The organism is Kineococcus anabasis, from assembly GCF_054590795.1.
In genome coordinates this window covers 539,522-597,192 of sequence record NZ_BAAIHU010000001.1, presented here as the reverse complement: position 1 = coordinate 597,192, position 57,671 = coordinate 539,522, and the positions used below count along the sequence as shown (strand labels likewise).

Below are 57,671 nucleotides of genomic sequence, written 5' to 3'. Positions count from 1 at the left end.
CCCGCCCGCCGTGGACGCGCGCCCACCGGCGGCTCAGCGCAGGTGCTCGCGCAGGAACGCCGTCGTCCGCGACCACGCCAGCTCGGCCTGCTCCGGGTCGTGGTTCGCGCCCTCGTCGTTGTAGAAGGCGTGCCCCGCCGGGTACACGTGGAACTCCGGCGCCCGGCCGGTCTGCTCGCCGATCGCGGCGGCGGTGGCGTGCACGGCGTCGAGAGGCACGGAGGTGTCGCGCTCGCCGAAGTGCCCGAGCACGGCGGCGGTGAGCCCGGAGAAGTCGGTGCCCTCCGGGGCCAGGCCGTACCAGGGCACCGCGGCGCCGATGCGCGGGCCCTGCTGCGCGGCCAGCGTCAGGACGAAGCGCCCGCCCATGCAGAAGCCCACGGCGCCCACGGTGGACGACGTCACCTGCGGCAGGGCGAGGAGGTGGTCCACGGCTCCGGCCAGGTCCCGAGCGGCCCGCTCCGCGGGCAGCTCCTGCAGCATCCGCAGCGCCTCGGCGGCGTCGTGGGTGGTCCGCCCGCCGTAGAGGTCCGGCGCGAGGGCGACGAAGCCCTCGGCGGCGAGGCGGTCGACGATGCCGACGACGTGGTCCGTCAGGCCCCACCACTCCTGCACGACGATCACGCCGGGGCCCGAGCCCGCCGCGGGCACGGCGAGGTAGCCGTGGGCGTGGTCGGCCCCGTCGGCGCGGGACGCGGGGAAGGTGACGTTCTGGCGGGGGTTGTCGTGCTGCTCGTGGCTCACGGGTGCCAGCCTGCCGGGGTGTCGTGCCGCGGTGCACGCGGGGTGTCGTGCCGCGGTGCGCGCGGGGGGTCGGTGCCGCTCGCTACGGTGTCCTCGTACAGGTGTTCGGAGCCGGGTCCTCCCGGGCGGGCCTTCCCGCCGGGTGCCCGGATCGGGTGCCCGGCTGCGCAGCGCCGGGCGGTGGAGCGGGGTGGACGGGTGATCGCGTCGGTGCGCGGGCGGGTGCTCGCGGTGCGGCTGGACTCCGCGGTGGTCGAGGTCGGCGGGGTCGGGATGCTGGTGCACGCCGCCCCGGCCACCCTGGCGCCGCTGCGGGTGGGGGAGGAGGCGACCCTGGCGACCAGCCTGGTCGTGCGCGAGGACTCCCTGACGCTCTTCGGCTTCGCCGACGCCGACGAGCGCGAGGTCTTCGAGGTCCTGCAGACGGTGTCCGGGGTCGGGCCCCGCCTGGCGCTGGCGATGCTCGCGGTGCACCGCCCCGACGGCCTGCGCGCCGCGGTGGCGGGGGAGGACCTCGCCGCGCTCGTGCGGGTGCCGGGCATCGGGCGCAAGGGCGCCCAGCGCATCGTGCTGGAGCTGGGTGACCGCCTCGGGCCGCCCACGGGGCCGCTGGGCGAGACGGTGCCCACGCCGCGGGAGGGCTCCGGGTGGCGCGAGGACGTGGTCGAGGCCCTCGTCGGGCTCGGCTGGGCCGCGAAGCAGGCGGGTGAGGCGGTGGACGCCGTCACCGCACCCGACGGGCCGGTGCCCGGTGGCGGCGACGTGGCGGCGGCGCTGCGCGCGGCCCTGCGGCACCTGAGCAGGACCTGACGTGGCCGAGCAGGGGGCGCGGGAGGGCGAGCGCGTGGTCGCCCAGGGCGCCGACGCCCTGGAGCGGGCCGCCGAGTCCGCGCTGCGCCCGCACGACCTGGCGGAGTTCGTCGGGCAGACGGTGGTGCGCGAGCAGCTGCAGCTCGTGCTGGCCGCCGCCCGCAAGCGCGGGGCGCCCGCCGACCACGTCCTGTTCTCCGGTCCGCCGGGGCTGGGCAAGACGACGCTGGCGATGATCGTGGCGGCGGAGATGGGCGCGCCGCTGCGCCAGTCCAGCGGCCCGGCGATCCAGCACGCCGGGGACCTGGCGGCGGTGCTGTCCTCCCTGGACGAGGGGGAGGTGCTCTTCCTCGACGAGATCCACCGCATGGCGCGCCCGGCGGAGGAGATGCTCTACATGGCGATGGAGGACTACCGCGTCGACGTCGTCGTCGGCAAGGGCCCCGGAGCCACGGCCATCCCGCTGGAGCTGCCCCGCTTCACGCTGGTGGGCGCCACCACCCGCGCCGGGCTGCTGCCCGCCCCGCTGCGGGACCGCTTCGGCTTCACCGGCTACCTCGACTTCTACACCCCCGCCGAGCTCGTGCAGGTGCTGCGCCGCTCCGCGGTCCTGCTCGGGGTGCAGCTCACCGCCGAGGGTGCGGAGGAGATCGGCCGGCGCTCGCGGGGCACGCCGCGCATCGCGAACCGGCTGCTGCGGCGGGTGCGGGACTGGGCGCAGGTGCGCGGCAGCGGCATCGTCGACCGCCGCGCCGCGCGCGCCGCCCTGCTCGTCTACGAGGTGGACGAGCGCGGCCTGGACCGGCTGGACCGCGCCGTCCTCGACGCGCTGTGCCGGCGCTTCGGCGGCGGGCCCGTGGGCCTGTCGACCCTGGCCGTGGTCGTGGGGGAGGAGGCGGAGACCGTGGAGACGGTCGCCGAGCCGTTCCTGGTGCGCGAGGGCCTGCTCGGGCGCACGCCGCGCGGGCGGGTGGCCCTGCCGGAGACGTGGGCCCACCTGGGCCTGACCCCGCCGCGCGGCTCCGCGTGGCAGCTCGCGCTGGACCCCGAGCCGGCCGCGGCCGAGGAGGAGCCCGGCGGCTGAGGCCGGACGCGCCGCGCGCGCGGTTGCAAGGCCCGAACGGGTGGCGTGTCTAGACTGCGCCCCGGACGGAGGGGAACGCGGTGCGGTGCCCCCCGTCCACCGCGCGCCGGCCCGATGCCGGCGGGTGCCGCTGGGGGTGTCCTCGCCCGCGGGAAAGGACGTGCACGGTGCTCGACCCGCAGCTCCTCTTCCTCCTGCTGATGCTGGGCCTGCTGTTCCTGATGTTCTCGCGGAGCCGCAAGCAGCAGAAGGCGCAGCAGCAGCTGCTGGGCAGCCTCGGCCCCGGCGCGCACGTCATGACCTCCTCCGGCCTGTACGGCACGGTCGTCGCCGTCGAGGGCGACGACATGGTCCTCGAGGTCGCCTCCGGGGTGCGCATGCGCTGGACCCGCCGCGCGGTGGCCCGGGTCGTCGACGCCCCCGGCACCGCGCCGATCGCCGGTGCCGCCGGGCTCGACCTGACCAAGGGAGCCGGCTCGCCCACCGGTGAGGACCGCCCCCAGCCCTGACCGACCCGTCCCGCTCCCGTCCCGACACGTCACAGATGTGGCAGCATCGATTGACGGGTAGTGACTATCTGACGTGCGCTGGCCGGCCCGGCCACGCCGCACCCTGACTCGAGGTACAACGTGCCCCCCAGCAGAGCCCCCCGGCGTTCCCGACCCGGCCGCACGCTCGTCGTGCTCGGCATCATCCTCGCGCTCCTGTTCGGCGGTCTCGCCGCGGGAGTGCGCTGGGGGGAGGCCACGTTCCGGCCCGGCCTGGCCCTGGACCTCGAGGGCGGCACCCAGGTCATCCTCACGCCCCGCTCCACCAACGGTGCGGAGGTGACGCCGGAGAACCTCGAGCGCGCCGTGGCGATCATCAGCCGCCGCGTGAACTCCACCGGTGTCACCGAGGCGCAGGTGCAGGTGCAGGGCGGGCGCAACATCTCCGTCTCCATCCCTGGCACGCCGAGCCGGGAGACGCTGGACCTCGTCCGGCGCTCCGCCCAGCTGCGGTTCCGGCCCGTCATCGCCGTGACCGGGGCGGGCCCGGCTCCGCAGGTGCAGGCACCCCCGGCCGAGGGCGACCCCGCCGCGCCGCCCGCGGACCCCGCCGCACCGCCCGCGGACCCCGCCGCACCGCCCGCGGACCCCGCCGCACCGCCCGCGAACCCCGCCGCACCGGCCGAGCCCGCGCCGTCCCCCACCCAGAGCGGCAACGGCGCCGTCGTGCCCCGGGCGCTGCTGGCCGCCACCCCGGCGCCCCCCGCGCCGGCACCCACCGACGCGGCGCCCGCGCCCGCCGCGCCGGCACCCACGGACGGGGCCCCTGCGCCGGCCGCGCCCGCACCCACCGACGCGGCGCCCGCGCCGAGCCCCACGGGCCCGCCGGGGCAGCCCACCGACGCCCCCACCCCGCAGCCCACGAGCAACAGCGACCAGGCGTGGCTGACGCCCGACGTCCAGCGCCTCATCGTCGAGCTGGACTGCGCCAACCCGGACAAGTGGGCGGGCACCGTCGTCGATGACGCCAAGAAGCCCCTCGTCACCTGCGGCTCGGAGGGTGCCTTCAAGTACGTCCTCGGCCCGGTGGAGCTGGAGGGCACCGCGATCACCGACGCCTCCTCCGCCCAGGCGCAGAACGAGCAGGGCGTCCCCACCGGCGGGTGGGTGGTCAACATGCGCTTCAACGGCGCCGGCGCACGGGCGTTCGAGGAGACCACCAAGCGCATCTCCGCCCTGCCCGAGCCGCAGAACGCCTTCGCGATCGTGCTGGACGGCCTGGTCATCACCGCCCCCAGCGTCCGCGGGCCCATCCCCGGCGGCAGCGCCCAGATCGAGGGCGACTTCACGCAGGAGGAGACCGAGACCCTCGCCAGCCAGCTGCGCTTCGGCGCGCTGCCGCTGTCCTTCGACGTGCAGACCGAGCAGCAGGTCTCGGCGACCCTCGGCCAGGACCAGCTCCGCAACGGCCTGCTCGCCGGCCTCATCGGCCTGGTCCTCGTCGTCGTCTACTCCCTGGTGCAGTACCGCGCCCTGGGCCTGGTGACGGTCGGCAGCCTCGGGATCGCCGCGGCCCTGACGTACATCGTCATCGCGCTGCTCAGCTGGGTGCAGGACTACCGGCTGTCGCTGGCGGGCATCGTCGGCCTCATCGTCGCGATCGGCGTGACGGCGGACTCCTTCATCGTCTTCTTCGAGCGCGTCCGCGACGAGATCCGCGACGGGCGCGGCCTCGTCTCCGCCGTCGAGGTGGGCTGGCACCGCGCGCGGCGCACCATCCTCATCTCCGACGCGGTCACCCTGCTCTCGGCGGTGGTCCTGTTCGTGCTGTCCACCGGCAACGTGCAGGGCTTCGCCTTCACCCTCGGCGTCACCACCCTCGTCGACGTCGCGGTGGTGTTCCTCTTCACCCACCCCGTGGTCGCGGTCATGGCGCGCACGAAGTTCTTCGGGGGCGGGCACAAGCTGTCCGGGTTCGACCCCGTCCACCTCGGCTCCGTCGTCGCCCGCACCGCCGTCCGCAGCGGCGCCGGCGAGAAGCGCGAGACGATCGCGGCCCGCCGTGCGGCGGCCCGCGCCCAGAGCAGCACCGACGCGGGAGGCGACGCCTGATGGGCATGGCGGACCTGGGCAACCGGCTCTACACCGGTGAGACCTCGTACGACTTCGTCGGACGCCGCAAGATCTTCTACATCATCGCGGTGGTCATCTTCCTGGTGTCCACGATCGCGATGTTCAAGCCGGGTTTCCACGCCGGGCTGGAGTTCACCGGCGGCTCGGAGTTCGTCGTCAGCAACGCCACGCAGGGTGTGGGCCCGGCGCGCGAGGCCGTCGAGGAGGCCCTGCCGCAGGGCACCACGGTGCCGCTCATCACGCAGGTCGGCGACGACAGCGTGCGCGTGCAGGCCGAGCAGCTGGAGAGCGCCGACCTGGACCGCGTCCGCGCCGCGCTCGCCGAGGCGTACGGCGTGCAGCCGGGCGACGTTGCCTCCTCCAGCATCGGCCCGAGCTGGGGTGCGGACGTGACCCGCCAGGCGCTCATCGCGATCGGCGTCTTCTTCGTCCTCGTCGCGATCGTCATGGCCGTGTACTTCCGCACCTGGGCCATGGCCGTGGCGGCGATGGTCGCGCTGGTGCACGACCTCGTCCTCACCGCGGGCATCTACGCCCTCGTCGGGTTCGAGGTGACCCCCGCGTCCGTGATCGGCTTCCTGACGATCCTCGGCTACTCCCTCTACGACACGGTCGTGGTGTTCGACAAGGTCCGCGAGAACACCAACAAGATCACCGACTCGCAGACGCAGACGTACCACGAGGCCGCCAACCTCGCGGTCAACCAGACCGTCGTGCGCTCGATCAACACCTCCGTGGTGGCGCTGCTCCCGGTGGCGGCCATCCTGTTCATCGGCGCCTTCCTGCTCGGCGCCGGGACCCTGCGCGACATCGCGCTGGCCCTCTTCATCGGCATGCTGGTCGGCGCCTACTCCTCCATCTTCATCGCCACGCCGCTGCTGGTGGACCTGCGCGAGCGCGAGCCCCACATCGCGAAGCACACCCGCGAGGTCCTCGCCCGCCGCAGCGGCGCGAGCGCATCCGACGCGCCGGCACCCGCGTGACCGCCACCGGCACCACCACCGGCACCGCCACCGGTGCCGCCGGCCTCGTCTCCGCGCTCGTGCGGGACGTGCCGGACTGGCCGCAGCCGGGCGTGACGTTCAAGGACATCACCCCGCTGCTGGCCGACGCGGCGGCCTTCGCGGCCGTCGTGGCGGACGTCGCCGAGCGGGCCCGCGCCGTGCGGGCCGAGGCGGTCGCGGGCCTGGAGGCGCGCGGCTTCCTCCTCGCCGCGCCCGCCGCCGTGGCCGCCGGCGCCGGCTTCCTGCCCGTGCGCAAGGCGGGCAAGCTGCCGGGGCGGCCCCTGCGGCGGGAGTACTCCCTGGAGTACGGCACCGCGGCGGTGGAGCTGCTCGCGGACGGCGTGCGGCCCGGGCAGCGGGTGCTGGTCGTGGACGACGTCCTCGCGACCGGCGGCACCGCCCGCGCGGCGTGCGAGCTGCTGGAGGAGGCCGGCGCCGAGGTCGTCGGCGTGCACGTGCTCCTGGAGCTGACCGCGCTGGGCGGGCGCGCCCGCCTGGGGGAGCGCCCGGTCACCGCCACGCTCACCGTCTGAGGCTCCCCGCACGGCGCGCCGGCCCGCCGTGCGCAGGACACGTCCGGCCCACCTCCGCGACCGTCGCCCCACCTTCTGCGCGCGCGCCTCCTAGACTGGATGAACACGCGAGGAGGTTCCCCATGGCCGAGCAGTACAGCAGCGAGGACGTGGTGCCCGCGCGTTCCGGTTCGTCGGCCGCGTCCACCGCGGTCGGCGAGGCCGCCCAGCCGGGCGCGGTACCCGGCCCCGCGGAGCCCGCCCGGCGCGAGCCCCCGCGCCCCGCGGAGGCTCCCGGCGCCGGGCCGGTGACCGCCAGCCGGATGCTCTCCCGCCTGGCCCGCTTCGGCCAGCAGCGCCAGTCGACGGTGTCCCCGGTGCTGGAGCCGCTGCTGCGCACGCTGCGCGGCACCCACCCCAAGGCCGACGTCAGCGTCGTGGAGCGCGCGTACCTGCGGGCGGAGAAGGCCCACGAGGGGCAGCGCCGCAAGAGCGGCGACCCGTACATCACCCACCCCGTGGCGGTGGCCACGATCCTCGCCGAGCTGGGCATGACGCCGCCGACGCTGGCCGCGGCCCTGCTGCACGACACGGTGGAGGACACCGACTACACGATCACCCAGCTGCGGGCGGAGTTCGGTGACGAGATCGCCATGCTCGTCGACGGGGTGACGAAGCTCGACAAGGTCACCTACGGCGACGCCGCGCAGGCCGAGACCGTCCGCAAGATGGTCGTCGCCATGGCCAAGGACATCCGCGTCCTCGTCATCAAGCTCGCCGACCGGCTGCACAACGCCCGGACCTGGCGCTACGTCTCGGCGGCCTCGGCGGAGAAGAAGGCCCGCGAGACCCTGGAGATCTACGCCCCGCTGGCGCACCGCCTCGGCATGAACACGATCAAGTGGGAGCTGGAGGACCTGTCGTTCGCGACGGTGTACCCCAAGCGCTTCGACGAGATCGTGCGCCTGGTGTCCGAGCGGGCCCCGGCGCGCGAGGAGTACCTGGCCGGGGTGCGCGAGCAGGTCAGCGCCGACCTGCGCGCCGCGCGCATCCGCGCCACCGTCACCGGCCGGCCCAAGCACTACTACTCGATCTACCAGAAGATGATCGTGCGCGGCCGCGACTTCGCAGAGATCTACGACCTCGTCGGGGTCCGCGTCCTCGTCGACACCGTCCGCGACTGCTACGCGGTCCTGGGCGCCCTGCACGCGCGGTGGAACCCCGTCCCGGGGCGCTTCAAGGACTACATCGCGATGCCCAAGTTCAACATGTACCAGTCGCTGCACACGACGGTCATCGGGCCGCAGGGCAAGCCCGTGGAGATCCAGATCCGCACCCACCTGATGCACCGCCGCGCCGAGTACGGCGTCGCGGCGCACTGGAAGTACAAGGACACCGCCGACGCCGCGGGCGACGCGGGCGTCAAGGGCGTGGACTCCACCACCGACCTGTCCTGGCTGCGGCAGGTGCTGGACTGGCAGCGGGAGACCTCCGACCCGGGGGAGTTCCTGGACTCCCTGCGGTTCGAGATCAACGCCTCCGAGGTGTTCGTCTTCACGCCCAAGGGGGACGTGGTGGCGCTGCCCGCCGGGTCCACCCCCGTGGACTTCGCCTACGCCGTGCACACCGAGGTCGGGCACCGCACCATGGGCGCCCGCGTCAACGGCCGTCTCGTGCCGCTGGAGTCGACCCTCGACAACGGCGACCTCGTGGAGGTCTTCACCTCCAAGGCCGACGGCGCCGGGCCGAGCCGGGACTGGCTCTCCTTCGTCAAGAGCCCCCGCGCCCGCAACAAGATCCGCCAGTGGTTCTCCAAGGAGCGCCGCGAGGAGGCCATCGAGCAGGGCAAGGACGCCATCGCCAAGGCGATGCGCAAGCAGCACCTGCCGCTGCAGCGCCTGATGTCGCACGACTCCCTGCTGGCCCTGGCCCGGGACATGCGCTACCCCGACGTCTCCTCGCTGTACGCGGCGGTCGGGGAGGGCCACATCTCGGCGGCCAACGTCGTGGACCGCCTCGTGGCCGCGGTCGGCGGGGAGGCCGGCGCGGAGGAGGACCTCGCCGAGGCCACCACCCCGGGCTCGACGCGCCGCTCCCGCACCGGGGACGCCGGCATCCTCGTCAACGGCGCGGGGGACGTGTGGGCCAAGCTCGCCAAGTGCTGCACACCCGTGCCGGGTGACCCGATCGTCGGGTTCGTCACGCGCGGGGCCGGGGTGTCGGTGCACCGGGAGGACTGCGACAACGTCGAGGTCCTGCGCCAGCAGCCCGAGCGGCTGGTGTCCGTGGAGTGGGCGCCGACGTCCGCGACGTGCTTCCTCGTGCAGATCCAGGTCGAGGCGCTGGACCGGGCCAGGCTGCTGTCGGACGTGACGCGGGTCCTGTCGGACAACCACGTCAACATCCTCTCCGCCACCGTGAGCACGAGCAGGGACCGCGTGGCCGTCTCCAAGTTCCAGTTCGAGATGGCCGACCCCAAGCACCTCGGGCACGTCCTCAACGCGGTGCGCCGCGTGGACGGCGTGTTCGACGCCTACCGCGTCACGGCGGGGCGGGCGCGCAGCTGAGCGGGGCACCGGCCGCGGCGAGCACCTGACGGGCGTGCCGCACGTTCCGCACCCCGGCCATGTCCGCGAGCTGGGCGCCGAGGTCCGCGGCGCCCGGCCCGAGCCGCAGCAGCGCCACGAGCGCCTGCGGCACGGTGCCGGGCGCGGCCGTGCGCGCCAGGTCCACCGCCGTGCGCGCCGGGGTGGTGACCGCCAGCCCGGCGACGTGCACGACGTCCCGCGCGGGCGGCACGGAGGAGGAGACGGACAGCGGCGCCGTGCCCGCGGTGGCGTGCCGCTGGGCGGTGCGCGCTGCGGTGCGCGCCAGGGCGACGTCCACGGGCAGCGCGGCGGGGCCGCCGGTGTGCAGCCACGCGGCGGACGCACCCACGACCACCGCCCCCGGCGGCACCAGGGCGCACAGCGCCGCAGCACGCCGGGAGCGGTCCAGCTCCACCCCGGCCGCGACGACGACCCGCCCCAGGACGCTCTGGACGAGACCCTCCTGCAGCCAGCGGCGCACCTCGCGCTCGGCGTCCGGGCCCTCGGGCAGCCAGGGGACGGTCACGTCCGGCGGCCGGCACGCGCCCAGCCGGGCGGTGAGCCGGTCGGGGCCCGGAGGACCGTCGGCGGGAGGGGTTCGCTCGGCAGGCACACCCGCACCCCACCGCACCGGGGGCCCGGCGCGGGCGCGCCGGGCGCGGGCTGTGGACGGGCGCACCCGGTAGCGGCCCTGTGGACGCCCCCGGACGGGACCGGCGAGCCGGTCCCGTCCGGGAGAGCGGATCAGCCCGAGACGTCCCGCAGGGTGCCGCGGGCCTGCTCCAGCCACTCCTGCCGGGCGCGCAGGGCCTCCTCGGCGCGCTTGAGCCGGCGCGCGTCGCCGCGGGCGCGGGCCGTCTCCACGTCCGCCTCCAGGTCGCGGATCCCGGCCTCCAGCTGGGCCACCACACCCTGCGCGCGGGCGCGGGCCTCGGGGTTGCTGCGCTTCCAGCGGTCCTGCTCGGCGTCGCGCACGGCGTTCTCCACCGTGCGCATCCGGCCCTCGATCCGCCCGAGGTCGGCCCGGGGCACCTTGCCCGCGGCCTCCCAGCGGTCCTGGATGTCGCGCAGCGCGGCCTTCGCGGCACCGAGGTCCCGCACGGGCAGCAGGGCCTCGGCCTCGGCGAGCAGGGCCTCCTTGACGTGCAGGTTGCCGCGGAACTCCTCGTCGACCTGCTCGTTGGCGGCCGTGCGGGCGGCGAAGAACGCGTCCTGCGCGGCGCGGAACTTCGCCCACAGGGCGTCGTCGTCCTTGCGGCCCAGGCGCCCGGCGGCCTTCCAGCGATCCATGAGCGTCCGGTACGCCGCCGACGTGCCGCGCCAGTCGGTGGAGGACGAGAGCGCCTCGGCCTCCGCGACGAGCTTCTCCTTCTCGGAGCGGATGCCGCCGCGCTGCTCGTTGAGGGCGGCGAAGTGGTGGCGGCGGGCCTTGTCGAAGGCGCTGCGGGCGTGGCTGAACCGCTTCCACAGCTCCTCCTCGCTGCGCTTGTCGAGGCGGCCCTCGCGCTGGGCGCCCTGCCACGCGGTGAACAGGTCGCGCAGGCGCTCCCCGGCGCTCTTCCACTGCATGCGCTCGGGGTCCTGCCCCGCGATGGACTCCGCCTCCTCCACGATGGCCACGCGCTGCACGCGCAGGCGCTCGCGGGTCTCGGCGCGGGCGCGGTCGGCGGCGGCGCGGGCCTCCTCGGCGATGGTCGCCAGCGCCTCCACCCGGGCGGCGAGGCCGTCGACGTCACCGACGGAGTGGGTCTCCGCGACGGCGGTGCGCAGCCCGTTGACGCCGGCCATGATGTCGCGGCTGCTCAGTTCGGTGCTGCGCAGGCGCTGCTCGAACAGGTCGACCTGGGCGACGACCTCCTCGAACTTGCGCACGAAGTAGGCCAGGGCCTCCTCGGGCGTGGCGCCGGGGTACTGCCCGACCTCCTGCTCGCCGTCCTTGCGGCGCACCCAGACGGTGCCGTTCTCGTCGACGCGCCCGAAGGACGCGGACACCTCGCTGGGCACGTGCTGGGCGGTCGGCAGCGGGAGCGGCGCCGCGGCGGCGGGCTCGGGCGCCGGGTGCGGTGTGGGGGGCTGGGCGGGACGGGGCAGGGCGGCGGGCGTGGGGTGCGGGACACCTGCCGCGGCCGGGGCCTCGGCGGGCGCCCCGGCGGGAGCCTCGGTGGGGGTTTCGGCCGGAGCGTCGGCGGGCGCTCCGGTGACGGCGGACGGCTCACCGTCGGGATCGGTCTCACCGGCGGGCACGTCGGGCGGGGTGGGGTCCTCCGCGCTGCCTGAGCCGCCCTGCGCCTCCTCGTCCGCGACGGGGTGCTCGTCCGCGACGGGGTGCTCCTCCGCGGCCGGGATCTCGGTGTCGGCCTCGACCACGACCGGGGCGTGCGGGTCGGGCTCGACCGCGGCTGCGTCGGCGTCGGGCGGCGCCGCGGCGGTGGGCGCGTCCTCGACGGCGTCGGCGGGTGCGGCGGTGTCCTGCACGTCCTCGGGGGACGCCGGCTCCTGGGGTGGCTGGCTCACGAGGCGAGTCTAGGTGCCCGGGTCCACGAACGGCCCAGTGCACTGCGCTCGGTGTCGCACCCGTCGCCGCCGGTCCTGCACGCACCGGCACGCACCGGCACCACCGGGGCACCGGCCGGTGGCTAGGGTGCGCGGGTGCTCGTCCTGGGGTTCCCCGCCGCCGCGTTCGGCACCAACTGCTACGTCCTGGCCCCCGCCGCGGGCGAGGAGTGCGTCGTCGTCGACCCGGGGATCGGCGTGGAGCAGACGCTGACCGAGGTGCTGCGCGAGCACCGGCTGCGCCCCGCCGCGGTGCTGCTCACCCACGGCCACCTGGACCACGTGTTCGCCGTGACCCCGGTGTGCGGCACGTACGGCGTCGCCGCCACCGTCCACGCGGAGGACCGGTACCGCCTGCGCGACCCGCTCACCGGCCTGGGCCCGCAGCTCGCGGCGGCGCTGCGCGCGGAGTTCGGGTCCCTGCGCTGGTCCGAGCCGGAGGACGTCGTGACCGTCACCGGCGGCGCGCACCTGGACGTGGCGGGGCTGGACCTCGACGTCGTGCACGCCCCCGGCCACACCGAGGGCTCGGTGATGTTCCTCGTGCGGCGACCGGGCGAGGCGGACCTGTGCCTGTCGGGGGACGTCCTGTTCGCCGGCTCGATCGGCCGCACGGACCTGCCCGGCGGGGACCACGCCGCGATGCTGCGCAGCCTGCGGGAGCGGGTGCTGCCCCTGGACGACGAGGTGCCGGTGCTGCCGGGGCACGGCCCGGCGACGACGGTCGGCGCCGAGCGGGCCTCCAACCCCTACCTGCGGGGCCTGTAGGGGTCCGCCCGGCGCCGGCCGGGTCAGGAGCCGGCGGGCGTCACGCCGAAGATGAGGCTGCGGCGCTCGACGTCGTAGTGGACCGTCTCGGTGTTCTTCAGCAGGTCCTGCAGCGCGTCGGCGTCGTCCGCGGTCAGCGTGAGGACCTCCTCCCAGGCGCCCTGGTCCAGGACGAGCTGGAGGGTGTAGGTGCCGTTGGAACCGGGCTCACCGGCGACCCAGCTGAACTGGTAGTGGCTGAGCTGGCGGACGCGGATGGTGTTGTCGGTGACGGGCTGGGGGACGTCGGCCACGGTCTCCTCCTTCGCATCGGGACGCGCACCGCTGCGGTGCGCTCGCCGCGCCCGTACCCGGCGGCGCGGATCCGATGCGCGCCGTCCGCGCCCGCGTGCGGCTCAGTACCGCGGCAGGGCCGGGTCCACCTCGTCCGCCCAGGCCAGGACGCCGCCGCGCAGGCTGCGCACCCGCGTGTAGCCGGCGGCGCGCAGGGCGGTCAGGGCGCGGGCCGAGCGCGCACCGCTCTTGCAGTGCAGGACGACGTCCACGTCGGCTGGGATCCGCGGCAGGGCGTCGCCGGAGAGGATCCCCTCCAGCGGCACGTTCACGGCGCCGGGCACCGCGACGATCTCGCGCTCGTGCGCCGGGCGGACGTCGACGAGGAGGAACCCCGGCCCGCCCGCGGAGCGCTCCCGCAGCATCCCCGCGAGCTCGGCCGCGCCGACCTCGGGCACCGGCGCGGCGGTGCCGACCGCGCACGCCGCGCCCACCGGGGCGGGCCCGGCGGCCGTGGGCGCGGTGGCTGTGGGCGCGGCCCGGCGGGTGGGGTCCTTCGCGACGCGCAGGGTGCGCCACGTCATGGCCAGGGCGTCCAGGACGAGCAGCCGCCCGAGCAGCGGGCGCCCGGCCCCGGTGATCAGCTTGACGGCCTCGGCGGCCATCACGGAGCCCACGACGCCGCAGACCGCGCCGAGCACCCCGGCCTCCTCGCAGGACGGCGCGTCCCCCGGTGCGGGCGGCTCCGGGTACAGGTCCCGGTACTGCGGCCCGCGCGCCTCCCACGACAGGCCCACCTGCCCGCCGAAGCGCAGCACCGCCCCCCACACGCAGGGCACCCCGGCGGCGGAGCAGGCGTCGTTGACGAGGTAGCGGGTGGGGAAGTTGTCGCTGCCGTCGAGGACGAGGTCGTAGCCGGCGACGAGGGCGCCGACGTTGCCGGGTGCGAGGCGCTCGGCGTGGGTGACGACCCGCACGAGGGGGTTGATCCCGGCGATGGTCTCCCGGGCGCTGTCGACCTTGGCGCGGCCGACGTCGGCGGTGGAGTGCACGACCTGCCGCTGCAGGTTCGACTCGTCCACCACGTCGTCGTCGACGACGCCGATCGTGCCGACCCCGGCGGCCGCCAGGTACAGCAGGACGGGGGAGCCGAGGCCGCCCGCGCCGACGACGAGGACGCGGGCGTTCTTCAGCCTCCGCTGCCCGCTGCGCCCGATCTCCGGCAGCAGCAGGTGCCGGGAGTAGCGGCGCACCTCCTCGGCGGTCAGGTCCTCCCCGGGCCCGACGAGCGGTCCGAGCGCCTCCCCGCTCACAGCCCCACCTCGGCCATCCCGTCCAGGGGGCTGGCGCTGCGGGCGTGGTGGCGCCGCGGGATGCGCCCGGCCAGGCGCGCGGCCCGGCCCGCCTCGACGGCCAGCCGCATCGCGCGGGCCATGGTGACGGGGTTGCGCGCCCGGGTCACCGCCGAGGCCAGCAGGACCGCGTCGCAGCCCAGCTCCATCGCCAGCGCCGCGTCGGAGGCCGTGCCGATGCCGGCGTCGAGGACGACGGGAACCCCTGCGCGGTCGGCGATCAGCTCGATGTTGTGGGGGTTGAGGATTCCCAGGCCGGTGCCGATCGGGGCGCCCAGCGGCATGACGGCGGCGCAGCCGGCCTGCTCCAGGCGGCGGGCCAGGACGGGGTCGTCGCTGGTGTAGGGCAGGACGGTGAAGCCGTCGGCCACGAGCGCCTCGGCGGCGTCGAGGAGTTCCACCGGGTCCGGCAGCAGGGTGTGCTCGTCGGCGACGACCTCCAGCTTCACCCAGTCCGTGCCGAGCGCCTCGCGGGCCAGGCGTGCCGTCAGCACCGCCTCCCCGGCGGTGCGGCAGCCGGCGGTGTTGGGCAGCACCCGCACCCCGAGGCGGCGCAGCACGTCCAGCAGCGACCCGCGGGCGGCGGGGTCCACGCGGCGCATCGCCACGGTGGTGAGCTCGGTGCCTGACTCCGCGAGGGCGCGCTCCAGGACGTCCAGGTTCGCCGCGCCACCGGCGCCGGTGATGAGCCGGGAGGAGAACTCCTGCCCGGCGATGCGCAGCGGGTCCCCGGTGGCCGCGGTCAGGCCGCCCGTGCCGGTCAGCTCAGTGGTCACGCTCAGCCCCCCGCCACCGCGGTGAGGACCTCGACGCGATCGCCCTGGCGCACCCGCCGCTGCTGCCAGTGCCCGCGGGGGACGACCTCGTCGTCCACGGCGACGGCGACGCCGTCGGTGCTGGCGCCGGGCGGGAGCAGGCGGGCCACGACGTCGGCGATGCTCGTGCCGGCCGGGGCGCTGCCGTCCTCGCCGTTGAGCCGGAACCCGACGGCGGCCGGGGCGTCGGCGGTGGGGGTGTCCATGGCGTCCTCTCCTCTGGTGCGGTGCTCGTCGCGCGGTGCTGGTCGCGCGGTGCTGGTCGCGGGGCTGCTCGTCGCGGGGTGCGCGGCCGCTCAGCGCAGGGCGGGCTCGGGGGCGCCCACGCCGAAGCGGGCGGGGGAGAAGGGCCGCAGCACGTCCGGGAGCGCCTCCCCGGCCAGCAGCGCGGCGACGGCCTCCCCGGTGATCCCCGCCAGCAGCATGCCGTTGCGGTGGTGCCCGGCCGCCAGCAGCAGGCCGGGCAGGGCGCCCTCGCCCACGAGGGGGCCGTTGTCCGGTGAGCCGGGGCGGCAGCGGGCCGCGGTCTCGGCGAGCTCCAGTTCCGCCGTCACGGGCAGCAGCGCCTGCGCGTCGCGCAGCAGCTCGTACACGCCCCCGGCGGTGACGGTCTCGTCGAACCCGCGGTCCTCGGACGTGGCGCCCACGACGAGCTCGCCGTCCTCACGCGGCACGAGGTACACGGACGCTCCGCGCACCACGCCGCGCACGGTGCGCGAGAGCACCGGCCGCAGCGCCGGGGGGGTCCGCAGCCGCAGGATCTGCCCCTTCACCGGGCGCACCGGCGGCAGGAGGCCGGCGGGCACCCCGGGCGCCTCCCCGGCGGCGGCACCGGCGGTGAGCAGCACCCGCTCCGCCGCCAGGACCGTGCCGTCGGCCAGGTCGAGCCCCACGGCGCGGCCCTGCCGCACGCGCACGGCGGCCCGCTGCGCGTGCACCCGCACCCCGGCGGCGGCGCACGCGGCGCGCAGCCCGGCCAGCAGCCGGCGGTTGTCGACCTGGTGGTCGCCCTCCACCCACAGCCCGCCCGCGACGTCCGGGGAGAGCAGCGGCTCCAGCCTGCGGCACTCGCGGGAGGTGAGGCGCTCGGAGGTCAGGCCCAGGGAGCGCTGCAGGTCCTGCGCCTCGGCGAGCACGGCCCGGTCGGAGGGGTCCAGGGCCACCGCGAGGGTGCCGCAGCGCCGGTAGCCGACGCCGGTACCGCCCGCGGCCTCCACCTCCGCCGCGAAGAGCGCGTAGCCGCGCGCGGCCTCCAGGTTGAGCCGGAGCAGGTCCTCCTCGCCGGGGTGCAGCTCGGTGACGGGGGCCAGCATCCCGGCCGCGACGTGCGAGGCGCCCGAGCCGGGGGAGGGGTCGGCCAGGGCGACGCTCAGGCCGCGCTGCGCGGCGCGCCAGGCGCAGCTCAGGCCGATGACGCCGCCCCCGACGACGGCGAGGTCGTAGCCGGCGCGCGAGGACTCCACTGCACTCCCTTCGCCGGCACGACCCGGATCAGGTTCGACGGTCGGCGAGTCCGCTCGCCCTCTCAGCCCGCTGCACGGGCTCCCGTGGTCGGCCTCACCATACCCGCCGGGTCCGCGGCGCCCCGGCCCGCACGCGGGCGCCCGGCCGCCGGGCGGCCCCGGCGCGCACCGGTGGCAGACTCCCGCCCGTGCCCACGACCCCCGCCGCCGGCGCGGCCGTCCGCCTCGCCGACGCCCGCCTGTACCTGTGCACCGGCGCACGCCGCCGCCAGGGCGACCTGGAGCAGTTCCTCGACGCGGTCCTGGCCGGCGGCGTCGACGTGGTGCAGCTGCGGGAGAAGGACCTGGAGGCCGCGGAGGAGCTGGAGCTGCTCGAGGTGTTCGCCGCCGCCGCGCGCCGGCACGGACGCCTGTTCGCGGTGAACGACCGCGCCGACGTGGCCCTCGCCGCGGGCGCGGACGTCCTGCACCTGGGCCAGCGCGACCTGCCGCCCGCCGCGGCCCGCCGCGTCGTCGGGCCGGACGTGGTGCTCGGCCGCTCCACCCACACCGCGGAGCAGGCGCGCGGGGCGGCCGCCGACCCGCAGGTCGGCTACTTCTGCACGGGACCGGTGTGGGCGACGCCGACGAAACCCGGGCGCGCGGCGGTGGGAACGGACCTCGTGCGCCTCGCCGCCGCCACCGGCACCGCGACGCCGTGGTTCGCGATCGGCGGGATCGACCTGGGCACCCTCGAGGAGGTGCTCGACGCGGGCGCCCGCCGGGTCGTCGTCGTGCGGGCGCTCACCGAGGCGGACGACCCGGGAGCAGCGGCCGCGGAGTTCGCGCGGCGGCTGCGCGAGGCCCCGGCGCCGGCCCCCGCCTGAACGACGCGCCCCGACCGGCCGGTCCGTAGGATCGCCCCGCGGCCGGGCGCACCGACGCGGCCGCCACCCCGACGGAAGGACAGCCCCCGTGCTCCGCACCCACGAGGCCGGCACCCTGCGCGCCGACGCCGCCGGCACCACCGTGACCCTCACCGGGTGGGTGGCACGCCGCCGGGACCACGGCGGGGTCGCCTTCCTGGACCTGCGGGACGCCTCGGGCGTCGTGCAGGTCGTGGTGCGCGACGAGGTCCTGGAGCGCGGCGGCGCCCACGACCTGCGCAACGAGTACTGCGTGCGCGTCACCGGCACCGTGGGCGCCCGCCCGGCGGGCAACGAGAACCCCAACATCCCCACCGGCGCCGTCGAGGTCGCCGCGGAGGAGCTGGAGGTCCTCAACCCGGCCGCGCCCCTGCCCTTCCAGATCGACGAGCACGTCCAGGTCGGCGAGGAGGCGCGGCTGCGCTACCGCTACCTGGACCTGCGCCGCCCCGCGCCGGCCGCCGCGATGCGCCTGCGCAGCGAGGTCAACCGTGCCGCCCGGGAGGTCCTGCAGCGCCACGCCTTCGTGGAGGTCGAGACGCCCACGCTGACGCGCTCCACCCCCGAGGGTGCCCGCGACTTCCTGGTCCCGGCCCGCCTGCAGCCGGGTTCCTGGTACGCGCTGCCGCAGAGCCCGCAGCTGTTCAAGCAGCTCCTCATGGTCGCCGGGCTGGAGCGGTACTACCAGATCGCCCGCTGCTACCGCGACGAGGACTTCCGCGCCGACCGGCAGCCGGAGTTCACCCAGCTCGACGTGGAGATGAGCTTCGTCGAGCAGGACGACGTCATCGCCCTCGCCGAGGAGGTCCTCACCGCGCTGTGGGGCCTCGTCGGCTACGAGGTGCCCACCCCGCTGCCGCGGATGACCTACGCCGAGGCCATGGCGCGCTTCGGCTCGGACAAGCCGGACCTGCGCTTCGGGGTGGAGCTGACCGACTGCACGGAGTTCTTCTCCGGCACCACCTTCCGCGTGTTCCAGGCCCCCTACGTCGGCGCGGTCGTCATGCCCGGCGGCGCCTCCCAGCCGCGCAAGCAGCTCGACGCCTGGCAGGAGTGGGCCAAGCAGCGCGGCGCCCGCGGCCTGGCCTACGTGCTCGTCGGCGAGGGCGGCGAGCTCGGCGGGCCGGTCGCCAAGAACCTCTCCGAGGAGGAGAAGGCGGGCATCGCCGCCCACGTCGGCGCGCAGCCCGGCGACTGCATCTTCTTCGCCGCCGGCCCGCGGGGCGCCCAGCGCGCGCTGCTGGGCGCGGCCCGCCAGGAGATCGCGCGCCGCTGCGGCCTGATCGACGAGGACGCGTGGGCGTTCACCTGGGTGGTGGACGCGCCGATGTTCGAGCGGGCCGACGAGACCGACGACGTGGCCGTCGGCTCGGGGACCTGGACCGCGGTGCACCACGCGTTCACCTCCCCGAAGCCGGAGCACCTGGACACCTTCGACACCGACCCCGAGAACGCCCTGGCCTACGCCTACGACATCGTCTGCAACGGCAACGAGATCGGCGGCGGCTCGATCCGGATCCACCGCCGCGACGTGCAGGAGCGGGTGTTCGCGGTCATGGGCATCGAGGAGGAGCAGGCGCGGGAGAAGTTCGGCTTCCTGCTGGACGCGTTCTCCTTCGGTGCGCCCCCGCACGGCGGCATCGCGTTCGGCTGGGACCGCGTGGTGGCGCTGCTCTCCGGTGCCGAGTCCATCCGCGAGGTCATCGCCTTCCCCAAGTCCGGCGGTGGGCTCGACCCGCTGACCGGTGCGCCGGCGCCCGTCACGGCCGCGCAGCGCCGGGAGGCCGGCGTGGACGCCAAGCCGCAGGTGGCACCGGCGGCCCCGTGACGGACCGTCCCGGGGCGCGTCCCCGGCCGGGAGCGCCGCGGCGGCCCGGCTGGGGGCTCGTCGCGGCGCTGGCGCTGCCGTTCGCGGTGCTGACGGTGCTCGTCGCCACCGGCTACGGGCCGCTGCTGGCGCTGGACGGCGCGGTGAACCGGTGGGCGGGGGGCCTGGTCGCGGCCGAGCCGGCGCTGGGGCGGGCCGGGCGCGTCGTGGAGGCCGTCACCCAGCCCGGCTGGTGGTGGGTCTGCGCCAGCGCGGTGGCCCTGGTCGCGGTGTGGCGGGGCGCCCGCCGCAGCGTGGGCGTCGTGGCGGTGGCGATCATCGTGGGCGGTGCCGCGTCCCCCCTCGCCAAGGACCTGGTGGGCCGGCGCCGCCCCCCGCTGGACACGCTGCTGACGACCGCCGAGGGCGGCGCCTTCCCCTCCGGGCACGTGCTCGCCGCCACGGTCGTGGGCGGCTGCGGGGCGCTGGTGGCGGCCCGGGCCCTGCGGCGGGCCGCGCACCGGCGGCTGGTGTGGGCGCTGTGGGTGGCGGTCGTGGCGCTCGTCGCCCTCGACCGGCTGGTGGTCGGGGCCCACTGGCTCAGCGACACGCTCGGGTCGGTGTCGCTGGGGGCCGCGGTGGTGGCCGCCGCGGCGCGGGTGCTGGCCGGGACGGACCCGGACCGGGGACCGGGACCGCGCCGGGCGCCGGGGCGCGGCTGGGCGCGGCCCGGGTGAGGATGGGCCGCGACGGCGCGCGGACCGCCCCGGCGGCCCGCCACGGCACCCTCGGCGAGCGGGAGAGACGCATGCACCGCACGGACCACCGGCCGCACGTGCCCGCGCGGCGACGCCGCCCGAGCGGCCCGCCCGCCCGCCTCCGCGGGGGCCTGCCGGCGGTCCTAGCGCTCCTCGCGGCGTGCGGTGGCCCCTCGCCGGCGACCGGGCCGGCAGCGGGGGAGGCGGCGGGAGGCCCGTCGCAGCAGGACTGCCGCGAGCTGTTCACCGCGCAGCCCGGTACCGGCCCCGACCTCGTCGTCCTCACCGACACCACCCGCGACGCGCCGCTGCGGGGCCTTCCGCCCACCGCCGCCGCCGCGGTGCAGCAGGTGTCCCTCGCCGGCGGCACCGTGACCCTGCTCGGGGTGAACGGGGCGGACGCCGCACCCCTGGTGCTCCTGGAGCGGGCGGCGGTGGCCGACCCGTCGGCGGGCACCGCGCGCTCGCGGCGGATCAGCGAGCTGGCCCCGGCGTGCGTGGAGCAGGAGATCGCGCGCGCCATCCCGACCGCCGCGGGCAGCGACCAGCTGCGGGCGCTGCAGGAGGTGGCGCGGCGCACCCCCGAGGGCGGGGACGCGCTGGTGCTGACGAACGGCGTGTCCACCGCCGGGGTGCTGGACATGACCCGGCTGCCGGTGGTGGGCGTGGAGCCGGCCGCCGTCGCCGCCGCGGTGCCCGCCGCCGAGCTGCCGCAGGCGGCGGGGCGCACCCTGACCTTCCACGGCCTGGGGGAGCTGGAGCCGCCGCTGACGCAGACGGCGCGCACCTGGGTCGCGGACGTCACGATGGCGCTGTGCGAGCGCACCGGTGCGACGTGCCGGCGCAGTGAGGAGACGGGCCGCTCCCTGGGCCCGGACCGGCGCGGGGAGGTGCCGCAGGACGGCGCGGTGGCGTGGCCGGCGGCGCAGCAGGTGCAGCTGCCCGGGGGCGGCACCCGCACCGACGTGCCCGCGGAGCTGCTGTTCGCGTTCGGCTCGGCGGAGCTGTCCGCCGACGCCCCGGCGGTCGTGACGGCGGTGGCCGCGGGCCTGGCCGGGGCCCGCACCCTGGAGGTGGTGGGGCACACCGACTCCGCGTGCCCACCCGACCCGCAGGTCTGCGCCGGGCTGTCGCTGCGGCGCGCCGAGGCCGTGGCCGACCTGCTGCGCCGGCAGCGCTGGGACGGGCCCGTGCCGGCCGTGCAGGTCCGCGGCGCCGGCCCGGCCGAGCCCCTCGTGGCCGACCGCGACGCCGCCGGGGCGCTCGTCGCGGAGGCCGCCGCGCGCAACCGGCGCGTCAGCATCACCGCCCGCTGACGGGCCGCGGACCGGCCGCGGGGTCGCCGTGGGGCCGCTGTGCGCGGCCCGGCCCGCCTTGCCGCACGCCGCGGCATCTGCTTACCGTCGGCCCGCCCGGCCCCACGGAGGGTCGCGGAAGGAGCCACGCGATGACGACAGGTCCGGCCGCTCCGGGCGATCCCCGCATCCCGCCACCCGGCGACGACGGTGCCCGCCCCTCCCCGCAGCAACCGCAGGAGCAGTTCCCGCAGCGGTTCGCCCCCCAGCAGCAGTTCCCCCAGCAGCAGTTCCCCCAGCAGCAGTTCCCCCAGCAGCAGTTCCCCCAGCAGCAGGGCGCGCCCGGCCCGGGGTGGCAGCCCTTCCCCGGGCCCCACCCCCCGCCCGGTGCCCGGCAGGCGCCCCGCCAGGAGCCCCGCCAGGAGCGCCCCGCCTCCCCCCGGGGGCTGCGCGAGCGGCTCACCCCCCGCAAGGACCGCCTGGCCCGGGCCGCGACCGACGCCGGGGAGGGCGCGGGCAGCGGCCCCGCCGACGTCGAGGCGCTCCTCGGCGCCCTCGCCTACCACGTCAGCGTCCCCGTCGAGCAGCGCCTGCGGCGCCGCGGGTTCGCGCTGGGCCTGCTCGTGCGCCGGCTGCGCCGGGACTTCGACCGCGCGGTGCTCGCGGGGGTCCGGCTGCGGCGGTGGGCGGGTGACCCGGGCAACGCCGAGGTCGCCGCGAACTGGGCGCGGATCAGCCGCGAGACCCGCGGCGGCACCGCGGCCGTGGCCCTCCTGGCGCCGTGGGCGGCGGTGGTCGTGGCCCTGGTCGTCGCGGTCGCCGACTACGCCTACTTCGCGGGCCTGCTGGCGGACCTGGCGGACCTGCAGGAGGGCGACTACCTCTCCTCGGCCGCCGTCATGGCGCGCGCCCTGGCGCTCACCACCCCGCTGCTGGTCTTCTGCGTCTGCGCCCCCGCCGGTGCGCTCGCGGCCGCGTGGCTGCGCGGGGCGCGGCCCTCGCGGCGGATGCTCGGCCTGGGGATCGCCCTGGCGGTGGCCACGCTGGGCCTGAGCGCGCTGTTCGCGGCGTTCGCGGAGTTCCGCTTCCGCAGCGAGTCCGCCGGTGTCGGGGCGGCGGTGGCCCCCACGGCGCTGCTGGCGCTGCTGCTGGGGTCGCTGCCGCTGCTGGCGGCCCTCGTCGGCGGGCTCCTGGAGGCACCACCGGCGCGGGAGTACCGCATCGGGCGCCGCGCCCACGCCCGCGTCCAGCGCACCGGCAGGCGCCTGCAGCGCGCCGAGCTGCGCAGGCGGCGTGCCGTGGCCGACGCCCACGGCCGGCTGCGCACCCGCGTCGCCTCCCTGCTCTCGCGCCACCTCGACGTGCCCGCGCAGATCGCCGAGCACACGGTGCTCAGCGCCCGCGCCCGCGGCGGCATGGCACCGCTGGAGCTGGGCGAGGTCCCCGCGGTGCCCGAGTGGTGGGCCGAGCCGGGGCGCCCGGAGCCGTTGCGGGGCACCGCGATGCCCCTGCCGCCGGCGGCGCTGCGCGCGCTCGGGGAGGCCGTCGACGCCCTGGGGGAGAGCTCCCCGGCCCGCCTGGCCGCGGCCGTCGACGACGCCTGCGCCCGCACCGACCTGCCGGTCCCCGCGCACCCGGGCGGGCCGGTCGGGGCGGCCGGCGCCCCCGGCGGGCCGGACCGGCGGCCGCAGGTCCTGGACCTGCGCGGGGGCGAGGGCGTCCCCGCGTCCGGTGCGGGGAGCGGGAGCGGTGCGGGGGGAGGACCGTGAGGACCCCCGCGGGCCTCGGTCCCCTGGGCGACCTCGCGCCCCTGGGGGACGTGGGCGCCCTACCGCGCCGCTCCCGCCGCTGGCCCTGGTTGCTGCTCCTCCTGCCGCTGCTCCTGCTGCTGCCGTGGCCGGAGCAGGAGCGGCGCGCCCCGACGTCGCTGAGCGGCGCGGAGCTCGGCGGTGAGCGCGGCGCCGGGTGCGTGCGCCTCGCGCTGCTGGCGGACGGCTCCGGCTCCATGTCCGACTACGCCCAGGCCCGCGCCACCGCCGTGCAGGAGGTGCTGCGCTGGGCGCCCAGCGCGCTGCGCGGCGACGACCAGGTGACCGTCGTGGACTTCGCGGGCAGCGCCACCACGACCCTGCCCACCACCGCCGTCGCCGACAGCGCCACCGCCCGGCTGCTGCCCCCGGTGGAACTGGAGGACGGCTCCGCCCTGGGCAGCGGCCTGGAGGAGCTGGCCGCGCAGGGCCCGAGCCCGTGCCGCACCGTGGCCGTCGTCGTCTCCGACGGCCTCGTCGACGAGACCGACCCCGCGGCGGTGGACGCCCTCGTGCGGCGGGCGGGGGTGGAGCGGGTGGTGCTGCTGCTGCCCAGCCGCACCCTCGACGTGCCCTCCGCCTGGACCGCCGTCCTGCCGAGCGCCCAGGCCACCGCCACGGACGGGCTGGACCCGCGCGCCACCGCGCTCGCGCTCGGCGACGTCCTCGCCGACTTCCTCGGGCTGGAGCTGGAGACGACCTGAGCGCGGCCCGGGAACGGGCGCCCGGAGAGGGCGGCCACCTGCGGGTGCCGCTCAGGCCGTCGTCACTGCGGACGGGCCCGCGCCCGGCACCGGCAGCTCCACCCGGAACGTCGTGCCGGCGGGGGAGCTGTCCACCCCGACCGCGCCGCCGTGGGCGCTGACCACCGCGTCCACGATGGCCAGGCCCAGGCCGGTCGAGCCCGCCGCCCGGGAGCGGGAGGTGTCGGCGCGCGCGAAGCGCTCGAACACGTGCGGCAGCACCGCCGGGTCGATGCCGGGACCGTCGTCGGTGACCCCCAGCACCACCCGTCCACCGCCGGCAGGACCCTCCCGCGCCACGCGCACGGTGACGGTCGTGCCCGGCGGGGTGTGGGTGCGGGCGTTGGCCAGCAGGTTCGCCAGCACCTGGTGCAGCCGGGCGGGGTCGCCGCACGTCGTCACGACGTCGCCGGGCAGGTCCAGGTGCCAGCGGTGCTCCGGGCTGGCGGCCCGGGCGTCGCTGACGGCGTCCAGCACCAGCATCGTGACGTCCACCTCCTCCACCGCCAGCGGCCGGCCGGCGTCCAGGCGCGCCAGCAGGAGCAGGTCGTCGACGAGGCCGCTCATGCGCACCGCCTCGGACTCCACCCGGCGCAGCGCGTGCCCGACGTCGGCGGGGACGACCTCGGCGCCCGGGCCGCGGCGGCGGGTCAGCTCGGCGTAGCCGCGGATCGCCGCCAGGGGGGTGCGCAGCTCGTGGCTGGCGTCGGCGACGAACCGCCGGACCCGCTGCTCGGAGACGTGCCGCGCGTGCAGGGCGGAGCCGACGTGGTCGAGCATCCGGTTCAGCGCCGCGGCGACCTGCCCGACCTCGCTGGCCGGGTCGGTGTCGGCGGCCGGGACGCGCTCGGCCAGGGCCACCTCCCCGCGGTCCAGGGGCAGCTCCGAGACCCGGGCGGCGGTGCGGGCCACCCGCTGCAGGGGAGCGAGGTCGCGGCGGACGAGCAGGCCACCCAGCAGCGCCGCGAGCGCCACACCGCCGGTGATGGCGGCGACCTCCACGGCCACCACCCTGGACAGGACGCGCCGGGTCTGCGCCAGGGAGACCCCGGAGACGACGACGGTGCCGTCCGCGTCGCGCACCGCCCGCACCCGGTAGGTGCTGCCGTCGGAGAGGGCCACCGTCCTCGGGCCCCGGTCCTCGCGGTCGGGGTCCTCCGGGCCGGGGCCCCCCGGACCCCCGCGGCCGGCGCCCGCGGTGCCGACCCCGCGGGCCGGGACGCCCACCGTCTCGGCCGCGGCGGCGACGGCCTCCAGCTGCCGGACGTCGGCCGCCGGGAGGGTGCGCCGCCCCTCCTCCCGGCCGCGGTCGAACGCCGTCGCCGTCACGAGGCGCCCGTCCTCGTAGCAGAGGTTCAGCTCGCCGAACCCGGGGCCGACCTGCAGCTCCGGGCACGTCAGCTCCACGTGCCGCCCCCCGTGGGCGGCGACCACCCCGTGGCCGCGCAGCGCCGAGAGCCGCTCGTCGACCTGCTCCACGAGCTGGTGGCGCAGGGCCAGCGTCGTCACCACCCCGATGACGCAGCCGACCGCCGCGAGCAGCGCCACGACGGTCAGCAGCAGGCGGGCGCGCAGCGTGCGCGGCCGCAGCGGGTTCCTCATGGCTGCACCGGCTCCGCGGGTTTGAGGACGTACCCGGCGCCGCGCACGGTGTGGATCATCGGCGGGCGCCCCGCGTCGACCTTCTTGCGCAGGTAGGAGATGTACAGCTCCACGACGTTCGCCTGCCCGCCGAAGTCGTAGTTCCACACCCGGTCCAGGATCTGCGCCTTGCTCAGCACCCGCCGCGGGTTGCGCATGAGGAAGCGCAGCAGCTCGAACTCCGTCGCCGTCAGCCTCACCTCCGCGCCCGCCCGGGTCACCTCGTGGCTGTCCTCGTCCATGACGAGGTCCCCGACGACCAGGACGGGCTCCGTGCGGGCCGTGGCCATGCCCGCGCGCCGCAGCAGGCCCCGCAGCCGCGCCACGACCTCCTCCAGGCTGAACGGCTTGGTGACGTAGTCGTCCCCGCCGGCGGTCAGGCCCGCCACGCGGTCCTCCACGGCGTCCTTGGCGGTGAGGAACAGCACCGGCACGTCGGGGTCCTCCGCGCGGATGCGGCGCAGCACCTCCGGACCCTCGATGTCGGGCAGCATCCAGTCCAGGACGACCGCGTCCGGGCGGAAGCCGCGCGCCGCGCGCACCGCGTCCAGGCCGGCGCCGGCGGTCTGCACGTCCCAGCCCTCGTACCGCAGGGTCATCGAGAGCAGTTCGCTGAGGGTCGCCTCGTCGTCCACGACGAGCACCCGCAGCGGGCTGCCGTCGGGCCGGGTGAGCACCTGCCGGGCGGAGGGAGCGGTCATGCGCCCAGCATGCGCGCCGAACCTGGCGGGTGGCGTGGCGGTTCCTGTGAGGACGCTGTGGGTCCCCTCCTCAGCCGGCGTCCCGCAGGGTGGCGCCCGCCGCGGTGACCAGCCCCTCCAGCCGGGCGAGGAAGCGGTGCAGGGTGCCGTCCGGGTCCTGTGCCCGCCGCGCGTCGAGGAACACCGTGCCCCCGGTGCGGCGGCAGTGCTCCCGCGCGTACGCCAGGACGAGCTGCAGCTCCTCGCCGAGGGCGCCGCCCACCTCGCCCGAGAGGGTCACGTCCAGGCGGTCCCCGTGCGCGGAGGTCACCACCGACGTCAGCGGCGCCAGGGCGTCGGGACCGGCGAGGGGGTCCCCGTCCGGATCCCCGCCCCGGGCCGGGGCGGTGGTGAGCAGGTGGATGCGCACCAGCGTGTCGGCGGACGGGGTGCCGGTCGAGGGGGTGCCGGTCGACGGGGTGGTGGCGGGGGTGGTGGTCAGCGTGCGGCTCACGGTTCCTCCTGGCGGCTGGCGGCTGGCGGCTGGCGGCTGGCGGCTGGCGACTGGGCGGCGCCTGCGGTCGGAGGCGTCGGCAGCACCCTGCCCGGCACAGGTGGGAGCGAGGTCAACCGCACCTGTGAGTTCCCTGGGAGGAACCGGTCCCCCGCGGCCGGGGCCCGGCCTCCTCCTGCGGCAGCCGGCGGCTGCTGAGGGCGTGCGCCCGCACGAAACCGAGGCGCCCGTACAGCCGGCGCGCGACGTCGTTGTCCGCGTACATCCCCAGCGTCACCGCCGGGGCACCCGCCGCCAGCAGCCGCCGCGTCAGCGCCGCCGTCACCGCGGCCCCGAGACCGCGCCCGCGCCCGGCGGGGTCCGTGGCCACCGACGCCAGGTGCGGCACACCGGGCACGTTCTCGGTGTGCGCCGCGCACGCCACCAGCCGCCCGCTCCCGTCGCGCACACCCACCCACGCCAGGACCCCCGGCTCCCCGGGCGCGGCGCTGGAGCGAGGGCTGGCGCGGCGCAGCAGGTCCAGCACCTCCGGCGCCGCGGCGGGCGGCAGGGCCCGCACGTCCTCCTCGCCCGGCTGCGGGGGCGGGGCCGCCGCCGTCCAGAACCAGTCCCAGTCGTCGCCGCCGCCCGCGCCGGCCGGCAGCGGCGCGCCCCGGGACTGCGTCAGCCACCCCACCGCGTCCTGCGCCCGCAGCAGGGGCAGCACCCCGGCCGCCAGCGCGCCCACCGCGTCCGCCGCGCCCAGCACCGTCAGCGTGCGCCCCGCCAGGCCCGGGGGGCGCGGGCGCAGGAACGCCCACGCCCCCGGCAGCGCCCACGCGCGCACCGGCCGGTCCACCGGCAGCTCGAAGCGGACGAACGGGTCGTCGCCGGAGGCGGCCAGCAGCGCGGCCCGGCCGGGCAGGGGGTGGGGTGCCGCCCGCCCGCGCGCGACCGGCGGGACGGCGCCGTCGGGCGGGGGCGGTGGGACGGTGCTCACCGGCCCAGCCAACCAGCCCGGCCCGGCCGACCAGCCCGGCCCGGCCGACCAGCCCGGCCCGGCCGACCAGCCCGGCCCGGCCGACCAGCCCGGCCCGGCCGACCAGCCCGGTCCGGGTCCCGCCGCCGGCCGTGCCTGCCGCCCGACACGCCCGCGTCGCCGGGCGTCCGGCGCGTCGTCGACTGCTTGGATGAGAGCCCGCACCGACGGTCACGACACGGCTCCCGCCCGGAGGCACCGGTGGACACCTTCCAGCAGTACGTCATCGACCCCGTCTCGAACGTCCTGTGGACGTACGTGCTGGTGTACGTCCTGCTGGGGGTGGGCCTGTACTTCGGCGTCCGCACCCGCTTCGTGCAGGTCCGGCTCTTCGCCCGCATGCTGCGCCAGGTGGTGTCCTCCCGCAGCGGCTCCGAGGGCGGGATCTCCTCCTTCCAGGCCTTCTGCGTCGGCCTCGCCTCCCGGGTGGGGACCGGCAACATCGCCGGTGTCGCCCTCGCCCTGACCCTGGGCGGGCCGGGGGCGGTCTTCTGGATGTGGGTCGTCGCCCTCGTCGGCATGGCGACCGCGCTGGTGGAGGCGACCCTCGCGCAGGTCTTCAAGGTGCGCGCCGACGACGGGACCTTCCGCGGCGGGCCGGCCTTCTACATCGAGCGCGGCCTGCGCTCGCGCGGCGGCGGGATCCTCTTCGCCGTCCTGCTCATCTTCACGTTCGGCTTCGCCTTCAACATGGTGCAGGCCAACACCATCAGCGCCGTCCTGGCCGAGGGCCACGGCGTGGGCACCGGCTGGTCGGCGCTGCTGCTGGCCGCGCTCACCGCACCGGTGGTGTTCGGCGGCGTGCGGCGCATCGCCCGCGTCGCGGAGGTCATGCTGCCCGCGATGGCGCTGGCCTACGTCCTGCTCGCCCTCGTGATCGTCGCCATGAACATCACGGCCCTGCCGGGGGTGCTGGGCCAGATCTTCTCCGCCGCCTTCGGGATCGGGGAGGCCGCGGCCGGGGTCACCGGAGGGGTGGCCGCAGCCCTGCTCAACGGCGCCAAGCGCGGCCTGTTCTCCAACGAGGCCGGCATGGGCAGCGCCCCCAACGCCGCCGCGACCGCCACGACCAGCCACCCCGTCAAGCAGGGCCTCGTGCAGTCCCTGGGGGTGTTCGTCGACACGATCGTGGTCTGCTCGGCGACGGCCTTCATCATCCTCAGCGCCGGCCCGGACGTGTACCGGCCCGGCGCCGACGTGGAGGGGGCCTCCCTGACGCAGGCCGCGGTCGCCCACGAGCTCGGCAGCGGCACCACGGTCCTCATGACGGTCCTCGTCTTCGTGTTCGCGTTCTCCTCCGTGCTGGGCAACTACTCCTACGCCGAGGTCAACATGACCTTCCTGCGGGCCCGGCCGGTGTCCCTGACGGTCTTCCGCGTCCTCGTCGTCGCGCTCGTCGCCGCCGGGGCGGTGCTGGAGCTGGAGGCCGTCTGGGCCCTCGCCGACGTCGCCATGGGCCTGATGGCGCTGGTCAACCTGGTCGCGATCGTGCTGCTCGGGCGCTGGGCGCTGGGCGCGCTGCGGGACTTCGAGCGGCAGGTGCGGGCCGGTGAGGACCCGGTGTTCCGCACGGTGGACAACCCCGACCTGCCCGGTGAGCTCGCGGACAGCGTCTGGGCGGGGGAGCACGCCGGGCACGCGCTCGGCCACAAGGGCTGAGCGGGCGGGCCCGTCCGCCCGGGGAGCTACCGTTCCCGCCGTGGCCGACCTGTTCTCCCCGGACGACGACGACGAGGGGGGCGCCGCCCCCGGCCCGGCGGCCCTGGCCGGGGCGCCGCTGGCGGTGCGGATGCGCCCCCGCACCGTGGACGAGGTCGTCGGCCAGCAGCACCTCCTCGCCGACGGCTCCCCCCTGCGGCGGCTGGCCTCCGGCGCCGACCTCGGCCGCGCCGGGCCCGCCTCCGTCGTGCTGTGGGGCCCGCCCGGCACCGGCAAGACGACCCTCGCGCACGTCCTGGCCCGCTCCGGGGGCCGGCGCTTCGCGGAGCTGTCCGCCGTCACCGCCGGGGTCAAGGACGTGCGCCGCGTCATGGAGGAGGCCCGCGACGGCCGCGACCTGCACCGGCGCCAGACCGTGCTGTTCCTCGACGAGATCCACCGCTTCACCAAGGCCCAGCAGGACGCCCTGCTGCCGGGCGTGGAGAACCGCTGGGTCGTGCTCGTCGCCGCCACCACCGAGAACCCCAGCTTCTCCGTGGTGGCGCCCCTGCTGTCCCGCTCGCTGCTGCTGACGCTGCGGCCCCTCACCGACGACGACGTGCGCGCGCTGCTGCTGCGCGCGGTGTCCGACCCCCGCGGCCTCGGCGGGGAGGTGGAGGTGGCCGGCGACGCCCTGGAGCACCTGGTGCGCCTCGCGGGCGGGGACGCCCGGCGCGCCCTGACCTGCCTGGAGGCCGCCGCGGGCGCCGCCTTCGCCGACCCCGCCGTCGACGGTGTCGTGCGCGTCGGCCTCGCCCACGCCGAGCAGGCCCTGGACCGCGCCGCCGTGCGCTACGACCGCGCCGGGGACCAGCACTACGACGTGGCCAGCGCCCTCATCAAGTCCATCCGCGGCTCCGACGTCGACGCCGCCCTGCACTACCTCGCGCGCATGGTGGAGGCGGGGGAGGACCCGCGCTTCATCGCCCGCAGGCTCGTGATCTCCGCCTCCGAGGACATCGGCATGGCCGACCCCACCGCGCTGCAGACGGCCGTGGCGGCGATGACGGCCGTGGCGCAGATCGGCATGCCCGAGGGGCGGATCGTGCTGGGGCAGGCGGTGGTGCACCTGGCCACCGCGCCCAAGTCCAACGCCGCCTACCTCGCCACCGACGAGGCCATCGCCGACGTCCGGGCCGGGCGGGCGGGCTCCGTGCCCGCGCACCTGCGCGACGCGCACTACACCGGTGCCGGGCGCCTCGGGCACGGGAAGGGCTACGTGTACGCCCACGACGCCCCGCACGGCGTGGCCCGTCAGCAGTACCCGCCCGACGAGCTGGTGGGGCGCGACTACTACCGGCCCACCGACCGCGGCCACGAGCTGGCGCTGCGCGAGCGCCTGGAGCGGCTGCGCCGCCTGGTGCGGGGCGGGTGAGGCAGCGGCCCCGGGGGTGCTGCCGCTGGCGCTGGTGACCGGGTGCTGGGTGCCGGGTGCCGGGTGCTGGGTGCCGGGTGCCGGGTGCTGGGTGCCGGTGCTGGGTGCCGGTGCTGGGTGCTGGTGCTGGGTGCCGGGTGCTGGTGGCGGGGACGTTCGGCGCGCGACACGCGGGCGTGTCGCAGCGCAACGTCCCCGCCGTGGCCGCCGCCCCGGTGCGCGGGGACGTTCTGCCACGCCGCGCCCGCGTGTCGGCCGGGGAACGTCCCCGCCTGCCGGGCCCGGGTCACGGCCGCCACGGGCCCGCGTCCACCCAGCAGCGGGCACCCCGGGGCAGCGCCAGCGCCCGGTGGTGCCCGGCGCGCAGCCTGGCGACCGTCCGCTCCCGGGCCGCGGGTGCCAGGTCCGCGGCGACCACCCGCACCACCACCAGCCCGTGCGCCTCGAGGAGCTCCTCGCGCACGTTGTCCGCACCGTGCCGGCCCGCCTCGCGGTGGTGGGCGCCGTCGTACTCCGCCACCAGCCCGCTCGCCGGCTCCAGCAGGTCCGGCACCCCCAGCGACGCGCCGCGCCGGTCGATCACCCGGTGGTTCACGCGCGGCTCCGGCAGCCCCGCGTCCAGGGTCCACAGCAACCGCAGGCGGCTCTCCCCGGACGACAGCGTCCCCGCCCGCACCAGCTCCAGTGCGCGGCCCACCTGCGCGGCGCCCTGCCAGCGCCGGCGCGCCCGCGCCAGCCCGGCCACCTCACCCGCCGGGAGCACGCCGCGGCGTTCCAGCCGCTCGGCCGCCACCACGGCCGCCCGCACCGACGCCGACCAGCGCAGCACGTCGAACGCGGTGCGCGCCGGTGTGGTGAGGCGCAGCCCGTGGAGCCGCTCGACGTCCTCCTCGGGCAGCGCGCTGGACGAGAGCCGGATGCCCGCGCGGCGGCGCACCGCGTGCCCGGGCCCGACGCACAGCGGCACGGGCAGTTCCGTGCCGCCGGCGTCCTCCCCGTCGAACTCCGCCGCGCCGCGCAGCAGGGCCGCCGCCCAGCCGCCGACGGCGCCGTGGGCGGGCAGGACGGCTGCCGCCTCGCGCACGCGCAGCAGCGGCCCGGTGGCGTTGCCGGCCCACGAGCGCACCCCGCGGTGCGGCCGCCGCCACAGCGCTCCGTCGAGGTCGGAGCGCAGCAGCCCGGCCGAGCGCAGGGATGCCGTGCGGTGGGCGCCGTCGTAGAGGTGGTCCACGCCGGGCAGGGTCCGCGCCCCGGCCCGCTCGGCGGGTGCGGCCGGCGGCGCCTGTGGACCCGCAGCCGGGGCAGCCCGGGTGTGGACGGCTCGCGCGGGGCGGCTCGCGCGTGGCGGGGACGTTCGGTCGCGGCGCGCCGGCGTGTCAGCAGCGGAAGGTCCCCACCTCACGTGGCGGACGGCGGGGTGGGGACGTTCGGTCGCGGCGCGCCGGTGTGTCGGCAGCACAACGTCCCCCCGAGCCCCGAGCCCCGAGCCCCGAGCCCCGAGCCCCGAGCCCCGAGCCCCGAGCCCCGAGCCCCGAGCCCCGAGCCCCGAGCCCCGAGCCCCGAGCCCGAGCCCGAGCCCGAGCCCGAGCCCCGAGCCCGAGCCCCGAGCCCCGCCCGCCCCGTGCCCGCCCCGGCCCCCCGCCCGAGCGGCACCGAGCGCCCGCGCCGGGACCGGTAGGGTCGCAGGTCGTGCACGCGTGCGAGACGGCGCGCGACGCAGCCCCGCCTGAGGAGGAGCACGAGGATGCAGACCGCCGAGATCCGTCGGCGCTGGCTGGAGTTCTTCGAGCGCAAGGGGCACACCGTCGTGCCCAGCGCCTCGCTGGTCTCCAACGACCCCAGCCTGATGTTCACCGTGGCGGGGATGGTCCCCTTCATCCCGTACCTCACGGCTCGCGAGCCCGCGCCGTACCGGCGCGCCACCAGCGTGCAGAAGTGCCTGCGCACCCTCGACATCGAGGAGGTGGGCAAGACCAGCCGGCACGGCACGTTCTTCCAGATGAACGGCAACTTCTCCTTCGGGGACTACTTCAAGGAGGGGGCCATCACCTACGCGTGGGAGCTGCTGACCGGCAGCACCGCGCAGGGCGGCTACGGGCTGGACCCGGAGAAGCTGTGGGTGACCGTCTACCTCGACGACGACGAGTCCGCCGCGCTGTGGCGCAAGGTCGCGGGCCTGCCCGAGGAGCGCATCCAGCGCCGCGACAAGAAGGACAACTACTGGCACACCGGGCAGCCCGGCCCCGGCGGGCCCTGCTCGGAGATCTACTTCGACCGCGGCCCCGCCTACGGGCGCGAGGGCGGCCCCGTGGCCGACGAGGACCGCTACATCGAGATCTGGAACCTCGTCTTCATGCAGGAGCTGCTGGGCGAGGTCCGCTCCAAGGTCGACTTCGACGTCGTGGGCGACCTGCCGGCGAAGAACATCGACACCGGCCTGGGCCTGGAGCGCCTGGCGTGCGTGCTGCAGGGCGTCGACAACATGTACGAGATCGACGAGGTCCGCCCCGTGCTGGACCGCGCCGCGCAGCTCTCGGGCCGCACCTACGGGGCGGTGCACGCCGACGACGTGCGCCTGCGGGTGGTGGCCGACCACGTGCGCAGCGCCCTGATGCTCATCGGCGACGGCGTCACCCCGTCCAACGAGGGCGCGGGCTACGTGCTGCGCCGCCTGATCCGCCGTGCGGTGCGGGCGATGCGCCTGCTGGGCGTGGAGGAGCCGTCCCTGCCGCGGCTGCTGCCGGTGTCCAAGGACGTCATGAAGGCGTCCTACCCGGAGCTGGAGGCGGAGTTCGAGCGCATCTCCCGCGTCGCCTACGCCGAGGAGGACGCCTTCCGGCGCACCCTGGTGGCGGGCACGCAGATCTTCGACACCACGGTGCGCGAGCTCAAGGCCGCCGGCGGGTCGGCGCTGTCGGGGGAGCGGGCGTTCGCGCTGCACGACACGTACGGCTTCCCGATCGACCTGACGCTGGAGATGGCTTCCGAGCAGGGCATCGGCGTCGACGAGGACGGCTTCCGCCGGCTCATGGCGGAGCAGCGGGACCGCGCCAAGGCCGACGCGCGCGCCAAGCGCTCCGGCGGCGTGGACACCACCGTCTTCCGCGAGGCGCTGGCGCAGCACGGCCCGACGGACTGGCTGGCGTACACGGCGCTGCGCACGGAGTCGCGGGTGGTGGGCATCGTCAGCGGCTCCGAGGGTGTGCCCGCCGCGGGCGCCGGGGAGATCGTGCACGTGCTGCTGGACCGCACGCCCTTCTACGCGGAGTCCGGCGGGCAGAACGCCGACGCCGGGCACCTGGTGTGGGACGGCGGGCGCGCGGAGGTCGTGGACGTGCAGCGGCCCGTCAAGGGTCTCGTGGTGCACCAGGTGCGGGTCCTGGGCGGTGAGCTGACCGTCGGGGAGGCCGTGGAGGCCGCCGTGGACGCCGAGTGGCGCCTCGGTGCGTGCCAGGCGCACTCGGGCACCCACGTGGTGCACGCCGCGCTGCGCCAGGTGCTCGGGCCGAACGCGCTGCAGTCCGGCTCCTACAACCGGCCGGGGTACCTGCGCCTGGACTTCTCCTGGACCCAGGCCCTCAGCGCCGGCCAGCGCGCCGACGTGGAGCGGGTGTCCAACGAGGCCGTCCGCAACGACCTGCCCGTCTCCGCGCAGTACATGACGCTGCCGCAGGCGCAGGAGTGGGGGGCGCTGGCGCTGTTCGGCGAGACGTACGGCGAGCAGGTCCGCGTCGTGGAGATCGGTGGGGAGTGGTCGCGGGAGCTGTGCGGCGGCACGCACGTGCGGCACAGCTCGCAGATCGGCCCGCTGGTGCTGTCCGCGGAGTCCAGCGTGGGCGCCTCGGTGCGGCGCGTGGAGGCCGTCGTGGGCCTGGAGGCGTACCAGTACCTCGCCCGGGAGCGGGACCTGGTGCGACAGCTCGCCGAGGTGCTGAAGACCCCGCGCGAGGACGTCGTGGGGCGCGTGGAGGGCGTGGTGACCCGCCTGCGCGACGCCGAGCGGGAGATCGCGAAGCTGCGCGCCGGGCAGGTCCTGGCGGCCGCGGGGTCCCTGGCGTCGGGTGCGCGGGACGTGTTCGGCGTGGCCTACGTGGGGCACGACGCGGGCGCCGCCTCCGCCGACGACGCGCGCACCCTCGTGCTGGACGTGCGCGGCCGGCTGCCGCAGGACCGCCCCGCGGTGGTGGCGGTCACGGGGGTCGCGAAGGACCGCCCCGTGGTGGTGATCGCCACGAACGAGGAGGCGCGCCGCTGGGGCGTGAAGGCCGGTGACCTGGTGCGCGTGGCCGCGAAGGTCCTCGGCGGTGGCGGCGGCGGCAAGGACGACGTGGCGCAGGGCGGCGGGCAGGACGCCTCGAAGGTCGGCGAGGCCCTGGCGGCGGTGGAGCACGCCGTGGGCCAGCGCGTCACCGGTGCCTGAGGCGCGCCGCGCGCCGGGCCCGCGCGCGTGAGGCGCGGCGTCCGCCTCGCCGTGGACGTCGGCAGCGTGCGGGTGGGTCTGGCGGCGTGCGACCCGGACGGCTACGTCGCCTCGCCCGTGGAGACCCTCCAGCGCGACGACAGGGGCGGGGCGGACCTGCGGCGCATCGCCGCGGAGGCCGCGGAGCGGGGCGCGCTGGAGATCGTGGTGGGCCTGCCGCTGTCGCTGAACGGCACGGAAGGACCTGCGGCGGGCGTTGCCCGTACCTACGCGGAGCGTTTGGCGGCTATGGTCGCGCCGGTACCGGTGCGCCTGGTCGACGAACGGCTGAGCACCGCGGGCGCGCACCGCTCGCTGCACGAGTCGGGCCGCAAGGGGCGCAAGCACCGTGCGGTGGTCGACCAGGTCGCGGCGGTGTGGTTCCTGCAGGGTGCACTGGACACGGAGCGCTCCTCAGGTCGCGCACCCGGACGGGTGGTCGCGGTCGGCGGGGCGCACGAGGACGCGGACGGGGCGGCACGCTCCGGTGGCACGGACGCCGCCGGCACCGGCAACGGTGGCGCGGACCCCGCTGGGGAGGGACGGAACGCATGATGGACCTCATGGACCTGCCCGGGGCGGCGACGCCTCCGCAGCGGCGGCGGCGCCGCGGCCGGGCCGCGGTGGCCCTCGTGGTGGCGATGGCGGTGCTGGGCCTGGGCGCGTTCGCCGCCTGGGGCACCCTGCTGGAGCCGCTGGTGGGCCGCCTGACCGCCTCCGGTGACTACGACGGCCGCGGCAGCGGCACGGTGGACGTGCGGATCGCGCAGGGCGACACCGGCCGCGCCATCGGCCGGACCCTGCAGCAGGCCGACGTCGTGAAGACCGCCGACGCCTTCGTGGAGGCCGCCGCGGCCGAGCCGCGCGCCGCGGGGATCCAGCCGGGCACGTACCGGATGCGCAAGCAGATGTCGGCGGCGGCGGCGGTGAACCTGCTGCTGGACCCCGCGACCCGCCAGACGACGCGGCTGACGGTGCCGGAGGGCCTGCGCGCCTCCCAGGTCCTCGACCTCGTCGCGAAACAGACACCGATCCCGCGCGCCGACCTCGACGCGGCGCTGCGCGACCCGTCCCTGGGCCTGCCCGCGGCGGCGAACGGCGAGGCGGAGGGCTTCCTGTTCCCCGCGACGTACGAGGTGGAGCCGGGCGCGAAGGCCGTGGACGTGCTGCGGCAGATGGTGCAGCGCTCCACCGCGGTGCTGCAGCAGCTGCAGGTGCCCGCCGACCGCCAGCGCGCCGTGGTCATCGCGGCCTCCATCGCGGAGAAGGAGGCCCGCAGCGCCGAGGACATGGCGCGGGTCACGCGCGTGCTGGAGAACCGGATCGGCCGGGGCATGGCGCTGCAGCTGGACTCCACGGTCAGCTACGCCAGCGGCCGGGAGAGCATCACCACCACCCCGCAGGAGCGCGACTCCGACTCCCCGTACAACACGTACAAGGTGCGGGGCCTGCCCGCCGGCCCGATCAGCAACCCGGGCGAGGCGGCGCTGCGCGCGGCGCTGAACCCCGAGCCGGGGCCGTGGCTGTTCTTCGTGACCGTCGACCCGGAGACGGGGGAGACCCGCTTCGCGGAGACCAAGGCCGAGCACGACGCCAACGTGGAGGTCTTCCGGGCGTGGCTGCGGGAGCACCCGGCCCGATGAGCGCGCTGTCCGCGGCGGGTGGGCGGTGAGGGCCGCGGTCTGCGGCTCCCCGATCCGCCACTCGCTGTCGCCGGTCCTGCACACCGCCGCATACGAGGCGCTGGGCCTGCGGGGCTGGTCCTACGACCTGCTGGAGGTCGACGAGGAGCGCCTGCCCGCCGTGGTGGACGCCCTGGACGGCTCGTGGGCGGGCCTGTCGCTGACGATGCCGCTGAAGGAGGTCATCGTCCCCCTGGTGGACGAGGTGACGGACTTCGCGCGCGCGGTGGGGTCGGTGAACACGGTGGTGGTGCGGCCGCGCCTGGACCGGCGCGGTGTGCCGGGGCGGCGCGGGGTGCGGTTGCGGGCGGACAACACCGACGTCGAGGGCCTGGTGGTGGCGGTGCGGGAGGCCGCGCCGCACCTGGTGGAGCGGGGCCTGCGCCGGGCGGTCGTGGTGGGCGGTGGCGCGACGGCGCGCTCGGCGCTGGTGGCGCTGCTGCGCCTGGGCTGCCCGGAGCCGGTGGCGGTGGTGCGCAGCGAGCGGCGCGCGGAGGAGCTGGAGGCGGTGGCGGCGCGCCTGGCGGGCCGGGTGCGGGTGCTGCCGTGGAGCGAGCTGCCCGTGGCGGCCGCCGCGGAGGTCGTGGTCTCCACGGTGCCGGTGGGCGGCTCGGAGGCGGTGGCGGCGGAGCTGCTGGCGGGACCGGGGCCAGCGTGGTGGCCGCTGCTGGTGGACGTGGTGTACGCGCCGTGGCCGACGCCGCTGGCGAGGGCGTGGGGCGGTCAGGTCGTCGGCGGCTTCGAGATGCTGCTGCACCAGGCGGCGGCGCAGGTGCGGCTCATGACGGGCCTGGAGCCGCCCGTGGAGGCGATGCGCGCGGCGGGCCTGGCGGCGCTGGCGGCGCGCGAGGAGGCCGCGCGGGCGGCGGCGGACGGACCGGCCCCCGGCGGCTCCCCCGAGCAGGCGCAGAAGCAGGAGCAGGCGCCGGGGCAGGCTGCGCAGCAGGCACCGCAGGCGGCCCGGGGCGGGGCCGGCTGAGCCGTCCGGGCTAAAGCCGGGCGCTTCTCCGGCCGATGGGTCCCCTGAGGTGCCGACAGGCGGCACCGTGCCTCGAGGGGGACCGTCTTGACCGACTCGTCGCAGCACCTCAGCGCCCGCGACCGGGTGGCCAGCATGCGCCTGAGCCAGCGGGGCGTGCAGGAGCCCGCGGCCGAGGCGCAGCCCGCCCTGGCGGACGTGGCGTCGCTGCTCGCGGCGCAGCAGGCCCCCGCCCCCGTGCAGCCCGCCGCCGTGCAGCCCGCCGCCGTGCAGCCGGTGCCCGTGCCGGTGTCCGTGCCGGTCGCGGTGAGCCCTGCTGCGGCCACGCAGCCGGCGACCATGCCGCTGCTCGCCCCGCCCGCCGCCGTCGCCGGTCCCGTCGCCGCCCCGGCGCCCGTGGCCGTCCCCGTGGCGGCCGCCGCGCCGGACGCCCAGCAGGGCCCGCGCGTCAACGAGATCCTCGCCGCCGCCCTCGACGTCGGTGCCTCCGACACGCACATCACCGTGGGCGTGCCCCCGATGGTGCGCCGCTCCGGCGACCTGCACCCCCTCGACGGTTTCGAGGCCCTCAAGCCCGCGGACATCCAGGCGATGCTCTACGCGATGATGACCGGCAAGCAGCGCCAGACGTTCGAGTCGAACCTGGAGCTGGACTTCGCGTACACGCTGCCGGGCCGCTCCCGCTTCCGCGTCAACGTGTACCGCCAGCGCGAGTCCCTCGGCGCCGCGTTCCGCCGCATCCCCTACGAGATCAAGCCGCTGGAGGACCTCGGCGTCCCGCCGGTCGTGGGCGGCTTCGCCTCCCTGCCGCGCGGTTTCGTCCTCGTCACCGGCCCCACCGGTTCCGGCAAGTCCACGACCCTGGCGTCCGTGGTCGACCTGGCGAACCGCACCCGCCGCGACCACATCATGACCGTCGAGGACCCGATCGAGTTCCTGCACAAGCACAAGAACTGCGTCGTGAACCAGCGCGAGGTGGGGGAGGACACGAAGTCCTTCGCCAGCGCGCTGAAGCACGTGCTGCGCCAGGACCCGGACATCATCCTCGTCGGCGAGATGCGCGACCTGGAGACGATCCACGTGGCCCTCAGCGCCGCCGAGACCGGTCACCTGGTGTTCGGCACCCTGCACACCCAGGACGCCGCGCAGACCATCGACCGCGTCATCGACGTGTTCCCCGCGAACCAGCAGCAGCAGATCCGCGTGCAGCTCGCGGGCGCGATCCAGGGCGTCGTGTGCCAGACGCTCGTCAAGCGCGCCGACGGCAAGGGCCGCGTCGTGGCGACGGAGGTCATGGTGGCCACCCCCGCGATCCGCAACCTGATCCGCGAGGGCAAGACCCACCAGATCCACTCGGCCATGCAGGCCGGTGCGGCGCACGGCATGCACACCCTCGACCAGCACCTGGCCGAGCTGGTGCGCACCCGCCAGATCACCTTCGAGGCGGGCCTGGAGAAGTGCCACGCCCCCGACGAGTTCCGCCGGCTCGCCGGCCACGGCTGAGAGGTCCGGAAAAGCTGATGGCGACCGCCACGAAGAACAGCGGGTCGAAGACGTTCGAGTACACCGCGCGGGACCGGGCCGGCAAGGCCGTCAAGGGGAACCTCGACGCCGGTGACGCCTCCTCCGCCGCGCAGAAGCTCGTCAGCCAGGGGCTGACCCCGGTGAAGGTCTCGGAGACGAAGGCCGGCACCGGGCTGCAGATGGAGCTCAGCCTGCCCGGGTCGAACCGGGTGAAGCTGAAGGAACTGGCGCTCATGGCGCGGCAGTTCGCGACGATGGTCTCCAGCGGCCTGACCCTCATCAAGGCGCTGAGCATCCTCGCCGAGCAGACGGAGAGCAAGAAGCTCGGCGAGACCCTGCGGACCATCCGCTCGGAGGTCGAGAGCGGCTCGTCGCTGTCGGTGTCGATGGCCAAGCACGTCGACGTCTTCCCGCCGCTGATGGTCAACATGGTGCGGGCCGGCGAGGTCGGCGGTTTCCTCGACACCGTGCTGGTGCAGGTCGCGGACAACTTCGAGGCCGAGGTCAAGCTCAAGGCCAAGATCAAGTCGGCGATGACGTACCCGGTCGTGGTGTTCGTCATCGCCATCCTGGCGGTCACGGGCATGCTGCTGTTCATCGTGCCGGTGTTCGCGAACATGTTCACCGAGCTCGGTGGGGAACTGCCGCTGCCGACGAAGATCCTCATGTGGCTCTCCGGTGCCATGAAGGTCGCCGCCCCCGTCGGTGTGGTCGCCGGCATCGTGGCGGCTTTCGTGTGGCAGCGGGTGAAGCACAAGGACCGTGTCCGCGGTGTCGTGGACCCGCTGAAGCTGAAGATGCCGGTCTTCGGGATCCTCGTGCAGAAGATCGCGCTGAGCCGGTTCACCCGGAACCTGGGCACGATGATGCGCTCGGGCGTGCCGATCCTGCAGAGCCTCGACATCGTCGGCGGCGCGTCGGGCAACGTGGTGATCCAGCGGGCGACGACCGCCGTGATGGAGAGCGTCCGCTCCGGCAACTCCCTCTCCGGGCCGCTGGCGGAGCACGCCATCTTCCCGCCGATGGTGGTGCAGATGATGTCCGTCGGTGAGGACACCGGTGCCCTGGACAGCATGCTGCACAAGATCTCCGACTTCTACGACCAGGAGGTCGAGGCGACGACGGAGGCCCTCACGAGCATCATCGAGCCCCTCATGATCGCCGTCCTCGGCGGCATCATCGGCGCCATGATCATCGCCATGTACCTGCCCATCTTCGGGGTGTTCGAGCTCATCAACTGACGGCAGCCGGCCCTGCCCACGGCCCCCGCACCCACCGGTGCGGGGGCCGCGGCCGTTCCCGCGCGCGCGCCGTGAACCCCGCCACGTGGTCCCGGTGGGAAAGGGGTGGCACAAGTCCTAAAGCCCGCCGCGGGAACGCCGATGAACTAGGTACAAGAGCCGCCACACCACCCGGTGCGCGATGCGCGAGCGGCTCACCGTCTCACCGAAGGGGAGAGCTCATGCTCGCTCGCATCCGCAAGTCCCTCGACGAGAAGGACCAGGGTTTCACCCTGATCGAGCTCCTCGTCGTCATGATCATCATCGGCATCCTCGCCGCGATCGCCGTCCCGGTCTTCCTGTCCCAGCGCGCCAAGGCGCAGGACTCCGCGGCCAAGGCCGACGTCTCCAGCGTCGGCAAGGAGATCGCGACCTACTTCGTCGACAACACCGCGGCTCCGGCCACCCTGGCGATCGGCACGAGCGGTGCCCAGAACGGCCGCTACACCCTGACCCCGGCTGGCGCCGGCGCCACCGCGATCGACCTCGGCAAGGCCAGCGCGAACGTCGCCCTCGGCCAGCGGACCACCACCGCGTGGACCGCCGCCGCCTGGTGCGTCGACGTCATCAACAACGCAGGCTCGCAGAAGACCTACCGCTACTCCGCGCAGAACGGCCTGGAGAACGGCACCTGCGCCAGCGCGACGTCGCCGGTCTGATGACCTGACCTGGAGGGGCGCCACTGCGGTGGCGCCCCTCCAGCCGTTCGTCCGCAACGTCCGAGCCACAGACGACCTGGGAGGGGAGATGACCAGCATGCACGAGCGCGACGAGGGTTTCTCCCTCCTCGAGGCCGTCATCGCCATGGTCGTCACCGGGATCCTCGCCCTCGGCGTCGCCGCCGTCCTCGTGCAGTCGATGGACGTGAGCCGCACCAGCGCCGACCGCACCGCCGCGGCCGCCATCGCCACCACGCAGATCGAGACGTTCCGCGCCCAGCGCGGCCTCGACCTCCAGCCCGGGCGCACCACCGTCTACGTCGACCCCCGCGACGGTGCGGAGCACACCACCCAGGACGGCACCCGCTACAGCGTCGAGCGGGACGTCTCCGTGGTGGCGAGCAGCTCCGAGGCGAGCCTCTGCACCGCCGCCAGCGAGTCCGTCAGCTACAAGCGCGTCCGCGTCGTCGTGGACTGGCCCGGTCGCCGCAGCGGGCAGCCCGTGCGGGCCGACACCGTCAAGTCGCTCGGCATCGGCGGTGTCGCCGCGATCTCCGTGACCGGCGGGAACCAGCAGCCCGTCCCCGGGGTGCGGGTCACCCTCGCGCCGCTCGGCGCCTCCACCACCACCGGCTCCGACGGGTGCGCGGTGTTCACCGAGCTCAGCGCCGCGAAGCTCTACACCGCCGGTGTCGACCAGCCCGGGTACGTGGGCCTCGACGGCACCCGCGCCGTGAGCAGCGGGCCGTTCCGGATCGATCCCAGCAAGGTGACGCGGCTGACCTTCCGCTACGACCGCCCCGGCTCCCTCGCCGTGCGCCCGGTGCCGCCCCCGGGCCCGGCGCCCGCCGCCCTCGGCGTCGTGCCGGCCGTCCAGGTCCCCGCGGCGCTGCAGCTGACCGCCGGCTACAACCTGTGGACCGCGGGCTCGACCCGCAAGTACGAGCCGTGCCCCGGCACCGGCGGGCCCTGCACCACCCCGGGCACCAGCCCCACCCGGGTCGTCCCCGACCTCTTCCCCGACAGCATCAACGCCTACCGGGTGTGGGGCGGCTCCTGCGGTACGACGCAGCCGGTCACGCCCGGCGCCGTCCCGTCGGCCCTGGTCACCGCGGGTGCCGCCGCCGGCGTCGACCTGCCGCTCGGTGCCGTCAAGGTGTCCGTGCGCAAGGGGACCCTCGCCGTGCCGGGTGCGAGCGTGGTCGCCTCACCGGCCCCCACCGCGCTGGCGCTCGGCTGCCTCAGCAACCCCCAGCTGACGTTCACCGCGAACGCCGCCGGCGACGCCTTCATCGCCCTGCCCGACGGGTCGTGGACGGTGAGCGCCAACGGCGGGGCGCAGGGCGCCCCCTTCACCGTGACCGCCGGCGTCGTCAACCCCGCGGCCGTCCAGGCGGTCGCACCGTGAGCGCCCCCCGGCCCTCCCGCGACGGCGGGTTCAGCGCGGTCGAGCTGGTCGTCGGTATGGCGGTCAGCGGTGCGCTGCTCGTCATGGTCGCCACCCTGCTGCTCGGCACCCTGCGGACCACCGCCTTCGTCAGCGCCAAGCAGTCCAGCGCCGCGGACGCCCGCATCGCCGTGTCGACGATGACCCAGACCCTGCGGGTCGCCGAGCCGCTGGCGCCGGCCGACGCCTCCGGCCGGATCCCGCAGGCGACGCCCGACGGGCAGGTCGAGCAGGCCCTCACCGTGGCCACGCCCTCCACGATCACCTTCTACGCCAGCCTCGCGACCTCCGACGCCGACCCGCGTCCCACCCGCGTCACCTACGGCTGGAACACCGGCCGGAGGTGCCTGCAGGAGACGACCGTGCCGGCGGGCGAGGTCGTGTCGGGGAGCGTGAAGTACTGGACGTTCCCCACGGCCTCGGCCCGCACCCGGTGCCTCGCGTTCGGCGACACCGCCAACGCGAACCTCTTCTCCTACTTCACGATGCCCGAGCCGCTGGACGCCACGGCGTCCCAGGGTCTCGTCGAGCCGGTGGCGCTCGGGGCCCCCGGGGCGACGCTGGGCCTCGCCGACCTGCAGGACGTCGACCACGTCGGTGTGCGGCTCGTCCTGAGGTCCGCCGCCGCCGTGAGCACCGTCGACTCGCACGTGACGCTCGTCAACGCCCTCGACCAGGGGAGACGCTCGTGAGAACCCCGCTGCGCGCCCGCGCCGACGAGGGGGCGGCCCTCGTCGTCTCCGTCGGCGTCATGATGCTCGCCACCGTGCTCGCCTTCACCGCCCTCGGCCTGGCGGTGCGCACCATCCAGCCGACCCGCGACGAGGCCGACTCCCGGCGGGCCCTCGCGGCCGCGCAGGCGGGCGTCGACGACTTCGTGTCCCGGCTGAACGGGGACGAGACGTACTACCAGCGGGCCGACGCCGACACCGGCAACGAGGCCGCCACGGCGGCCAACCGGCCGCGCGGCGCCGCGGTCCCCGGCAGCGCCACCACCGGGGAGAGCTTCCGCTACGAGGTGCTGAACGAGGCGGAGGTCCCCACCTCGCTCACCATCCGCCTGAAGGTCACCGGCTACGCCGAGAACAGCGCCGGCACCGAGCAGCGCACCGTCATCGCCAACCTCAAGCCGGACAGCTTCCTCAACTACATCTACGTCACGGACCTGGAGACGGAGACGCCCGAGGCGTACGCCAAGGCACCGCGCGCGTTCGCCAGCTCCAACGGCGGCGCCGGCAGCCCCAACCTGCACAGGTCCAAGGACGGCGTCGAGTACTACCCCGACCCGACGGTGGTCCAGCGGGAGTGCGCGAAGTACCACTACACCGGCAGGCCGTACCCGTCGGTGGACGTCTACGAGGTCAACCCCCTCGTGAACGGCCGGCAACTGTGGTCCAGCACGGGCGGCGGCCCGCTGTCCCGGTACACCGGCACGGAGTTCGTCGGCGAGAAGGTCTCCGTCCAGTGCGCCGACATCCCGTTCATCCCCGGCGACGTGATCAACGGCCCGCTGCACACGAACGACTCCATCCAGCTGATCGGCCCGGTCAGCTTCATGAGCCCCAAGACCGAGACGTCGTGGAACTACAACCCGGCGAACGGCCGCCGCTGGTGGGGCGGCTACAACTCGAACCTGTCGCCGAACCAGCCGAGGTACGCGGCTCCGATCGTCATGCCGCAGGACAACTCAGCCCTGCTGAGCGTGGCCAACTCGGAGAAGGGCTGCACCTACCGGGGCGCGACGAAGATCACCCTGCGGGCGGACGGGACCATGCAGGTGTGGAGCCCGAGCACGGTGCGCACGGTGGCCAACGCCAGGCGGAACTGCCTCGGCACGACCCCGGGCGACAGCGTCCCGGTCCCCGAGGTCGTCTACGTGGCCGACACCACCACGTGCGGGGGCAGCGCCACCGACGGCACCAGCCGCGTGGGGTACCCCCTGGTCGGCGAGGCCACCAACGGCCCGCACACCCCGGACTTCGCCTGCCAGACCGGCGACGTCTACGTGCAGGGCGACCCGGCGAACTCCGGCCGCTTCGGCGGCCGCCTGACGATCGCCGCCGGCAACGACATCATCGTGACCGGGGACATCCGCTACGCCGGCGACAACCCGTCGACCCCGGACATCGAGGGCTCCGACGTGCTCGGGCTGATCGGGAACCGCAACGTGTGGATCTACCACCCGGTCAGCAGCACTGCCGGCGGCGGGACCAACCATCCCGGCTTCACGACCTTCTACCGGGTGGACGCGGCCCTCCTCGCGCTGAGGGCCAGCATCCTCGTGCAGAACTGGGAGCTGGGCGCCAGCCTGTCACCGAACGCCTCCAACCCGAACACCAAGCTCACCATCCGCGGCTCCATGACGCAGAAGTACCGCGGCCGCGTCGCCGACTACAGCGGTGGCGCCTTCAGCCACGGCTACCTGAAGAACTACACGTACGACCCGCGCCTGCCGGCGAACCCGCCGCCGTACTTCATCCGGCCCGAGTCCTCGCCCTGGTACGTCGAGAAGGTGACCGACCGATGACGTCCGTCCTGCTCGCCGCCGCAGCCGTCCTGGGCTGCCTCATCGGCTCCTTCCTCAACGTGGTCGTGCACCGCGTCCCGAGGGGGGAGTCGGTGGTGCGCCCCGCGAGCCGCTGCCCCGGCTGCGGCTCGGCCGTGCGCCGCCGCGACAACGTGCCGGTGCTGTCCTGGCTGCTGCTGCGCGGCCGCTGCCGGGACTGCGCCGCGCCGATCAGCGCCCGGTACCCCCTCGTGGAGCTCGGGACGGGGGTGCTGTTCGCCGCGGTGACGTGGGCCGTGGGCCCGTCCTGGGCGCTGCCGGCGTACCTGTACCTGGCGGCGATCGCGGTGGCCCTGGCGCTCATCGACCTGGACGTGCGCCGGCTGCCCGACCCGATCGTGCTGCCCTCCTACGCCGTCGCGGTGGTGCTGCTGCTGCTCGCCAGCGCCGGCACCGGGGACTGGGCCGCGCTCGGCCGCGCCGCCGTGGGCTGCGGGGTGCTGTTCCTCGTCTACGCCGCGCTGTGGTTCACCGGGGGCATGGGCCTGGGCGACGTGAAGCTGGCCGGGGTGCTCGGCCTGTACCTGGGCTGGTGGGGCTGGGACGCGCTCGCCGTCGGCGGGTTCTCCGCCTTCGTCCTCGGCGGCGTCGTCGGTGCCGCCCTGATGCTGCGCGGGCGCGCGGGGCGCAAGTCCCGCATCCCGTTCGGCCCGTACATGCTCGTCGGCGCCCTGGCCGCCCTGTTCGTCGCCGCGCCGGTCGCGCAGTGGTACCTCGGTCTCGTCGGCCTCGGGGCGCCCGGCTGACGCACCCATCCGTGTGGTGGACCCCGCCGATCGGGCGGTCCCGGGCGCTCAAGGTGCCCCCGGGGCCGCCCGATGTGCTTGGGGAGGACAACCACCCGAGCCGTGACCGGCTCACCACGACGAGGGAGGCGACGTGCCCGGACGCACCGCCATCGGTCTCGACATCGGGACGTCGGGAGTGCGCGCCGCCGAGCTCTCCTACGGCAAGCACGGCATCACCCTGGAGCGCTTCGGCCAGGTGGCGCTGCCCCCCGGTGCCGTCCAGGACGGCGAGGTCGTCGACGTCCCCGTCGTCGTCGAGGCCGTCCAGGCGCTCTGGAAGGGCAGCGGGTTCAAGCGCAAGGACGTCGCCCTCGGCGTCGCCAACCAGCGCGTCATCGTGCGCCAGGTGGACCTGCCGTACCTGCCGCCCGCGGAGTTCAAGGACGCCCTGCCGCTGCAGGTGCAGAGCTTCCTGCCCTTCCCCGTCGAGGACTGCGTCCTGGACTTCCACGTCACCGACGAGGTCGACGAGGGTTCCGGCCGGCAGCTGCGCGGCCTGCTCGTCGCCGCCGCCCGCAGCATGGTGATGTCCAACGTCACCGCCGTCGAGGCCGCGGGCCTGCGCGTGACGTCCGTGGACCTCACCTCCTTCGCGGTGCTGCGCTCCGTCGGGCGCACCCACGCCGACGTGGCCACCGAGGCGCTCGTCGACGTCGGCACCCGCGTCAGCAACCTCGTCGTGCACTCCGGCGGCGTCCCCCGCTTCGTGCGCATCCTCCTCATGGGCGGTCAGGACGTCACCGACGCCATCGCGGAGCGCCTCGGGATCCCCTCCGCCTACGCCGAGGGCGTCAAGCGGCACGCCGTCGACGACATCGACCAGGCCGACCTGGAGGCCGCCTGGCTGGCCGCCGACGCCGCCGTCGACGAGTTCGCCGACGAGATCCGCGGTTCCCTCGCCTACTACGCCGCCTCCCACCCCGGGTTCCCGGTGGAGCGCATCGTCCTGTCCGGGGGCGGCTCCCAGCTCGACGGCCTCTCGGACCGCCTCGTCGAGATGACCCGCCTCGACGTCGTCGCCGGTGACGTGCTGTCCCCGCTGCACCTGGGCCGCACCGGCCTGGACGACGAGCAGCTCCGCCACGTCCAGCCCCTCGCCGCGGTGCCGGTCGGCCTCGCCCTCGGAGTGATCGCATGAGCATCCAGACCCTCGACGCCCTCACCGTCCGCCGGGCCGTGGCGCGCGTCGACCTGCTGCCCCCGGAGATCGGGGAGGCCCGCCGGTTCAAGCGCCTGCAGCGCGGCCTCGCCGCCGCCCTGCTCGGCGTCGTCGGCCTCTCCGGCGCCGCCTACGCCCTCACCGCCGGGCACGTCACCCGCGCGGAGGAGGCGCTGGAGGCGGAGCGGGCCAGGACCGCGCCCCTGATGGCCGAGCAGGCCCCCTACGCGGAGGCCCCGAAGGTCATCGAGCAGACCGAGGCGGTCACCCGGATGCAGCTGGAGGCGGCCGCCTACGACGTCGCCTGGTACGGCTACCTCGACGCCCTGGCGACGCGTGCGCCCGCCGGGCTGGACCTCACGACGCTCACCTTCGCCGTCACCCCCGCCGTCGCCGGCGTCGCGGCCACCGCGGACCCGCTGGCCGTGCCCGGTGTGGGCACCGTGGAGGTCAGCGGCAAGACCCGCAGCCAGGACACGGTGGCGACGTGGATGGAGCAGCTCGCCACCATCCCGGGCATCACCTCCCCGGCGCTGAACGGGTCGAGCCTCGATGCCGCCACCGGCGCCATCACCTTCAGCACCAAGGCCACCCTCACCGACGCCGCCCTGCAGCAGCAGCGGTGAGCACCGAGACGACGCGAGGAACGACGACATGACCATCTCCAAGAGCGGGGCATGGATCGCCGGTACGGCCGCCGTCGGTGTGCTGGTCCTGCTGGGCGCCTGGATGCTCCTCATCTCCCCGATGCGCACGCAGGCGGCGGACCTCGCCGACCAGCGCGTGCAGGTGGAGAGCAACAACGCGATGATCCGCACCCGCACCGCGCAGCTCAAGGCGCAGTTCGAGACGCTGGACGCGCAGCGGGCCAAGCTCGCCGAGGTGCGCGCGCAGATGCCCGCCGACGCCGAGGTGCCGGCGCTGCTGCGCCAGCTCGAGGGCTACGCGGCGTCCTCCGGTGCCACCCTGACCGGCGTCACGCCCGGCACGGCGACGCCGTTCGTGCCCACGGGCACCGACCCGGCCCAGGCCACCGGCACCGCGGTGGCGGCCGGCCTGTACGCGGTCCCGCTGACCGTCACCAGCGCGGGGACCTTCGCCGAGACGGAGCTGTTCCTCAAGAACCTCCAGGCCGACATGCGCCGCTTCCTGCTCATCGACAACCTGTCCGTCACCGCGGGCGGGAACGTGCCCGGCGAGGTGGACACCACCATCACCGGGAAGATCTTCGTCCTGCGTGACGAGGCCGCCGCGCCCGCGCAGCCCGCCACGACCGCCCCTGCCACGACCGCACCCGCCGCCGACGCGGCCCCGAGCACCGAGACGGTGAGCTGATGAACGAGGAGTTCCCCGCCGGGGACGCGGAGCCGGGTCCCGACCTGTCGGCGTTCCACGGCGCCGCCCGCGGCGCCCGCCGCGCCTCCTCCCGCAGCCTCCTGGCCGGCGTCACCGTGCTCGCCGTCGTCGGCGGCGGCGCGCTCGGCTTCGTGTGGCTGAGCACCCCTCCGGCCGCCACGGCCGAGGCGTTCAACCCCGGCACGCGCGTCGTCCCGCCGGTCGTCGTCCCCACCACGTCCCCGGACCTGGCGGGAGCGGGATTCGTCGTCAGCAAGCGCGACCTGTTCGCCAGCACCGTGGACCCGAGCCCCGCCGCCGTGGCACCCGCGCCCGCCACCAGCACGAACCCGGCCGTGGTCGTGCCCGTGCCCTCGCTGCCGACCGCCGCGCCGAGCAAGGCAGCCCCGGTGGCGCCCCCCGTGGCGCCGCCGGTGGCCCTGCCGGTCCCCGCCGCACCCAAGCCGGCGCCGGCGACGCCCAAGCCGGCTCCGCCCAAGCCTGCTGCGCCCGCGCCGGCCCCGACCCCCACGCCGTCGCGCTCGACGGCGCCGCCGTTTGAAATCTCGACGTACGTCTACACCGGGCTGAAGCCCGAGAGCAAGTACCCGACGAACTTCGCGGTGGCCCCGATGCCGCTGCCCGAGGGGAACAACTGGGGCCACTCAGGCTGGTCGGTCCTCATCCAGGACGGCACCGTCCTGTACCCGGCCGACATCACGTTCCAGAAGGACGTCGGCGGCCAGGCGTGGATCACCTCCAACCGGGGAGTTCCGCAGGAGTGGTTCGTGCCCCAGGGCAAGGCCGTCCCCGCCGCCGCCATGGGAGACACGAAGGGCACCGTGCGCGTGGTCGGCATGCGCAGCGAGAAGGACTGGCTCATCCAGGTCAACCGGGAGAGGTCGGTCATCGTGAGCATCGGCGAGCAGGTTCCCGGCACCCCGCTCGTCCTGAAGAGCGCCGGGGACGTCACCGGAAAGCCGCGGCCCACCACGTCCTTCACGGACGCCGACGGAGTCGTCTACCAGGGCGCCGTCGGGGCGGGTGAGACCGATGGTGTCTCGTACTGACCTCACCGCGGACGTGACCGCGCACATTTCCCCGACGTCGCCGGAGGTTCCCATGTCCCGCTCGACGGTCCGCCGCGGCCTGCGCGCCGCAGCTGCCGGCATCCTCGCCGCCGCGGTGGCGGGTGCCGTGGCCGTTCCCGCCGGGGCGACGCCCATCCGCGCCGACCAGCGGTACGGCACCGACCGGTACCTCACGTCCCTGGTCCTGGAGGACTACCCGCTGCAGACGGCTTTCGTCGTGACGGGTCAGGACTTCCCCGACGGGCTCACCGCAGGGGCCGTCGCCGGGTCCATGGGCGCCAACGTCTACCTCTCCCCGCGCGGGCAGCTGACGGCGGACGTCCGCCAGCGCCTGACCTACCACCCGAACATCGTGTTGGTCGGTGGTGAGGGCGTCCTCGGACCCGACATCGCGACCTGGCTGCAGCAGAACACCCGTGCGCGGATCTCCCGCCTGGGGGGGCAGGACCGGTTCGAGACGGCCGCGGACGTGGCCCGCTTCGGGTACCCGAACGGGGCGCGGCACGTCGTCGTCGCCACGGGGACCACCTACCCCGACGCCCTGGCCGGGGCGGCGGCCGCCGCCAAGCTCGACGCCCCCGTCCTGCTCGTGACCCGCGACGGGGTGCCCGCCGCCACGTCGGCCGCCCTGGCCGACCTCCGCCCGGAGCGCATCACCGTCCTGGGCAGCGACGGCGCCGTCTCCGGGGCAGTCGCCGAGGAGCTGGCGGCCACCGGGGCGCAGGTCGTGCGCGTCCAGGGCCGGGACCGCTACGAGACTTCGGTCGCGATCGCACGCGCGTTCTTCGACGAGGAGGACACCGACGAGGCCGTCGTCGTGTCCGGGACGAGCTGGCCCGACGCCATCAGCGCCGGCGCCTTCGCCGGGCGCATGGGGGCACCGCTCCTGCTGACACCGCGTGCCTGCGTGCCGCAGTCCGTGAACCTCACGATCGAGGCGCTGGACGTGGTGCGCCTGTTCGCGGTGGGTGGCGACGCGGTCCTGACCGAGGACGCGCGGAAGAGGACCTCCTGCGGGGCGGGTGCGAAGACGTATCTCGACCAGCTCCCGTGGCCGACGGGCAACGCCCGGTATCTGTCCGACCACGCGACGATCGAGGGTGTCTTCTACCCGCGCTCCGCCTCCTTCGACACCGACCCGCGCAACTCCGAGTACCGCACCTGGAACTTGGCGGGGAGGTACACGCGCTTCACCGCCACCGTCGGGGTCCGCGACGGAAACACGTCCGGACTGCGTGGCACGATCGACGTGTACGGCGACGAGAAGCTGCTCATGAGCCGCACCGTCACCGCGGGTGCCTCCGCATCCTTCGACGTGCCCGTCGCCGGGGTGCACAACCTCAAGGTCGTGTCCACGTCGAGCCACCCGACCCCGCCGCTGCAGGCGACCGACACCGTCGTCTACCTCGGTGATGCCGCCGTCTCGTGAGCACTGCGGTGCTTCTCCCCCGCCGGTTCGACCGGCACCCCATCGACCACCCGGGGCAGCGGACGTCGCTGCCCGCCGAGCACCGCGGAGCGTTCGTGTCCACACGTTTGAAGCCCGTTCACGGCGCGACCGTCGCCGCGCTCGTCGTCGGCCTCCTCGCGGGGCCGACGGTGTCCGTGGCGGCCGGCGCCACCCCGTCGCCCACGCCTACGACGACGGCCACACCGACTCCCACCCCCACCCAGGCGGCCGTCGAGCGGGCGACCTTCGACGTGCTCATCTGCAGCGTGCCGGAGAGCACCGCCCCTCAGGCGGGCAGGGCGTGCGGTTCCGGGATCGAGGCGGCGCTCCCGCACGACCGGGTGCTCCTCACCGTCCGCAAGCTGACCGCCGCGCTGGCCACGGAGACCGTGACCCAGGAGCAGCAGAACCAGGCGCTGCGCACCCTCCTCGAGGACGCCCGGACACGGCCCGACGCGAGGGCGACCGCACTGAACTCCGCGTCCGGGGTGTTCGCAAAACAACTGGATCTCGCCGGCATCGACAGGGACCACGCGGCCACCCGCCTGCGGCACCGCGTCGTCACGTCGGACGTCGCGAGAATCCGTTTTCTCTCGCACCACAAGCCGGAGCTCGTCACCACCGACCCGCTGCTCCGGGGCGCACCGAACCTCCTGGCGGTCAACGCCTTCCCGGCGTGGCACCGCACGACCGGCACCGGGCAGCGCATCGCCATCGTGGACACGGGGGTCGACGCCACCGATCCCGAGCTCCGCGGCCCGGTCGCCGCGTCCTACGACGAGCTCCTGGGGCCGAACCCGGCCCTGGTGCGCAACGTCGTCGTGGACTCGGTGGACCTCGCACCCGGAACGGCGGTCGGCGTGCACGGCACCCAGGTCGCCCGGTTCGTCGCTGGTCGCCTCAACAACGGCGTCGGTGCCGCCGGCGTCGCACCCGGCGCGGACCTGATCTCGGTGCGCGTGTGCAACGACACGGCCTGCACCTCCGGGGCGGTGGCCGGCGGGATCGCCGCGGCCCTGGAGGCGGGCGCGACGGTCGTCAACGTCTCCGCCGGCGGCAGCGAGGACAGCCTCGTCGAGAAGGCTGTCGTGGACGAGGCGCTGCGGCGCGGGGTCGTGGTGGTCGCCGCCGCGGGCAACAACGGTGCCGAGTGCGACACCGACCAGGACAAGGCGGTGGCCAACTGCGGAAACCTGGAGCACTTCCCGGCCGCACACCCCGGCGTGCTGTCGGTCACCAGCCCGAAGACCGCGACGGCGACCTGGCAGAACCACACCCCCGGTGTGGACCTCAGCGCGCCCGGCTGGAAGCTGGGCGTCGGCACGGACGCGGCGCCCGTCACGGGGACGTCCTTCTCGGCCGCGCAGGTGTCCGGTGCCGCCGCGCTCGTGCGGTCGGTGAACCCGGCCCTCACCCCGGCCGAGGTGGCCGAGGTGCTCCGCAGCACCGCCGCGCCGGGCTGTATCTGCCCCGGCTTCGGTGCGGGCACCCTCGACGTCGGTGCCGCGGTCGCGGCCGTCACCAGCGGCGACTCCGTCACCCGCTCCGCCGGCTCGGCCACGTACGTGCGCAGCGGTGTCTCCGCAAGGGTGCAGGGTGCCATCCTGGCTCGCTATGACGCGGCGGGCGCCGAGCGGGGCCCGCTCGGCTGGCCGGTGTCGAATGAGCTGTCGGCCGCGGTCGACGCCGTCAACGTCCGCTCCCTGCCCACCCGTGCCGGTGTCGTGAGCCACTTCGAACGGGGGGCGATCTTCTGGAGCCCCGCCACCGGCGCCCAGGTGGTCCGCGGTGCGATCGGAGCCCGGTTCGCCGAGATGATCCAGGCGCAGAACGAGCGCGCCTTCAGCCGAACCGGTGGCGTGACCACCTTCGAGCCCCGCCGCCGCGCTGACGTCTGGCTCGGCTACCCCACGTCCGAGGAGCTGCCGCTGCGCGGCGGTGTCGTCCAGCGATTCCAGGGCGGCCTCGTCTACTGGGCGCCGGGCACCGGCGCGCACGCCCTGCGCGGCGCGATCCTCGAGGCCTACGGCACCACCGGCTACGAGAACGGCCGGCTCGGCTACCCCGTCACCAGCGAGACGGCCCTCCCCGGTGGCGCCTTCACCGCCTTCCAGGGCGGTTCGATCTACTGGAGCCCCGCCACGGGCGCGCACGTCGTCCAGGGCGCCCTCCGCGACGCGTGGGGTTCCACCGGGTGGGAGCGGGGCTACCTCGGCTACCCGGTGAGCGCCGAGTACCCCGTGCAGGGCGGTGTGCGGCAGAACTTCCAGGGCCGCTCGCTGGTGTACACGTGGGCGACCCGGAAGGTCACGGAAACCCGTCGCTGACGGTAGCGCCCGGGGCGCGGGATCGGCCCAACGGCTGATCCCGCGCCCTCCGTGCTTCAGGTGGCTCCGGTCCTACCGACACCTGACGTATGACCCAGGCCACACCGAGCCACCGGCTCCGCACGCGCAGCGCCGCCGTGCGACCCCACGGCCGCCCCGACGACCCCCGCGACGGTGCCGACGCGGGTTTCTCCCTCGTCGAGGCCGTCATGAGCATGGGCATCTGCGCCGTCCTGGTCACCTCCCTGGCCGGCGGGCTGATCGGCGGCCTCAAGACGGACCGTGAGGCGCGCGACGGCGCCCAGGCGGCCGACCTGCTGCGCGTGGAGACCGAGCGGGCCCGGGCCCGCGCCTTCCCCGAGCTGCGCCTGCGCGGCGCCGAGCTCGCCGGGGACCCGCTCGTCCAGGGGGGCAGCGCCCCGCGTGCCCGGGTGGGGGACGCCGCGGTCGAGGAGCCGGTCGTGCTCGTGCCCACCAGCGCCGCCGTCAGCGCCGGATACACCCCCCACACGACGACCAGCACCCGGCAGAGCACCACGTACACGCTGCGGCACTACGTCACGCAGCCCGCCTCCTGCGCCTGCCGCCGCTACAGCGTGCTCGCCTCCTGGACGAAGGAGGGACGCGAGCGGCGCCGCTGGTCCAGCGTCCTCATCGCCGACACCGACCGCGGTGTCGCCTCGAACTGGTCGCTGGGCGTGGAGGGCGGCGCGGTCCCCGCCCCGGCGTCCCGCACCGTGCGCATCCCCCTGCAGCTGTGGAACCACGGCAACCGCGACCGGTGGACGCTCACCGCGGCCGTCGCCGGGACCGGTGGGCCCGCGGTCGCCACCGTGCGCTGGTACGAGGACGATGACGCGAACGGCTCGCTGATGAGCCGGGACCTGCCCGGCGTGGCGAACACCGGCCGCACCGCCTCCTACGAGAGCGGCGCCGTGTCCCGGCTGGTCCTCGAACTCACCCTCGCCCAGGCGGGCACCCACCAGGTGACCATCCGCAGCGCCTCGGTCGTCGACCCCACCGTGACGCGGGAGTTCGGCGTCGAGGTGACCGTCCCGTGAGCGCCGCACCCGCGGAGGAGCTCCGGGGCGACGCGGGCATCACCCTCGTCGAGCTGCTCGTGAGCTCGGTCATCGGCCTCATCATGATCATCCTCGGGGCGACCGCGCTCGCGACCACGCTGCGCTCCAACACCGAGGTCATGGCCTCCACGGAGCAGTTCGACGCCGGGATGATCGTCACCGAGCGGCTCAGCGCCGACCTGCGGGACGCCCGCGCCGTGCTGGCACCCAGCGCCGGTGCGGTCGTGGACGACCCGGGCAGCGCCTCGGCGCTGCCCGCCACGCCCCCGGCGACGGGCTCGGTGACCGTGTGGCTGGACACCGACGCCGACTACCAGCAGCAGCCCGCCGAGCGGATCACCTGGAAGCTCGTCGCCGGCCGGGTGTGCCGCACCCCCGAGGGGGGGACCGATCACTGCGTCAGCATCTCCCAGGAACCCGCGACGCTCGGCTTCACCTTCCTCCGCAACACCTCGACCCAGCGCATCCACCAGGTGCGCGTGGCCCTGCGGCACGGCACCCGCGAGGCCGACGAACGCCTGTGGACCGTCGACCTGGAGAACGCCCGATGAGTGCAGCGAACCCCCGGCCCGCCTCCCGGCGTGAGGAGGGTTCCTCCCTCCTCATGGTCGTCGGCGTCTTCGGCATCGTCGCGATGCTCCTGCCCGTGCTGTTCCTCGTCGTCGTCCAGGACGTCAGGGACGCCGGCGCGCACCTGCAGCGCGACTCCGGTGAGCGCGCGGCCCGCTCCGGCATCCAGGCCGTGATGGCCGCGCTGGAGGAGGACGGCGACCACGTGCCAGCGGGCACCGCCCTGTACTTCGCCGGCGTCACCCCCGTCCTCGCCTCGGCGACAGCGCTGGTTCCCGCGGGTGCGACGACCCCACCGGGTGGCGCGCTCGTGGCGACGCCCGACCAGGCGCCGACCGGCACCGCCGGCCACTGGTCGCGCCTGCACGGCTGGGACAGCAAGGCGTGGGAGCACCGCTTCGCGCGCGCGGCACTCATGGCCGTCCCGAACGCGTACACGCAGACGACGCCGGTGGGGCGCTACCGCGTCATCCGCCCGCCCGTCGGCGTCGACGCGGCCGGGGTGCTGCAGTTCGGCACGACCGTCTACGCGCTCGGCTGGCCCCTCGACGCCGGTCCCGACAGCGGGAAGATCGTCGTCGCGGAGTACGCCAGCGTCCCCTACGACCCGGCCGCCGCGCTGCTCACCGACCACGACCTGGAGTTCAGCGGCAGCTTCGTCACCAGCAGGGCCCCGGGCACCACGGCCCCCGCGGACGTGCACACCAACGGCCACCAGAGCGGCACCGCGAGCAGCGTGAGCATCGCCGGCTCCGTCACCGCCTCCGGCTCCTCCACCTTCGGCGCCGCGGCCTCCCACCAGCCCCGGCGCGCGATCGCGTCGGTGGACCCGCGGTTCCTCTACGAGACGTACTCCCCGACGTGGGCGAAGCAGTGGTACGACCTGTGCCCGGACGGGAAGGTCCACCGCCCCGCCACCACCGGTGTCCCGTGCGCCAACCCCGCCACGGTCACGGCCGCCACCGCCCCCGGGATGGACAACTGGCGGTACGCCGGTGGCACGTGGACCCAGAGCGAGCCCGGGGCACCGTCGGGCATCTACTACGTCTACCGCGGCGACGCGGTGCTGTGGACGAAGTCCTCCGTCCGGCAGACCGTCATCACCGAGTCGACCCGGAACCTGGCCTGCCCCAAGACCGGTGACGGGAACCTGGAGGTGAAGCGGATGACGCTCACCGCCCTGCTGCCCGGTGTCGCCCTCGTCTCCGGTGCCGACCTGGTGCTGCACTCCCAGGCGGAGGCCGTGGACGGTGTCGTCGCGGCGCAGGAGCGGATCGACATGAACACCAGCTCCTCCCCGGGCATCGTCGGCTACGCCGTCGCCCAGAACCGCTGCTCCGCCGACAACGTCACCGGCGGCTACGTCGCCCCGAACACGTTCCAGGGCAACGAGATCATCTACAAGCGGTTCCCGACGCTGCTGCGCAGCACGCGTCCGCGGGTCACCGCCGAGACGGTGCTGCGCGCCGGCTGACCGAACGGTCCCACGACGACGGAGGGCTCTCCCGCACCGGGGGAGCCCTTCGTCGTCCCCGGGGTTCCGCGCCCGCCGCGCAGCCACGTTCCGTCAGCGTCACCCGTCCGGGCGACACCGGGACGGAGCAGCGCGGATGCGCATCGTTACGCCCCCCGGCTGACCGGCGTGGGTTTCCCTTCCCCCGGGATCCGGGGTTCCTGACACTGAGGTCATGGTCCCCCCCTCGGCGTCGCCCGGTCGACGCACCCGCCGCTGCGCAGCGCAGCCGTCGCGCGCCGCCGCTGCCCAGGGTGCCCCGGACGCGGGATTCTCCCTCGTGGAGTCGATCGTCTCCCTGGCGATCTGCGCGCTGCTCGTCACCGTCGTCACCGCCGGCCTCGTGCAGGCCGTGCGCGCCGACCGCGCCGTGCGCGACGAGGCGCAGGCCGCCGACCTGCTGCGCGCCGCCACCGAGAGCGCCCGCGCCGGCTCCCCGCTCGCGCTGCGCCTGAAGAACTCCGAGCTCGCGGGGGACCCGCACGTCACCACCGCCACCGGCGCGCCCCGCGCCACCCTCGGCGCCCTGCCCGGCGACGAGGCCGTGGTCCTGCTGCCGGCCGCGGCCGCCGCGACGGACCCGTACCTGCCGCACACCACCACCGAGGCGCGGCAGAACGTCACGTACACGGTGCGCCAGTACGTCACCCAGCCGCCCGCGGCCGTGTGCGCGTGCGTCCGGCACAGCGCCCTGGTGACGTGGACGAAGGACGGGCGGGAGCGCCGCCGCTGGGCCAGCCAGCTCATCGCGCAGACCACCCGCGGAACCGCCAGCAGCCTGCTGTGGCAGGTCGCGGGTCCCGTCGAGGTGCTCCCGGCCACCGGTCCGGCGCCGCGATCCGTGACGGTTCCGCTGTCCATCGAGAACCACGGCAACCGCGACAGCTGGACCCTCAGCACCCAGGTCACGCGGGCCGGCACCGCCGTCGCG

The 57,671-nt window shown here is 75.7% G+C and carries 50 protein-coding genes and 1 riboswitch (1 of these 51 cut by a window edge); of the genes, 37 read left to right on the top strand and 13 right to left on the bottom strand.

The window, feature by feature from the left end:
* Window positions 1-33 precede the first annotated feature (33 nt).
* Window positions 34-744, bottom strand: coding sequence for a dienelactone hydrolase family protein (locus tag ACYQBY_RS02700; protein ID WP_459642253.1), 711 nt, complete (start codon window positions 742-744; stop codon window positions 34-36).
* Window positions 745-942: 198 nt separating this feature from the next.
* On the opposite strand from ACYQBY_RS02700, the gene ruvA reads away from it, so the two are divergent.
* The 7 genes from ruvA to ACYQBY_RS02665 all read left to right on the top strand — a co-directional run bounded on the left by ruvA (window position 943) and on the right by ACYQBY_RS02665 (window position 9,342).
* A complete protein-coding gene (gene ruvA, locus ACYQBY_RS02695; RefSeq protein ID WP_459642252.1) occupies window positions 943-1,554 on the top strand; it encodes a Holliday junction branch migration protein RuvA in 612 nt (203 codons plus the stop codon).
* A 1-nt stretch (window position 1,555) separates the two neighbouring features.
* Window positions 1,556-2,638 carry a Holliday junction branch migration DNA helicase RuvB gene (ruvB, locus tag ACYQBY_RS02690; RefSeq protein WP_459642251.1) on the top strand — a complete coding sequence of 361 codons (1,083 nt, stop codon included), beginning with the start codon at window positions 1,556-1,558 and terminating at the stop codon, window positions 2,636-2,638.
* 167 nt (window positions 2,639-2,805) lie between these two features.
* The gene (gene yajC, locus ACYQBY_RS02685) at window positions 2,806-3,147 is read left to right on the top strand and encodes a preprotein translocase subunit YajC (RefSeq protein WP_459642250.1); all 342 of its coding nucleotides are present in this window, start codon (window positions 2,806-2,808) and stop codon (window positions 3,145-3,147) included.
* Between the two features lie 171 nt (window positions 3,148-3,318).
* Entirely contained in the window at window positions 3,319-5,238 is a 1,920-nt protein-coding gene (gene secD / locus ACYQBY_RS02680; protein ID WP_459642249.1) for a protein translocase subunit SecD, read from the top strand.
* Window positions 5,238-6,242: a protein translocase subunit SecF gene (secF, locus tag ACYQBY_RS02675; RefSeq protein WP_459642248.1), complete on the top strand. Its 1,005-nt coding sequence runs from the start codon at window positions 5,238-5,240 to the stop codon at window positions 6,240-6,242. Before secD ends, secF begins: the two co-directional genes overlap by 1 nt.
* Window positions 6,239-6,796, top strand: coding sequence for an adenine phosphoribosyltransferase (locus tag ACYQBY_RS02670; RefSeq protein WP_459642247.1), 558 nt, complete (start codon window positions 6,239-6,241; stop codon window positions 6,794-6,796). The genes secF and ACYQBY_RS02670 overlap by 4 nt, the downstream gene beginning before the upstream one ends.
* A gap of 122 nt (window positions 6,797-6,918) precedes the next feature.
* On the top strand, window positions 6,919-9,342 hold the full coding sequence (locus tag ACYQBY_RS02665) for a RelA/SpoT family protein (protein ID WP_459642246.1): 2,424 nt from the start codon (window positions 6,919-6,921) through the stop codon (window positions 9,340-9,342).
* Here the strand turns inward: ACYQBY_RS02665 and ACYQBY_RS02660 are convergent.
* A complete protein-coding gene (locus ACYQBY_RS02660; protein ID WP_459642245.1) occupies window positions 9,317-9,976 on the bottom strand; it encodes a hypothetical protein in 660 nt (219 codons plus the stop codon). The two genes, ACYQBY_RS02665 and ACYQBY_RS02660, sit on opposite strands and share 26 nt — an antisense overlap.
* A gap of 131 nt (window positions 9,977-10,107) precedes the next feature.
* A complete protein-coding gene (locus ACYQBY_RS02655) occupies window positions 10,108-11,877 on the bottom strand; it encodes a DUF349 domain-containing protein (protein ID WP_459642244.1) in 1,770 nt (589 codons plus the stop codon).
* Between the two features lie 135 nt (window positions 11,878-12,012).
* On the opposite strand from ACYQBY_RS02655, the gene ACYQBY_RS02650 reads away from it, so the two are divergent.
* Window positions 12,013-12,684: an MBL fold metallo-hydrolase gene (locus ACYQBY_RS02650; protein WP_459642243.1), complete on the top strand. Its 672-nt coding sequence runs from the start codon at window positions 12,013-12,015 to the stop codon at window positions 12,682-12,684.
* 23 nt (window positions 12,685-12,707) lie between these two features.
* Here the strand turns inward: ACYQBY_RS02650 and ACYQBY_RS02645 are convergent, their stop codons facing one another.
* The 5 genes from ACYQBY_RS02645 to thiO all read right to left on the bottom strand — a co-directional run bounded on the left by ACYQBY_RS02645 (window position 12,708) and on the right by thiO (window position 16,587).
* The gene (locus tag ACYQBY_RS02645) at window positions 12,708-12,977 is read right to left on the bottom strand and encodes a hypothetical protein (RefSeq protein ID WP_459642242.1); all 270 of its coding nucleotides are present in this window, start codon (window positions 12,975-12,977) and stop codon (window positions 12,708-12,710) included.
* A gap of 102 nt (window positions 12,978-13,079) precedes the next feature.
* Window positions 13,080-14,270 carry a molybdopterin-synthase adenylyltransferase MoeB gene (moeB, locus tag ACYQBY_RS02640; protein WP_459642241.1) on the bottom strand — a complete coding sequence of 397 codons (1,191 nt, stop codon included), beginning with the start codon at window positions 14,268-14,270 and terminating at the stop codon, window positions 13,080-13,082.
* On the bottom strand, window positions 14,267-15,055 hold the full coding sequence (locus tag ACYQBY_RS02635) for a thiazole synthase (protein WP_459642452.1): 789 nt from the start codon (window positions 15,053-15,055) through the stop codon (window positions 14,267-14,269). The genes moeB and ACYQBY_RS02635 overlap by 4 nt, the downstream gene beginning before the upstream one ends.
* Before the next feature lie 32 nt (window positions 15,056-15,087).
* On the bottom strand, window positions 15,088-15,330 hold the full coding sequence (thiS, locus tag ACYQBY_RS02630; RefSeq protein ID WP_459642240.1) for a sulfur carrier protein ThiS: 243 nt from the start codon (window positions 15,328-15,330) through the stop codon (window positions 15,088-15,090).
* A 90-nt stretch (window positions 15,331-15,420) separates the two neighbouring features.
* A complete protein-coding gene (gene thiO, locus ACYQBY_RS02625; protein ID WP_459642239.1) occupies window positions 15,421-16,587 on the bottom strand; it encodes a glycine oxidase ThiO in 1,167 nt (388 codons plus the stop codon).
* Window positions 16,576-16,683: riboswitch (TPP riboswitch) on the bottom strand. (Overlaps the previous gene by 12 nt.)
* Before the next feature lie 92 nt (window positions 16,684-16,775).
* On the opposite strand from thiO, the gene thiE reads away from it, so the two are divergent.
* The 6 genes from thiE (at window position 16,776) to ACYQBY_RS02595 (ending at window position 23,864) form a co-directional block, all read left to right on the top strand.
* Window positions 16,776-17,453 (top strand): thiamine phosphate synthase, encoded by a 678-nt coding sequence (gene thiE, locus ACYQBY_RS02620; protein WP_459642238.1) that lies wholly within the window; start codon window positions 16,776-16,778, stop codon window positions 17,451-17,453.
* 88 nt (window positions 17,454-17,541) lie between these two features.
* On the top strand, window positions 17,542-19,320 hold the full coding sequence (gene aspS, locus ACYQBY_RS02615; RefSeq protein WP_459642237.1) for an aspartate--tRNA ligase: 1,779 nt from the start codon (window positions 17,542-17,544) through the stop codon (window positions 19,318-19,320).
* Window positions 19,317-20,036 (top strand): phosphatase PAP2 family protein, encoded by a 720-nt coding sequence (locus ACYQBY_RS02610; RefSeq protein WP_459642236.1) that lies wholly within the window; start codon window positions 19,317-19,319, stop codon window positions 20,034-20,036. Before aspS ends, ACYQBY_RS02610 begins: the two co-directional genes overlap by 4 nt.
* A 71-nt stretch (window positions 20,037-20,107) precedes the next feature.
* Complete coding sequence (locus ACYQBY_RS02605) at window positions 20,108-21,373, top strand: OmpA family protein (protein ID WP_459642235.1); 1,266 nt, start codon at window positions 20,108-20,110, stop codon at window positions 21,371-21,373.
* 131 nt (window positions 21,374-21,504) lie between these two features.
* A complete protein-coding gene (locus tag ACYQBY_RS02600) occupies window positions 21,505-23,121 on the top strand; it encodes a hypothetical protein (protein ID WP_459642234.1) in 1,617 nt (538 codons plus the stop codon).
* Window positions 23,118-23,864 carry a VWA domain-containing protein gene (locus ACYQBY_RS02595; RefSeq protein ID WP_459642233.1) on the top strand — a complete coding sequence of 249 codons (747 nt, stop codon included), beginning with the start codon at window positions 23,118-23,120 and terminating at the stop codon, window positions 23,862-23,864. Before ACYQBY_RS02600 ends, ACYQBY_RS02595 begins: the two co-directional genes overlap by 4 nt.
* Window positions 23,865-23,915: 51 nt before the next feature.
* Here the strand turns inward: ACYQBY_RS02595 and ACYQBY_RS02590 are convergent, their stop codons facing one another.
* The 4 genes from ACYQBY_RS02590 to ACYQBY_RS02575 form a co-directional block, all read right to left on the bottom strand.
* Window positions 23,916-25,493 carry a sensor histidine kinase gene (locus ACYQBY_RS02590; RefSeq protein ID WP_459642451.1) on the bottom strand — a complete coding sequence of 526 codons (1,578 nt, stop codon included), beginning with the start codon at window positions 25,491-25,493 and terminating at the stop codon, window positions 23,916-23,918.
* Window positions 25,494-25,501: 8 nt separating this feature from the next.
* Complete coding sequence (locus ACYQBY_RS02585) at window positions 25,502-26,245, bottom strand: response regulator transcription factor (protein ID WP_459642232.1); 744 nt, start codon at window positions 26,243-26,245, stop codon at window positions 25,502-25,504.
* A 70-nt stretch (window positions 26,246-26,315) separates the two neighbouring features.
* Window positions 26,316-26,738 (bottom strand): hypothetical protein, encoded by a 423-nt coding sequence (locus ACYQBY_RS02580; RefSeq protein ID WP_459642231.1) that lies wholly within the window; start codon window positions 26,736-26,738, stop codon window positions 26,316-26,318.
* Between the two features lie 112 nt (window positions 26,739-26,850).
* Entirely contained in the window at window positions 26,851-27,717 is an 867-nt protein-coding gene (locus ACYQBY_RS02575) for a GNAT family N-acetyltransferase (RefSeq protein ID WP_459642230.1), read from the bottom strand.
* 240 nt (window positions 27,718-27,957) lie between these two features.
* Between ACYQBY_RS02575 and ACYQBY_RS02570 the strand changes: the two genes are divergently transcribed.
* Window positions 27,958-29,415: an alanine/glycine:cation symporter family protein gene (locus ACYQBY_RS02570; RefSeq protein ID WP_459642229.1), complete on the top strand. Its 1,458-nt coding sequence runs from the start codon at window positions 27,958-27,960 to the stop codon at window positions 29,413-29,415.
* A gap of 40 nt (window positions 29,416-29,455) precedes the next feature.
* Window positions 29,456-30,829, top strand: coding sequence for a replication-associated recombination protein A (locus ACYQBY_RS02565; RefSeq protein WP_459642228.1), 1,374 nt, complete (start codon window positions 29,456-29,458; stop codon window positions 30,827-30,829).
* Between the two features lie 286 nt (window positions 30,830-31,115).
* Here ACYQBY_RS02565 and ACYQBY_RS02560 read toward each other — a convergent pair whose 3' ends face one another.
* Complete coding sequence (locus ACYQBY_RS02560) at window positions 31,116-32,060, bottom strand: hypothetical protein (RefSeq protein ID WP_459642227.1); 945 nt, start codon at window positions 32,058-32,060, stop codon at window positions 31,116-31,118.
* A gap of 513 nt (window positions 32,061-32,573) precedes the next feature.
* On the opposite strand from ACYQBY_RS02560, the gene alaS reads away from it, so the two are divergent.
* The 21 genes from alaS to ACYQBY_RS02455 form a co-directional block, all read left to right on the top strand.
* Window positions 32,574-35,249: an alanine--tRNA ligase gene (gene alaS / locus ACYQBY_RS02555; RefSeq protein WP_459642226.1), complete on the top strand. Its 2,676-nt coding sequence runs from the start codon at window positions 32,574-32,576 to the stop codon at window positions 35,247-35,249.
* A gap of 27 nt (window positions 35,250-35,276) precedes the next feature.
* Complete coding sequence (ruvX, locus tag ACYQBY_RS02550) at window positions 35,277-35,843, top strand: Holliday junction resolvase RuvX (RefSeq protein ID WP_459642225.1); 567 nt, start codon at window positions 35,277-35,279, stop codon at window positions 35,841-35,843.
* A complete protein-coding gene (gene mltG / locus ACYQBY_RS02545) occupies window positions 35,840-36,931 on the top strand; it encodes an endolytic transglycosylase MltG (protein WP_459642224.1) in 1,092 nt (363 codons plus the stop codon). Before ruvX ends, mltG begins: the two co-directional genes overlap by 4 nt.
* Before the next feature lie 25 nt (window positions 36,932-36,956).
* On the top strand, window positions 36,957-37,949 hold the full coding sequence (locus ACYQBY_RS02540) for a shikimate dehydrogenase (protein WP_459642223.1): 993 nt from the start codon (window positions 36,957-36,959) through the stop codon (window positions 37,947-37,949).
* Window positions 37,950-38,036: 87 nt separating this feature from the next.
* Window positions 38,037-39,452, top strand: coding sequence for a type IV pilus twitching motility protein PilT (locus tag ACYQBY_RS02535; protein ID WP_459642222.1), 1,416 nt, complete (start codon window positions 38,037-38,039; stop codon window positions 39,450-39,452).
* Window positions 39,453-39,469: 17 nt separating this feature from the next.
* Window positions 39,470-40,714 (top strand): type II secretion system F family protein, encoded by a 1,245-nt coding sequence (locus ACYQBY_RS02530; RefSeq protein WP_459642221.1) that lies wholly within the window; start codon window positions 39,470-39,472, stop codon window positions 40,712-40,714.
* A gap of 221 nt (window positions 40,715-40,935) precedes the next feature.
* Window positions 40,936-41,412: a type II secretion system protein gene (locus ACYQBY_RS02525; protein ID WP_459642220.1), complete on the top strand. Its 477-nt coding sequence runs from the start codon at window positions 40,936-40,938 to the stop codon at window positions 41,410-41,412.
* An 88-nt stretch (window positions 41,413-41,500) separates the two neighbouring features.
* Complete coding sequence (locus ACYQBY_RS02520; protein WP_459642219.1) at window positions 41,501-42,820, top strand: type IV pilus modification PilV family protein; 1,320 nt, start codon at window positions 41,501-41,503, stop codon at window positions 42,818-42,820.
* Window positions 42,817-43,551: a PulJ/GspJ family protein gene (locus ACYQBY_RS02515; RefSeq protein ID WP_459642218.1), complete on the top strand. Its 735-nt coding sequence runs from the start codon at window positions 42,817-42,819 to the stop codon at window positions 43,549-43,551. Before ACYQBY_RS02520 ends, ACYQBY_RS02515 begins: the two co-directional genes overlap by 4 nt.
* Window positions 43,548-45,386, top strand: coding sequence for a hypothetical protein (locus ACYQBY_RS02510; RefSeq protein WP_459642217.1), 1,839 nt, complete (start codon window positions 43,548-43,550; stop codon window positions 45,384-45,386). The genes ACYQBY_RS02515 and ACYQBY_RS02510 overlap by 4 nt, the downstream gene beginning before the upstream one ends.
* Complete coding sequence (locus tag ACYQBY_RS02505; protein ID WP_459642216.1) at window positions 45,383-46,171, top strand: prepilin peptidase; 789 nt, start codon at window positions 45,383-45,385, stop codon at window positions 46,169-46,171. Before ACYQBY_RS02510 ends, ACYQBY_RS02505 begins: the two co-directional genes overlap by 4 nt.
* Before the next feature lie 133 nt (window positions 46,172-46,304).
* Complete coding sequence (pilM, locus tag ACYQBY_RS02500; RefSeq protein ID WP_459642215.1) at window positions 46,305-47,351, top strand: type IV pilus assembly protein PilM; 1,047 nt, start codon at window positions 46,305-46,307, stop codon at window positions 47,349-47,351.
* On the top strand, window positions 47,348-47,998 hold the full coding sequence (locus ACYQBY_RS02495; protein ID WP_459642214.1) for a PilN domain-containing protein: 651 nt from the start codon (window positions 47,348-47,350) through the stop codon (window positions 47,996-47,998). The genes pilM and ACYQBY_RS02495 overlap by 4 nt, the downstream gene beginning before the upstream one ends.
* A 28-nt stretch (window positions 47,999-48,026) precedes the next feature.
* Window positions 48,027-48,707 carry a type IV pilus inner membrane component PilO gene (locus tag ACYQBY_RS02490; RefSeq protein ID WP_459642213.1) on the top strand — a complete coding sequence of 227 codons (681 nt, stop codon included), beginning with the start codon at window positions 48,027-48,029 and terminating at the stop codon, window positions 48,705-48,707.
* On the top strand, window positions 48,707-49,777 hold the full coding sequence (locus tag ACYQBY_RS02485) for a hypothetical protein (RefSeq protein ID WP_459642212.1): 1,071 nt from the start codon (window positions 48,707-48,709) through the stop codon (window positions 49,775-49,777). The genes ACYQBY_RS02490 and ACYQBY_RS02485 overlap by 1 nt, the downstream gene beginning before the upstream one ends.
* A gap of 52 nt (window positions 49,778-49,829) precedes the next feature.
* A complete protein-coding gene (locus tag ACYQBY_RS02480; protein ID WP_459642211.1) occupies window positions 49,830-51,227 on the top strand; it encodes a cell wall-binding repeat-containing protein in 1,398 nt (465 codons plus the stop codon).
* A 95-nt stretch (window positions 51,228-51,322) separates the two neighbouring features.
* Complete coding sequence (locus ACYQBY_RS02475) at window positions 51,323-53,575, top strand: S8 family serine peptidase (RefSeq protein WP_459642210.1); 2,253 nt, start codon at window positions 51,323-51,325, stop codon at window positions 53,573-53,575.
* Window positions 53,576-53,712: 137 nt separating this feature from the next.
* Window positions 53,713-54,636, top strand: coding sequence for a type IV pilus modification PilV family protein (locus ACYQBY_RS02470; RefSeq protein ID WP_459642209.1), 924 nt, complete (start codon window positions 53,713-53,715; stop codon window positions 54,634-54,636).
* A complete protein-coding gene (locus tag ACYQBY_RS02465; protein WP_459642208.1) occupies window positions 54,633-55,208 on the top strand; it encodes a PilW family protein in 576 nt (191 codons plus the stop codon). The genes ACYQBY_RS02470 and ACYQBY_RS02465 overlap by 4 nt, the downstream gene beginning before the upstream one ends.
* Window positions 55,205-56,701: a hypothetical protein gene (locus ACYQBY_RS02460; RefSeq protein WP_459642207.1), complete on the top strand. Its 1,497-nt coding sequence runs from the start codon at window positions 55,205-55,207 to the stop codon at window positions 56,699-56,701. The genes ACYQBY_RS02465 and ACYQBY_RS02460 overlap by 4 nt, the downstream gene beginning before the upstream one ends.
* A gap of 319 nt (window positions 56,702-57,020) precedes the next feature.
* Window positions 57,021-57,671: the 5' portion of a hypothetical protein gene (locus ACYQBY_RS02455; protein WP_459642206.1), read on the top strand. Its footprint extends 252 nt past the window's final position; 651 of the gene's 903 nt are visible here — the first part of the coding sequence; it begins with the start codon at window positions 57,021-57,023; its stop codon lies off the right edge, out of view.

Excerpts from the sequence above, each read along its gene's own strand:
- secF (WP_459642248.1), top strand. The coding sequence starts at position 5,238 with ATGGGCATGGCGGACCTGGGCAACCGGCTCTACACCGGTGAGACCTCG.
- ACYQBY_RS02665 (WP_459642246.1), top strand. The coding sequence starts at position 6,919 with ATGGCCGAGCAGTACAGCAGCGAGGACGTGGTGCCCGCGCGTTCCGGT.
- thiS (WP_459642240.1), bottom strand. The coding sequence starts at position 15,330 with ATGGACACCCCCACCGCCGACGCCCCGGCCGCCGTCGGGTTCCGGCTC.
- ACYQBY_RS02605 (WP_459642235.1), top strand. The coding sequence starts at position 20,108 with ATGCACCGCACGGACCACCGGCCGCACGTGCCCGCGCGGCGACGCCGC.
- ACYQBY_RS02600 (WP_459642234.1), top strand. The coding sequence starts at position 21,505 with ATGACGACAGGTCCGGCCGCTCCGGGCGATCCCCGCATCCCGCCACCC.
- ACYQBY_RS02585 (WP_459642232.1), bottom strand. The coding sequence starts at position 26,245 with ATGACCGCTCCCTCCGCCCGGCAGGTGCTCACCCGGCCCGACGGCAGC.
- alaS (WP_459642226.1), top strand. The coding sequence starts at position 32,574 with ATGCAGACCGCCGAGATCCGTCGGCGCTGGCTGGAGTTCTTCGAGCGC.
- mltG (WP_459642224.1), top strand. The coding sequence starts at position 35,840 with ATGATGGACCTCATGGACCTGCCCGGGGCGGCGACGCCTCCGCAGCGG.
- ACYQBY_RS02530 (WP_459642221.1), top strand. The coding sequence starts at position 39,470 with ATGGCGACCGCCACGAAGAACAGCGGGTCGAAGACGTTCGAGTACACC.
- ACYQBY_RS02525 (WP_459642220.1), top strand. The coding sequence starts at position 40,936 with ATGCTCGCTCGCATCCGCAAGTCCCTCGACGAGAAGGACCAGGGTTTC.
- ACYQBY_RS02520 (WP_459642219.1), top strand. The coding sequence starts at position 41,501 with ATGACCAGCATGCACGAGCGCGACGAGGGTTTCTCCCTCCTCGAGGCC.
- ACYQBY_RS02505 (WP_459642216.1), top strand. The coding sequence starts at position 45,383 with ATGACGTCCGTCCTGCTCGCCGCCGCAGCCGTCCTGGGCTGCCTCATC.
- ACYQBY_RS02495 (WP_459642214.1), top strand. The coding sequence starts at position 47,348 with ATGAGCATCCAGACCCTCGACGCCCTCACCGTCCGCCGGGCCGTGGCG.
- ACYQBY_RS02490 (WP_459642213.1), top strand. The coding sequence starts at position 48,027 with ATGACCATCTCCAAGAGCGGGGCATGGATCGCCGGTACGGCCGCCGTC.
- ACYQBY_RS02485 (WP_459642212.1), top strand. The coding sequence starts at position 48,707 with ATGAACGAGGAGTTCCCCGCCGGGGACGCGGAGCCGGGTCCCGACCTG.
- ACYQBY_RS02480 (WP_459642211.1), top strand. The coding sequence starts at position 49,830 with ATGTCCCGCTCGACGGTCCGCCGCGGCCTGCGCGCCGCAGCTGCCGGC.
- ACYQBY_RS02460 (WP_459642207.1), top strand. The coding sequence starts at position 55,205 with ATGAGTGCAGCGAACCCCCGGCCCGCCTCCCGGCGTGAGGAGGGTTCC.